The sequence below is a fragment of the Lederbergia galactosidilytica genome, assembly GCF_017873565.1.
GTDB classification, from domain to species: Bacteria; Bacillota; Bacilli; order Bacillales; family Bacillaceae_C; genus Lederbergia; species Lederbergia galactosidilytica.
The window spans coordinates 115,343-173,013 of record NZ_JAGGKH010000011.1; the positions used below are offsets into that span (position 1 = coordinate 115,343).

The window sequence follows — 57,671 nt, forward strand, 5'->3', positions numbered from 1 at the left end:
TGTAATGGTTCTTGGACATTTACTTCATAATCATTGTCCACATCCCCATCTGAGAAGCGATCTACCATAAGAGAATAGATTAACTCATTTTGCCAATTTTGTTCATTTATCTCTTCCGCACTGGCCGTAATTGTAACGGATAGAAATAATTGACTGAATAGTATTGTAATCATTATCTTTTTTAACAAAATCAATAACCTCCACAAGAAAAGCGCAAACACCTATTTTGTAGTGAATAACTAAGTGTGACGTTCTAACAAATAATCTGTTGGCCTCTATATAATTTTGCGCACAAGTTACGGGTGTGTTGTCACCACCACTCGATACAGCAGGCAAATTGCTAAGAGCTTGGCGGTGGTTTTCCCTCCATTTTTTGATTACTTGATCTCGGACTTTGTAACCTATAACTAGGCAGTATGATCAATCCGTATGGTGGTTGGTATGGAGCTTACACATAATTGAAAGCCAATATTTCTAACTGCTGAGCGCTGAATCTAGAGCTACACTTGCCAAATTTTATACTTTCTTTGCTGAAAAAAAACCGCAATCATGCGGTTTTAAGATGCAAACCAGTTCCAACCAAGTGGAAGCCTTGCACCAAGGTAAAAGGTGACCAAAAATGCGATCACAAGAATCGTCCAGAACACCCCTGTTTTTTTACCAAGCTTTGTCCGAATTAAGACCATTTCCATCATCGCGATCACAACTACCCCAAAGAGGAATTTCACCCCGTAAAGAGCTGGATCAAAATTACTCCATTTTGAGAAGAGTAACACTCCAGTTGCGATAATCAATAAATAAAAAACGCGCAAAATCATTTGTACGATGGTCATCGCCTTCTCTTTTCCACTTTTGTGGAGAACAACCGCGACGATGAATAAAATAATTGCAATCACCCAAGTTGTAACATGGGCATCAGTGCGATCAAACATCCATTTCCCTCCTATTAAAAAGTCCAATTAGACTAACGGTGGTTTCATATTATCATATATAGGCTAAAAACCACAGAAATAACCATCTATTTCACAATATTGTACATTTTACCTTTACATTCGATTTTCTTATAACATTTCTAGCTTGTTCCGTTGTCCGTAGCAGTTTCGCCTTTGGGTATATTTTTCTTATTCCGCCCATATGTAAAAAAGCGCCAAAGCTTTTCTATAGGGCCTTGCTTAAATTTGGATAACCAAATTTCTGCAAAAATAATTTGTAAAACAAAAATCCCAGCTGCCAGCCATGTGCCTGTAGCAACTGACATCTTCCCATATAAGCCTAATCCATATGAATAAAATATTAATGTCCCAATAATTGATTGACTTAAATAAATTGTGATCGACATTCTGCCCGCACTCGCAAGAGGTTTTAATAATTTAGCGATAAACTGATTGGACATCAAAAGAACGATAAGAGCAATATATGCAATACTTAGTAATGGACCACCAATCATATCCTGGATAAATTGATTACCGATCGTACGCCCAAATGCTAGGGGTAGAATTTTCCCAACCAAACCAAGCAATAAAAACACAAAAAATATTACTGTCCATAAAATTTTATGACGTTTTGCCTTTTCCAGCCATTTCAATTTAGCAGCTCCTGCACCAATCATCATAAATGGCAGGATCATAAAGAGAATCATAATAAAGTTGGCTGGGCCGTTCGCCATATACCAATCTAAAACTCGCCTTTGGGTAATTTCCCAAAACGTGCCATCCGCATAAATTTGCGCTGAAAGTTCTAGATTCATAATATCTGTAAACTCGCCCAGTGTTGATGTATCGATGAAAGAAACCATGATCAATATAAAACTCATAAATAATTGTGGCAATATATACACAGCAATACCAATAGAGATTAATAATGGACCAGATAATCTAAGCATAGGTATCAACAATAGACCCATTAGAGCATATGTTATTAAAATATCCCCATGCCAAATTAGGAAGGCATGAACAATTCCAAATATTAATAGAACAAGTAATCTCCGCACACTAATCTTCCAAAATGAAGTGCCTCTTAAATGAAAGCGATTCTGCATTAATACCATTCCATAACCAAACATCATCGCGAAAATCGGGTAGAAGCTCGCTTGCACTAAAACATCAATCCACATATAAGAAGTTAGATCATCATATTGCCACCATTCATACGGGTTATAATAACTAAACGGCGAATGGAAGCTTAACATATTAACAATAAAAATTCCCAGTAGGGAAAAACCTCTCAGACTATCGAGGCTTTGCAATCGATCTCTCGATACAGTTGGACTTAAAGTACGCTCCATAATTAAATACTCTCCCCATCTCCTTTTTCTCACATCGTATTTATTCTAACCTCTTCACCCATAAAAGCACAATTCTCTTAGCCTTTTCATAACATAAATTGTTACAAACTCTCGAACCGATCCCCTTATATTTTAGACATCATGACAAATATAGCAAAGGAGTGAACGGTTATGCCCGGTTTTGTCGGAGCCGTTCAAATCATTAGTATTGGCAGCTCTGGAATTTTTAATGTTGGGGACGTTTTTCAACTACACCCTGTTTCTTCATCTAAAGTGTTTTCAGGTGCTGGGTCCTTTAATACAGGAGAGAAAATTGCAGTAACAAATCATTATTCCAACACAAACACGTATGATAATGACGCAATGGATCAAGGCATCATGTTTACACTATAAGTTTTTTATTAGGGAGAGAAATTTATGACAATCCATATTCAACAGTCGATTCACATACAATCTATTAAGATTGGTGCTCTAACCAATTCATCCGTATTACAAATTGGCACCGCTGGTGTAATTACCCCTTCCTCACATTTATACAATACAGGAGGTTTTAAAACAGCTGCCCCAGCTATTCCACAATTCGAAGAAACAATCGGAGAGACAGGTACTGAACCAAGTCTTGTTCCCTTAAGTTAATGGATAATCTATTAAGGTGGTGCAATATGGAATCTTATTATTTCCAACAGCTTTACGAACAAGTCCAACATCAGCAAAAAGAATTGAATCAGCTGCTCACAACTTTTAAAAAACTAAACAACGAATTTCAACAACTGAAGGAAAAACCTACTATCGTTGTAGAAAAATTAGAATATAAATTTGATCAATTAAAGGTTGAAACATTAGAAGGAACGCTAAATATCGGGCTAAATCCCTCTGATCTAGAAGGAATAGAAGAAATGAGCTTGCCTTCACAAGCTTATAATGGTCCTCAACAATTAAAGAGCCAGCTTCTCGAAAGAGTGACTCAATACCTGGATGAGGAAATGGATTCTTTTGTAACAGAAACTGAAAAAAGGGTGAATAAGAAACTAAATAATCAGTATAGAAATCTTATTAAAGAAGATATCCAAAAACAATTACCAGCAAGAATCGATCATTATATTCAGCAATCTTTACGTCAATCCAATCGAGAGCAAACAGAAGAACAGCACTCAGAAAGTATCTATCAGCAGGTGATCGAAGACATTCGTCAGGGTATTTATGCTTTTATTTCTCAATTACCAGAAGCTCCAAATCACAATCAGAATTAATAGAATAAGGAGGCTTACCATGAATTTAAATGTTGTCAATCGCGAACTTTGTGTAGGGGATATTAATATAAAAGGGGTAACAACTTCTTCACTATTACTAGTGGGAGACGCAGATATCATTCAATTAAGTTCTAAGTTTGACACTCCACCTGAGTCTTTAATCATCGGCCCATTTGTCCCACTGCCATTGGAGAATGAAAATGTGGAAACGTAATTCAATGGTTCAAACCATCCACATTACCAATATTATTTTTAGTTCCATACTCGAAATCGGAGATACCGTTCGAACGAGAGGATATAGTCGGGCATTGGCAGACCAACGTAGGGAGGAAATCTTTTTTGGCAATGAAGGGAATTTTGGTACTTATTCTATTTTTTCAGAGCCTACTATAATGCCTCCTTTGCCACCGCTTCCCAAAATCGAGAAATACCATGCCTTGCCTAATATTCGGGTTGGTAATATTCGGATTAAAGGGTTATCCGCCTCCGCAATTATTCAAGTTGGAAACACCCATAATGTATATATGGATTCAAAAATCCATCATATAAGACATCTACCTGCTGAAGTCATGAATAAAGAGGAAGGAGAATAAAAAATGCCCGCTTTAATCGGACCGGTACAAATTTTTAATGTTGAAGGTGGAACAGTACATTTTGGGGATACAGCTGTCATTTCCCCTAAAGCAGCTAGCAAAACAACCACTGGATCAGGCTCAAATAGTTCAGGAGCTTTTATCGCTGTTTTAAATGGAATTAGTACAAATGGAACACTTGATACTAACTTAATTGATCAACCAACATTTGGAAATAATTAAAGACTAGGTGTGATCCACCTAGTCTTTAATTCTAGACTTTAAACCAGTATGATTAATAGGTTATTATAGTGTTAGCAAATGTCCGCCATCGAAGAAATATAAATATTTCCCTTTTATAGGAACTCCCCATATATTTTCTAAGGCTTGTTCATACAAATCTAGCTGCACTTGGTAACGTTTTGCAAGAATTGGTTTGGCTTGTGAGAATCCTCCCGGAAACTTCCCTTGAATCGTATCTGTTTTATAATCCAATAAAAATATTCCATTTTCATCTTTCCATACACAGTCAATAATTCCTTGCACCAAAATTTTTTCCTCTTGATTATTCCAATCAGAATATACAGTATGAGCGGGAATCCCCAGTGTAAAAGGTACTTCTCGATCCACCTTATTGGCTGTTAGCAATTTCTTTCCAATCTCATGTTCAAAGAAGTGTAAAATTTGCTCACTTGGAATCGCATCTTTTTGCTCCAACGTTAAAATTTCCTTCCCTACAAGTTCATCTAGTAGCAATTCGATTGATTGTAATGTTGGAGGATTCGATAGATTAATATGTTGCATTACTGTATGCATGGCTGTTCCAATTTCGGTTGGTGTTAATTGATTTTTTTCCTTCATAAATTTCGGTCGATCGTAAAGCAACTTTTGTTCTCGGGTTACCAATTGAGTGCCGCTTGTCTCATCCTTCATTTCAAAGAGTCTTTTTAGCTCTGTTACCGACTGCTTCGACATTTTTTGTGTCGCAACCATATATGGATACTGCCACTGCAATCTTTTATAAATCATTTCTTTTTCAGAAGAATTAATTGACAGAGGCTCTCCCACCTGTACCTTTGTTAACCATTCTTCATCGCGTGGCTCCTCATCTTGGCCTACATTCGCTAAAGTTTTAGGAGAAATGATATCTATCTCCCACTGTGAAGGATGTTGAAGGTGCTGCGGAGATTTCTCTCCATGAAAACCATCAATCATTTGCTCATGTCGCACAAGCGCTCTACCTACCCAATCTAGATAAGAAGTAGCTGCAGCACGTTCATGGTCCGGAAGTAACCATTCAGTCACCTTTCCTACATTCGACCATTTCTTCACTTCTTTTTCAAAGTTTTTTACACTGCCAATTAAAAATAGTTTTTCCTTTGCTCTTGTCATGGCAACGTATAATATTCTCATTTCTTCCGCTAATAGCTCCATTTTTTTCTTTTTTCTTAAAGCAATTTGAGGAAGTGAAGGATAAGAAATCCGCTTTTCAGGATTTACATATTTACTTGCGAATCCAAATTCTTTATCAAATAAGAAACTACTTTGAATATCTCTCATGTTAAACTTTTTTCCGATTCCTCCGATAAAGACGACTGGGAATTCTAGTCCCTTACTAGCGTGAATCGTCATAATACGAACAACGTCTTCTTCTTCCCCTAACGTACGGGCTACACCTAAATCATTTCCTCGCTCTTGCATTCTTTCAATAAACCTTAAAAAGCGAAACAAGCCACGAAAAGAAGTTAATTCATACTGACTGGCTCGGTCATATAGGACACGAAGGTTTGCTTGCCGTTGTTTTCCACCAGGTAATCCACCGACAAATTCATAAAAGTCAGTATCTCGATATAATTGCCAAATTAATTGTGATAAGGATCCTTCTCTAGCTAAACTTCTCCATTCTTGTAACTGAGTAAAAAACTCGGATACACGTTGATGAGCTTGTGCATATTTACGATCAGGTAAAGATGTGATAAATTGCTTCATAGCTTGATAATAACTTTTATTCCTCGATTGGATACGAATATGAGCAAGTTCTTCTTCGTTTAATCCGATGATCGGTGAGCGGAGAACAGCCGCCAGCGGAATATCTTGATCCGGATTGTCTATCACTTTTAGTAAAGACAACATAATAGACACTTCGATTGCTTCAAAATAACCCGTTGATAAATCTGCATAAACTGGAATCCCCAAGTTTTTGCATTCATCTATAATATCTGGAGCCCAACCGAGTGAACGTACAAGAATGACAATATCTTTATATTTAATTGGTTTTTCATCTTTAGATTTTAAATTGTAGACTGGTTTTCGCTCATCTACCATCTTCCTAATTTTCTGCGCGATAAGTCGAGCTTCTAATTGGGATTGCTCAAGTTCTACTAGATTAAAGTCTTCATCGTCTGTTGCTGGATCTTCTCCTTCATCAGACCGATTCACAAGAGCGATTTCCACCGGAAAAGGATCAGCTTCTGATTCTGTATAAGCAGATCCCTTCACTAATTCAGCATCTTGGCTATATTCAATTTCTCCAACTGTTGAGCCCATGATTTGTTTAAATATAAAATTAACCCCATCAAGAACCTCTCTCCTGCTACGGAAATTCTTAGATAAATCAATCCGTAGACCAGAATCTTTACCTTCAGGAGTAAAGCGCAAATATTTGTCTAGAAAAAGATTAGGTTCAGCTAAGCGAAAACGATAGATCGATTGCTTTACATCCCCAACCATAAATAAATTCCCTTCATTCTCTTCTGCGGCTGTCACAAGTCGAAGAATTGTTTCTTGAACTAAATTGACATCCTGATATTCATCAACCATAACCTCTTTAAATTGATTACGATAGATGAGGGCGATCTCTGAAGGTGCCGGTACCTGGCTTTCTTTATTTAATAAAATTTCTAAACAAAGATGCTCTAAATCAGCAAAATCGACAAGCCCTTTCTCTGTCTTTTTTAAAGAATACTGCTTCGCAAATATCTTTACTAATTCAATTAAACTTTTTAGAACTCCTTGCATTTCTTTCATATCGTTTATAAAGGAAGCTGGTTTTCTTGAAAAAAGCTCTTTCTTCAATTTTTCTAACATATTTTTAGCTTGTTTCCGATATTGATCCGCTTCCTCTATTAATTCAGGATCAAACTCCTCCCCTTTACAAGGCTTGGCCCTTGAAAATTTCCATTGATTCATAACCTCATAAAGATTTTCCCATCCTTGCAAATAGGCCTCTTCCATTCCTTTTACAATCAAAAGATCATCAAGATAGTTATCCTCTCGTGGGGAAGGACCACCAGGGAGTTGGGCTATCTCTACCGCGGATTGAAGCATTTCTTTAGCAGCTGCTAACTGAAGCTGGACATCAAATTTTAATGCGCTAATAAACGGCAATTCATCAATCGATTGATCATCCGTAATATCATACATATCCACAATTTGATCTAGCCATTGATTAGGCATAGGATGTGAACGTGAGAAATCATATAGTTTAAAGACTAATTCTTGTAAAGCATGATCACTACGATCATTTGTAAATGTATCGACAAGGCGAAAAAAAGATTCATTTTCTTCTAAACCATATTCATATTCAAATACCTCATCTAACACTTCATCACGCAGGAGGTCAGCCTCCGTCTGATCTGCAATGCGAAATCCTGGGTCAATATCAACTAAATAGTAATGACTTCTTACTATGTTTAAGCAAAAAGAATGCAAAGTGGAAAAAGACGCACTATTTAACAGCCCTAATTGCCTGCGTAAATGGGTCGACGCTGGATCTAGCTCAATTGCTTTCTCTAAAGCTTCTCCAATCCTATGTCTCATTTCAGCAGCTGCAGCATTGGTAAATGTAACAACCAAAAGCTGATCTACATTAATCGGATCATCTTTCGAAACAATTTTCTCAATGATCCGTTCAACAAGAACTGCTGTTTTTCCTGAGCCAGCTGCAGCTGCAACTAAAATATCCTGTCCTTTTGCCATAATGGCTTTCCATTGATCATCTGTCCATGTGACAGATTTAGGCTTTATCGGAATGATCGTTTTCATAAGCAGCCTCCTTTATCATTGCCAACGCATTGTTCACTGACCGTTTAGGAATCAGACGGAAATCATTTTCTTCTTGTGATGGATCAAACTGGCAGACAGGTTTAAATGCACAAAACTGACATGGTGTTTGATCATTAAACTTATAAGGGGAAATATCCACTTGCCCTCTCATAATTCGATCACCTGATTCTTTATAAACCCGTCTTACGTATTGTTGCAAGGCAGCGAAATCTTCCCTGCTTGCAGCACTTGATCGAGAAGTTAAGTGACCATCTTTTTTCAAACCAGCCGGGATTAGATCAGATGTTCCAGATGTTAAGGATGTATCCATCAACTGAACTACATCTGCCTGTCCAAGAAGCAAACCTTTCATTTTAAATTGTTTTAAAATTTCCTTTTCAACTTGATCTTCTGATAAATTTTGCTCACTCTCCACCATCGGGTTATGAACATGAAAATAAAGGACACCTGCTGGAGTGGCTTCTGTTCCGATTAATTGTGTTGCATGAGTAATAACAATATCCAAATAGGTCAGCATTTGCAAAGACAATCCATATAAAACTTCATTTAAATCTAATGCTCTTGCACTAGATTTATAGTCGATCACTCTTAAGTAGAAACCATTTTCATCCTCCGCTTTGTCGACCCGATCAATTCTCCCTTGAAGCTGCATTTTTGTTCCATTTTTAAGGGTAAAGGTTAATGGAGGTAAATCTTTGAATGGGCCGAAAGCTAACTCTATCCCAATTGGATCAAATCCACTTGATTTCGCATGTTGACCAAGAATAAATGTAGCTCTGGCAATAATTTTCTCTAATTTTCTTTTTATATAAAAATACCGATTTGTGCTTAATAATATCTGGTTCAAGAGCTTAGGTGCTAATTGGTTCACGGCCTTTTTCGCTAGTTTTATAGATTCCGAATGATTTAAATGCCGCCACTCTATCTGCTGCTGTTTCATTTCATTCGCAATCCATTTTAATGCCGCATGGAATAAATCCCCTATATGGGGGGCTTCCAATCGGAAAACATCTCTTTCATGTAATCGAAGTCCATGTGCACTAAAATGCGAAAATGGACATGCATGGAACAACTCCATCCTCGACACACTCGCTAATATTTCCTTTCCATATAACTCTTGGCTTGTTTCATCTGTTAATTCTTTTGCCTTATTACTAGAAAATAAGCTAGATAATATGCGTTGTGCTTTTATTTTCCTCTCAGGATGCTCTATAAAAAAGTTAAACACATCCCACCAAAAATCAGCAATCGGATAATTTCTTTTCTTCATTTGTAATTGCCTTGATAAATAGGAAATGGCAGTGGTCGGATGAGAAACATAAGCTAATTGCTCCTCAAAATCAAGCTCTACTGGTTCATTCACTGCATAGCTTGTATTCATTTCCGGAAATAATCCTTGAATTCTCTTTAAATATGGTGAAGGTAGCAATGCTTTTCCCTCTTCAGTTGCAAGTGGATAGGAGATGTATAGTTTTTGGCTTGAAATTGTAAGAGCACGATAAGCGACAAAATCTTCATCTAAAGCAAGCTCCTTTCCGCTTGGAGCTAGCTTTATACCCGTTTCTTGCAAACTTGTCCTATCCTCTTCTGAGAAAACACCATCATTTTCAAAGCCTGTTGGTAAGACACCATCATTCAAACCTGCTATAAAAGCAACTTTTATGTTAGCAAGCCTAGATAACTCCAAATTTGCAATCGAGACCTGATCGATTGCAGGCGGGATTAAGGAGAACTTCGCAGCTTCCAATCCTGCGTCCAATATAGCCGTAAATTTTGTAATAGATAAAGACTCATCACCGAGAATTTCTACGAATTCATCGAGTAATCCCATCACCATATCCCAAGCTTGATCATGTTCTCTAGCGGTATTTAATCTTCCTAACTTCTCAGCTTCTAGACTCCATTCTTCTAGCTTTCTAGGAATATCTAACTCTTCCAACAAGAGGTATACAGCTTCACATAATTCCCGTCCATTTTTTGCCTTTTTTAATCGTTTCGCTAATGTCTGTATTGGGGCAACTACAAGCTGGCGCGAGAGATTTAATTCTTCCTCTAGCTCCCTTTCCCCTTCTGTTTGCGGTAAACCTTCCATCTCTAGACCGGCATAACGTTTATATATCCATTTCTGCGAATTTGTCCATAGCTCTCCTTTTATTCCATTGGCAAGACAATAATTTTCCAGTCTATCCATTTTCTCTCTTAATGTTGAGAGGTTTTCATTTAAGGGGAATAAAAGATCTGTTTTCACCATTCGAAAAACAGATTCATATCGCCATTGATTACTAATCACTTCAAGAGCACTACGAATAAATTCAATCAAGGGATGATTGAGCATCGTTCGTTTTTGGTCTAGAAAAAAAGGAATATCATAATCGTAGAAAACAGTTTCTAACATTTCCTGATATTCATGTTCATTTCTCAGCAGAATGGCGATATCTTTATACCTATATCCTTCCTCCATTACAAGTCGACGAATCTCCCTAGCCATTCCTTCTATCTCAGCTCGACGATTAGAGGCGATTTTTAATTCAATCGCCGGAGGTTTAGAGTATGTTTGAAAGGGTCTTTTTTCAAACTGTGACTGAAGATGTTCTAGGCTTTCTTCTTCAAATCTGCTTGTATGATATAAAAAGACATCATCCTCTATTTCTACATGATTAGAGCGTGTTAGCTCGAACAATCGAGAATAAGTTTCGCCAGTCGTTCTAAACAAATACAAATCATCTGGCATTGTTCCATATTTAAATGGGCGATCAAGTACTAAAGCGATAGAAACTCTTTTACAATGCTTCATCAATTCCTCGATAACCCGATATTCTTGAGGGGTAAAACTATGGAATCCGTCTATATAGATTTCCGCTTCTTTTAGATAGCTTGAATCTTTTATGGATTCCGCTAGCAAATCTAGATAATCATTTGTGCCTACATGCTTTCCTTCCAAGCCTTGGATAAATTTACTATATAAAAGTTCCAAATCATGTAATTTATCTGCAAGCACTCGTGTTGAAGCTCCGAATGCTAAATCCGCCTTCTTTTCAGCCAATTCCTCGGGCTTAATACAATAATGTTGGAATTCAGTTAATACCGTTTCAATTTGTTGAATAAAACCTGTTTTATCAGAAGCTTTTTTAAATAGCTTTAGTTCCTCTTTATGTTCTTCAATAATTTTACGAATCAACATATTCATACCGGTACTGGTAATCCGGTTCCGTCCCGCTCCACCTGTTTCCTGTAAAATCCGCCAGGCAAGCCTTGTTAGACTATACACTTGAGCTCGAATCATCCCAGGAATACCCGATGTATGGATGAGTTCATATTCCGACAAAAAAGTCATTTGTTCGGGAACAATATACAAAATTGGATGACCAGTTGGTTCATTTACCAATTTCTCCTTTATTTCCTCTAAAAACATAGTTGTTTTACCTGTTCCTGAACGTCCAATCACGAATCGAAAAGACATCTATTCCCAACTCCTTTAGCTATGGAGGGTATATTCATTTTAATACTTTTATTATATCATAAACCACCTATAAAGAACGTATATTCCTATTGAAAAAGGTTGTCTAGTAAGGAGATTCCTTTGTACTAGACAACCCTCTTTATTTGTTACAACATGACGACTCCTAAAGCAATACGACTCCTGCCGCTTTGTCTGCTTTGAGGCAATTCCCTTTAATTTAGGTTTTTTTCAATGGAGTATTGACTATAAATAATAAAGTTCCGCTAATTATATAGGTTTTCAGTACCCACATAAGTCATTCTTTTTCATCCTTTTATCGATCCTTCTCTAGATTTCTACACAATAATCTGAATACCCCAAATATGTATATCACTTTTTTCGTTTTTATCCTCGCTCTTGTACTTTATCTTCAATTTTACTTTCAATTTGCTTTCCGATGAACCAAAGGATTGTAATAATCACAAGCACAATGGCCGTCCGTACAGGTTGCTTAATTAATGAAATTATATCATATCCAATAAAACTTAATGTGAAAATCATAACTGCTTTTCCACCGATAACAGCGATCATATATTGATAAATACTAATTTTCGATATCCCAGCTACAATATTCACCACAGCTGAGGGAGTAAACGGAAAACATAGTAAGAGAAACAAGGGGCCAAATCCCTTTTTTTCCAACCAGTTTGTTAAACTTTGGATTTTTTTTCGTTTTAACAAAAAGTGAAATATGCGCGTATCTCCATACCTACGAACAAGCAGAAAAACGAGCAGTGCACCTACCGAAGCCCCTATCCAAGAGTACAGAAATCCCAATCCAAGCCCAAAAGCGTTTGCGTTGGCTAATACAAAAAGAAACAAAGGCAAAAAGGGAAGAAAAGCTTCAAGCAATGGCAATAAAATTCCCGGTAATGGTCCAAATGAGCGATATTGGTCAATCAAATCCGTAATATTTTCCAATGTAAACCAGTCTTTAAACGAATGAAAGTCCATAATTTGTTATTCCTCGATCCATTATGCAAGATATTCTACTAAAAATTATATCATAAACAGATTTTCCTTTATCTATTTTTAGTATACCTTTCACAAAATCGGCTAAACTTTTCTTTATATGTTTATTAAGAATTCTCCACTCGAAAATTAACTAATCCATTATAATCTCTAATAGGAACACCGAGGATCATACATCCTCCTGACCTTTCCACAAGTTAAGTTCCCTTGAACCTTTAATTCCCCATTTGCTATTGTCAAATTCATTAACTTTGAATTAAGCCACACTATCAGTTACTAGATAAATATTCCCCAAACCAATCGCGAATATATTCCAATCGTTTGATTCGGAAGTCTGGTTTTCCACTGCGAGATAATTCATGATTAGAGTCAGGAAAACGAATAAATCTTGTCTCCTTGCCATTCCTCTTTAATGCTATGAATAACTGCTCTCCTTGCTCAATTGGACAGCGATAATCCTGTTCACTATGTAATATTAATAGTGGGGTTTTTATCCGGTTCACATATTTGAGTGGAGAATGGTCCCATAGTTTTTCTATGTTCTTTAAATCAGCTAAGATTTGCCACTCAGTAAAGTAGTAGCCTATGTCACTAACACCATAGAAACTAATCCAATTACAAATCGATCTCTGCGTAACGGCTGCTTTAAAACGATCTGTATGCCCAACAATCCAATTGGTCATGAATCCACCATAACTACCTCCTGTTACTCCAAGTCTCTCTTGGTCAATATACGGATAGGAACGAAGCGCAAAATCCATAGCTGCCATTAAATCCTTATAATCTCCTCCACCATAATCGCCCCGAACAGCGTTGACAAATTCTTGACCATATCCATGACTTCCTCGAGGATTGACATATATCACAGCATAGCCTTCAGCCGTCAGAGTTTGAAATTCATGAAAATAGGTATTTCCATACATTGCATGAGGGCCACCGTGTATTTCGAGAATTGTCGGATATTTTTCTCCTTCTTGATAATCGACAGGTTTCATGATCCAACCATGGACTGTCCAACCATCTTCTCCTTTAAAATCAATCTTCTCAGGACAAGATAATACTCTATTAGCTAAAAACTCTGTATTTATTGTTGTTAGTCTCTCTTTCTTGCCAGTCTGCAAATGAACATAATATAGATCACTTGGCTCAACTGGTCCACTAATACAAGCAAGCGCAGACTCGTTCTTAGGATTAAGGGAAAAGCCATATACATGTTCATTATTATTGAGTGCCGGATATATTTCTCCAAAAACATTACCAAAATAGATCATCGTGTTCCCATGATCCGTTACTTGGAAATAAAAACTTTGACTATCATTCAACCATTGCACTCGCGGCGATACTACACCTTGTAGGAAATCACCCACAATAAAATCGCCAATTGGTGCGTCAAGAGCTTCAGTAAGACAGGTTTTTATTCCTTTCTCTACATCATACATCCATAATTTTGCTTGGGTTGCATTTTCATATTCCCGTTCGCTTCCTATATAAGCTAAATAGTGGCTATTAGGCGACCATGAAGTATGAGAAAAGCCTCCGATTCCCTCTGTTATATTTTTCGTTTGTTTCGTTACCGGTTCTAGTAGAAAGATATCATTTACAAATGAAAAATCAGTGTCTTCCGTTGTATTAGCTGTATAGGATATGTATTTTCCATCCGGTGACCACGTTTCTAAATGACAATCGTATTTTTCGTTTGTTAATTGTTCCAATTTATTTTGTTCCAAATCGAAAACAGCAATCTGAGTAACTAATTCCAGATCAAGGAATCCACCTGAGTCCGATTTATATTTCATTTTATCAACGATAAGTGGTTTCGTATCTTTTGCTTTTTCTTTTTCGGGACACTCCTCAACCGTTTCATTTTGTCTAATTTTTGTTGAAAAAGCTATTTTTTTACCACATGGAGACCAAACCGGAGTTGATGCCCCATTTTTAGAAAAAGTAATTTGTCTTGCCTCACCGCCATTTTTAGACATTATGTAGATCTGTGATTGACCATTTCTGGTGGAAACAAAAGCGATTTGGTTTCCATCGGGGGACCAAACTGGTGATGAAGTTTTCTCTTTACCAAAAGTCCATTGTATCGGTTTCTTTTCGTCTAAATTCATGTAAAAAAGATTGGAAATATAATCATCTGTTTCCTTCTCTATATAGGTCTCAATATAGATCATCTCTTCCCCATTTGGCGATAGTTGGGGATCTGAAACTGTTTTTAGTTCATATAAATCATTTGGTTTGATTCCCTGTTTTCCTGCCATATAATTCACTCCTCCTCATAATAAGTCCCTCTCCCCTATCTTTTGTCATAATTTGCTACTTGTCAAATGATACATCGCTGTGTAAAATAAAAAACAGAACAAATGTTCGTTTTAAGGAGAATGAATTTTATGACGAGAATTCCAATTAACGATTTAGAGATCATTGAGCAAGCTATTTATTTGCCCATTTTACTTACGATTCTACAGCGTGATCTACAATTAGTTGAAAGAACACCATTCAAACTAGGAAACCCCTATATAAACCTTATTGAAGAAACAATCGCAACGATTCAAAGAGATTTATCTAAAGTAAAATATTATATGCAACAACATAAAATTAAAGTTCAGCGTTTAAAATCGGATGATGCCTTTACAATGTATTGCTTTTTTTACAAGGGGTACGAGGAATTACATAACTACTTTAATCCAAAATTGCGGCATAAAACCGAAGAGTTATTAGAGGCATATTTAAAGAAAAAATAGGATTGAGGTTTTGATTCAATTTCAGCAGACATTTAAAGACTTTTTATGTGAAGATTATGAAATAAAAACCTTTAGCCAACAAGTCTATGATTTGGACAACATAACAAACTGATCATTATTAGAAGTATTCAATAAAGTGCATGCTCCTGCGAGAGCTCTCCTTTTCTGCATTCCCGCAGGAACTTATGCTTTAGGAATTCTAAACACAGAAGTATTTCATTAACTCGTCAGAATGTATTTAATTGTCTTAGCTTGGTAAAGCATCTTAAGTATTACTAAAACTTTTCGTCATTTATACGGCCGATATGGTCCTCTATCTTCAGATGCTTTCATAAAATATGATTGCTTTAATAAATTATACATCTCAATTCTTTCAAGGCTTTTCTCATATTCGATCCTAAGCATTGCTGTGCGTGACAATTGCGTTCTAAAAGGTGTTGTGGAAATGGATACTGTATATTCGTGATTATTGCGAAACTTCACGATAGTTAAACTCTTAATATCTGCTTTGCGACAAGCCTTTACATGATCATGGGCAATCCAAGCACAAAATTCATGTTGAGGTGACTTAGTTGGAAATAAATAAATTGGTGTATGTGATTCTAAGAGGATGGGGGCTTTGTGGGTAATAGCAATTAATTGTTTTGTGCCGTTTCTGCGACCTTCGTAATCAGAGCCGTAATATCCACAATTTCTTTTAATAATATTAAGTGGTGACTCTTCAGTATAATAAATCTCTTCAAACTCAATTATTTCTGTTATCCTTTTTTCCTCCTTAATAATTGTTCTAAACATTAAGGTAAAAGGATTAATCAAATACTCTTCGATTAGTTCTTTATTCATACTTCTCCCTCCTATGTATAGTTCTATACTCACAGATCAGTATATCTCAAGTAAAGAAAAAAGTCAAAATAATCAAAAATCAAGGGTGTGAAACTCCATTAGAAAATTCCAATTATTCAATTGATTTTTCCGCCCTTATTCGGTATAATTAAAAAAAGTGTCAGAGGTGATCAGCAATGGAAAAAAGAAAATCTTACCAAGAGCTGCTAAAAGAATATACAATGACACAAAACAAAAACGATACTCAAGAAATGCAATGGTATGTTGAATTTATTCTCAATGATCTTTTACAGCAAAGAAGAGAACGGGAACTTCGAGTAGCCATTGACCATGCACTAGATCGAAATGATCGCAATGCTTTCAAAAATTTATCGAAAGAATTGAAAAAGCTTATTGGATATTAATCCCCTTAACAGGGGATTTTTTATTGTTTAATCCATTATAAGATATTCCAACTTCATAGTGTCTAAGAATTTTTCAAAGAAAAAAGCAGGGAGAAAAAGAGCTTTTATTCTCCCTGCTCTACCTTATTTATTAAGTTCATATTCATCAATCTTTTTTATACGCTCTAGCATAGTTGGATGTCCATAACGGAATATTTTCACCAGATAAGGAGGTTTAACCTGACTAAGCCCAGCCTTTGTTAGGCTCTGGAACGACTCAATTCCCGCCTCTTTATCCTCGGTCATTTCAATCGCATAAGTATCTGCTCTTGATTCTTGATAGCGAGAAACCATGTTCGTGAGTGGACTAGCAGCAAACAATAAAATAGAAGTAATTAAAAGAAAAGCAGGTAATGAACTTAGGTTGCTCATTTTCTTCACTTTCCAATCTTTCCCACGCTTTGCTAACCAACGTTCCATGAGTTTCGCTGTTAGCCATAGTCCCACGAATGATAAGAGAATATATCCGGCAAGCCCGATATAAATATGCTTCTCCACATAATGACCCATTTCATGTGCCATAATAAACAAAATTTCTTCATCACTCAATCGTTCAAGGGTTGTATCCCAAAGAACAATCCGGGAGTTGGAGCCGATTCCATTTACATAAGCATTTAAAGAATTTGTTTTTGTAGACATATCTACTTCATAGACATGTTCGGCTGGAATATTTGCCATATCCGCTAGGTCAAGAATTTTCGCTTCAAGCTCCTTGTCCTTTAATGGATAAAAATCATTATACAATGGATCGATCACGACTGGCTGAATGAACATCATAAAAATGGAGAAAGGAATCATAAGACACCAAGCGGCAAGCCACCAGCGTTTCGGAAATTTTCTTATTAAAAAATACAAAACAGTAATTATAATAAACATCGTTCCATAACTTACCCAAAAATCAATTAGTTTATCTTTCATCCACCCCGGGAAAGTCTGTGTTGAAATCTGGTACGATTTCGATATTGTGAAGGATAGAAAACTTAAAGGGAACATAACAATAAAAGAAGTTATAGATAACCAGAACAAATAAATAGCTGAACGAATTACAAAGAATTTAGACGTATTGTTTGCCCATTTTTCAAATGTTGCCGATACACCCAGAATCAAAATTAAGAAATAAAATAACCATTCATAAGGAGTTGCTAAGAAAAAAAGTAAATTGCGAATTCTAGAATAATCCTCACTAAGCATCAATTCTCGACCATTTAGAAAAGTTGCTGGATCGACCGCAGTTCCGCGCAATGCCTCTGGGATTGAGGTATTCGCAAAGAAAAACAAATAGGCATACATTGCAATTCCAAATATAAGATACAATACAATGGCACGTAAAGCCCATTTACGAATCATAATCTCCCCCCTTGTCCATCTCTTATTATATGTAGAATTTTTTTCTTCATTTAGAACTAGCCAACTTATTTAATTTTAATCCGTTTTTAAATTGATAAGTCTATCTCCTGGTATAAAGGCATTCATACGATTAAAACACCCTAAAAATGAGCATATAAGATAGCATTGGGAACATTGATAAGACTCCCTAAATAAGAATGCAAATTCCATATCACCTATTAAAGTGGTAGCATTCTTGAAGTAGGAGTAACCCTCTCCTTTCCAATTATAGGAGAGTAAAAAAGAAAAGACTCCCAAATCTAATTTGGGAGCCTCTCTTGCATCATAAAAAATAAGAACTAACTGACTAATAAATCAGTTCAATAATCTCATCCTTAGCTACATTACCAAAATAATGTGGAATATCCAAGTGTTCAAGTGCGTGAGAAATTTCAGAGCGTTCATAACGAATATTGGTTAAGGCTTTCTCAACCTCTTCTACATCCCCAACGCCAAAAAAGTCACCAAAAATTTTACACTCGGTAATTTGGCCTTTTTGGACATTTAAACGAAACTCAATAAGACCAACAGGAAAACGATGTGAAAACTGCAAATTAAATTTCGGAGATTTTCCGTAATTCCAATCCCAGTTTTGGTATCGTTCTTTTGAAATTCGTTGAATTTTCTCCCAATCCTTTTCCGTTAATTTGTATTCTGGTACAGGGAAAACATCCTCAAAAATATGACGTAATAATATTTCTCTAAATTCTTTGGTTGATATACTTTCTCCCATAAACTCAGATATATTGGCAACCCTACTGCGAATCGATTTAATTCCTTTTGATTCAATTTTATCTTTTCGCACTTTAAGGGCTGACACTACGTTTTCAATTTCCGAGTCAAACATTAATGTGCCATGACTAAACATTCTGCCACGAGTAGAGAATTGAGCATTTCCTGAGATTTTTCGTTCTCCAACGACTAGATCATTTCTACCTTTCATCTCAGCTTGGACACCTAATTTATTCAATGCTTTAACAACAGGTTCTGTGAACTTTTTAAAATTTAAAAAGCTGTCTCCTTCATCTTTTGTAATAAAACTAAAATTTAAATTCCCAAGATCATGATAGACAGCGCCGCCTCCAGACAAACGTCGAACGACATGAATACCATTTTTCTCTACATAATCCGTATTAATCTCCTCGATCGTATTCTGGTTTTTTCCAATAATTATAGATGGCTCATTAATATAAAATAGTAAATAATCTTGGTTAATATCTAAATGCTTTAATGCATATTCTTCAATCGCTAAATTTATGCGAGGATCTGTGATCCCTTGATTATCAATAAACAGCATGTTGAAACCTCCTAGTTAAATGGTGATAGCAAGTCCTGATGAAGCAAGGATGATATCGCCAGGATAATCCTCCTTAGCCTCAGAAATTAATTGTTCATAATTCCCGAAATGGGGTAAATGCGTAAGTACCAACTTCTTCGCGTTCGCCAAGCGAGCTAATTGTCCCGCCTGATCACTTGTCATATGATTGAAAGCTGCTTCTTTCATATCCTTGTAATAATTAGATTCACATAGGATTAAATCAGCCCCTTTAGCGAATTCCGCTAGTTCAGGAAAGTAAGCTGTATCCGCTGTATAGATAAGTGTTTTTGAACCAGCTTTAATACGCATCGCATAACAAGGTACTGGGTGTACAGTCTCGATAAACTCAATTTGAAATGGACCAATATGTAACAATTGATCACCTTTATAAACCATTCCAGTTGTTAAATTTTTATATGTTAAAGCTGCAAATCCAGCCTGATCCTCTTCGTGCCCGTAGATTGGTAAATTTCTCGAAAACCCCTCCGTGTATTTTGCAATGATTAATGCATGCTGGAGCACACCAATATCGGCTACATGATCTGGATGGTAATGTGAAATAATAACCGCGTCTAATTCAGTTGGTTTTAAATAATATTGCAACTGTGATAATACAGCACTCCCACAATCCACTAAAAGCCTGAAACCTTCATGTTCTAATAAATAACCTGAACTGGCTTCTCCCACTTTTGGAAAGCCGCCCCAATGTCCAATCACTGTTAACTTCATATCTCACACTCCTTCTCACAAAGCATACCCATCAAATTAACTATACTTTATTTCTAATTTTTTTTCATGTTTTGAAGATTTTTATTGACACCCCACTACTGTTATAATACAATTTTAATCAACAACCACAGTATCATAACAAAAGGGAAGGATGATGATTTATGATCCAAAGTATCGTAGAATTCTTTAAAGAGTTACCCCCTAAAAAATGTTCACAATGCGGTGAAAAGATCGACGAACAACATGAATGTTATGGTAATCTATGTGACCAATGCAATTCAATCTAACTGTATATATAGCAAACTAATATAAAAAAGACCTTTCTGCTAATCTCAATTTGCAGAAAGGTCCTTCTTTTTTTATTCGGTGCAACTGTCTAATCGCTTCACTTTATTTCCCCTTTAAAGCTTGATCATTGACAAAGAAACGAATTTCATGATCGTCTGTTGTATTATTGTAGGAATAATTCTTACTCGAAAATGGTGTATAGTCAAATTCGAAATACTCCTCCACCCCATCTGCTGTCTTCCTTTTTTTCTTATAAATATTCATAAATAATTCTCGTTTTTTCTCTTCCTTTAATCGGCCATATGGAAAATTTGAATCATAAGCATATAAACGAATTAAATCGGGATCAAATTCATCGTATTCCATCTTATAAATATTCACAGCATGCCCACCTGAACCTTTATGTAAAGAGGCATACACGATATTTCCATTTGCTAAAGCGTCCTCGACTTGATCTATTATGGTTATATTGGAAGATTCATAAGGTTTAGTCTTATAATTTATCATTTCATTGGCATAAATCCACTGCGTTTCTAACATTTTTACTAATGTGCGATCAGGCTCATCTATTTTACTAGGATCTATGACTATATCATCAATATACGTCTCCTTACCAATATAGGAAATTTGCTCATCTGTAAAACGATAGCCATAGAGATAGCCATCTTCTAAGAATGCGTATTGATCTAATTGGGGTTCTAGATTATAGGAGAGTGATTTATACCCAGCACTACCTAAATACTCTCTTAACCACGATTTAACTGTTTCCGGTTTATAACTTAACTCCTTTTCAATCTCTTCCTGATTAAACACTCGTTCAATTACACGTACAATTCCAGCGCAAATTCCTCCATCCCCAAGCGGCGTTAACATATTACCGAAGCGGAAGGCATTGGCGTTCGATAGAAAACCAGTGTCAATCACTTTAGCAGAATATACTTCTTCCTGATTAAACTCCTCATCAAAAATCCAAGGCATCGAATATTTTTTTACATAATCAGGGGTTCCCATGACAGTTCCATAGTCAAGCAAGGCACGAGCAAGTAAAGTTCCATCCGTCCCATCCAGTGGGGCAAAAATCTTATCCAACAACGCATAAACCCCATCTAAAAACGCCGCGGAAATAGGGCCTATTGTGCCAATCGATAACTCGGTAATTCCATATTCCTCATCTTCATATTTGTCTTCCACAAAATTATCGCTATCACGCCATGCACGCTTAAAAATAAATACTTTATGATCAAAGCCTGCAACAGCACGACTAAATTGAAAACCAGATACCCGGAAATAATAATACTTTTCAATTTTCTCATATGTATTTGGGTCAAGGATAAAGACGGGAAATGAGTCATTGATCGTTGCGAAAATAGCATCATCTTCAACACGCTGTTTTTTTATTTCCACAAAATCCTCTTTATCAAAATCAAAATAAAAAGCTTTTAATTTCTTTTTATTTTTAACTTTCTCTGGAAGTTTCAACTCCACTTCCCCCGTGTAATTAAAGAATTGTACAGGTTCACGAACAGGCTCATAAATCGCTTCTAGCTCATCTTGTTGATATGACTCTATAAATGAATGATATTTTGCATTTAAATCATTTGTATGGATCGCTACATCCAATTTTTCATCTTCAATACTAAATTCCTCAATAGCATCTTTATCCAATGGTTTTGTTGGATCAAGTCCTTCTTTAATTTTAGCCAGATCACTGATTCCATCATCGGCAGTGGAAAACTTCTTCGGGTCTGTATGATAAGTATGAAGCGCATCCCAATCCGATATTCCATTCCCTGAAGTATCCGCGACATATGGATTTAAACCTGCATCCACCTTTTCCTGAATGGTCATTTTTTGGCCACCAATTTTTTCATCACCATGTAACTTAACTGTCATATCAGTGGAAATAGTCGGATCTTCTGGTAGAGCTTTTAAATATTTTTCTAGTTTATAATCTTTGTATTTTTGATAGCCCCAAATCCCCCCAACAATCAAGAGAGAAGAAGCAACAAATACGGTAAATAGGATGAAGATGATTTTTCCGACTACTCGCAAAAACTTCTTCATTACAATACCTCCCTAAAACAATGACTTAATTAATTAGCTGAAATTTTCATTATGCTTACAATCAACGTTCAGTATACGTCATCAATAGATCATAATCGATTGTTTCCAAAAGATTCAGGTGAAAAGAACGATGTTTCCTCTATATTTCTATGGATTAGCATAGGAAAAAAGTTGTATAAATTAGCTTATTTTTTACAATTTCATTCTTGGAATAAACCTGCTTCATCTCCCATATGTTTCTATATAATTTAATAAAGAATGGAGCGATTTGATGACTGAGTCCGGCCCTATCATTACAAGAGAAATGCTTATACGTTTTTATCAGTTAAACCAACAGAAAAAAAGAATAGAAGAACAGCTAGACGAGTTAAAAAATGCATTTAATCATTATTTTGATCTTTCTGTTGGATTTTATGAAAAAGGCGAAATAACAGTAGACAATTATAAATTGCAGAGACAAATTCGGACATTAGAAAAATATGAACAAGAAGAAACAGTGAAAAGATTGGAATGTCTACATCTAAATGAACTAATCCAAAAAAAGCCTGATGATAAAAAAATAAAGTCTGCCATAGATTTAGGATTATTGAGTGAGAGGGAATTGGATGGCTGTAAGAAAGTAAATAAATTAAATATTGTCACAGTAAAATCACTAGAAAATTCACACTGACTTCCCGTAAATAGATTGAGGTTGGGATACAAGTAATATATTTAGCATCAAAGACGAATGATAAATTACCATAGCCCTTCTTTTATTCGTTCTTAAAAATAATTAATAGTTTACATGAACTTCATGTTAAAATAATAAAATAAAAGGTAAAAAACTATTAATAGATTTTTAAAAATTACTTTGTATAAAAGGTGATCTAAATGTGGAAATGGATTTTACTAGTTATTGCCCTATTTGTAACTCTAGCAATTTTCGAAGAAATAATAAATTATATCGTCTTCCGCTTAACTGGTACAAAAAGAGAGAAAAAGAAACTTAAATTAAAGGAAAGAATTCCGCTACTCTCAAAGTCGAAACAGCAGGAGCATGGCTCCTAACTTTTTTGAGTCGCTGTCAAGTTCTACTCACCTGAAATTGTTAACCAATAATAAATTCCTTATTTTATAAAGTAATCCGCTCAACTCTTTGAATAAATTATTGATAATAAATGATAAATTTCTGAACAGATTGTATAAACCCCCAATCTTTTCATATTTTTGACTATAATGGTAATAAGAATATGGATGGGTTGGAGGTTTTTTTATTGAGAAAATTTGGATTAATACTTTTCTTATCTTGTTTATTAGTGATCACAGGTTGCTCAGCGAAAGAAGGACGGCCATTAGAAGATTTCCAATATACAGATCAAGATGGACAAAGCTTTGGGCTTAAAGACCTCGAGGGCAAGGTATGGGTTGCTAATTTATTTTTTACAAATTGCACAACCGTCTGTCCCACTTTGACAGCCAATATGAGTTATATTCAGCAGCAAGCGGAGGAAGCAGGCTTAGATGAAGTGCATTTTGTTTCATTTAGTGTAGATCCAGAAGTGGATACTCCTGAAGATATTAAGAAATATGCAGAATCATTTGCAGCCAATTTCTCAACTTGGCATTTTCTAACTGGATATAGCCAAAAAGAGATTGAAGATTATGCTCTTAACAATTTTAAAGAATGGGTCGTTAAACCAGAGAATGACGACCAAGTCATCCATGGGACGAAATTTTTCCTTATGAACAAAAATGGTGAAGTTATCAGTGATTACCCTGGTGATGTGGATGTTCCTTATAAACAAATACTAAAGGACATTAAATCCGCACTATAATATTAATAGCCAAGCAAAGAACAAGTCCTTGCTTGGCTATTGTTTTCTTAAACTAGGCCTATACAGAAGAAATTACTTTGGATAGAGGGACTACGATCGTAATAATAAGGAGTTATACGCTATAAATTAGAGCGGAAATCACTCAAAATACGCCCGTATCTTCTCAGCAGCAACTTTTCCTTGGGTGATACAGTCCGGTAACCCCAAACCACCACATGAGCTTCCAGTTACGTATACACCAGGCATATCTTTACATAGTGCTTCATGCATCTCATTCATTCGCTGATAATGGCCAACATTATATTGTGGAAAAGCATTCATCCATCTTGTTACGATGGAAAATTTTGGTTTTGCTGTGATGTTTAAAGTTTTCTTTAAATCCTCTAAAACCATTTCCTCAATTTCTGTATCTGATAAGTCAACAACAGTTTCTTCCCCTATACGTCCTACATAGCAACGCAGTAAGGCCATTCCTTTAGGAGCGGTATGCGGCCATTTCTTATGTGTCCACGTGCAGGCCGTTATTGTATAATCACTATGCCGAGATACTACAAAGCCAACGCCATCTGCTAGATTAATAGCATCCTCATTAAATGCAGTAACAACAGTAGCTACTGTTGTTGCAGGCATATCTTTATAGTCCTTCAAATAGTTTTTATCTAACATTAATTCCGCCATCATTGGATGTGGAAGTGCGAGAATTACTCCATCTGCTTGTAGCGATTCATCATCATTTAAGTTCAGTTCATAATGTCCATCTTTTCCCTTTTTTAAATCTTTCACTGAAACGCCCTTTTGAATCGTCACATCCTTAAGTTGTGTTTCGATTGCATCAACCAATGACTGCAAACCATTTTTAAGCGTCAGAAAAACACCTTGGTTCTTACTTGTTAAGGTAGTTTTAGAAGCTGTTTTAGACATTTTCTTTAATCCTCGAATTAAGCTTCCATGTTCCTGCTCAGCTTTATAAAATTGCGGAAAGGTAGAAAGAAGACTTAACTGATCAATATCACCAATATAAATGCCTGATAATAGAGGTTCCACTAAGTTCTCCGCAACCTCATCACCTAGTCTTCTTCTAATAAAACTCCCAATTGATTGATCACCTTCCACTCTAGATCGTGGCAAAATATAATCACAGGCCGCTCTGACTTTCCCTTGTACCGAAAAAAGACCCGTTTTCAAAAACGGACCAAATTTCGTGGGAATTCCCATAACAGCTCCAAGAGGCATAGCATGCATCTGATCTTTCACAACGATATGGGTCTTCCCCGCAGTATTCCTTACAAGGTCATGTTCTAAACCAACATCCTGCACTAGTTGCTTAGCATTTGACTTCCGTTCCAGAAAGGAATCAGGGCCTTTTTCAATGACAAAACCATCTTTATATTCTGTCTGTATCTTACCGCCTAACCTATGATTTGCTTCAATAAGTGTCAATTCAATCGGCAATTGATATTGATTAATCGCTCTATTCAAATAAAAAGCGGAAGTTAAACCGGTGATCCCTCCACCGACTATAACCACCTTTTTCTTTTTTTGATTCATAAAACAATCGCCTACTTTATCAGTACGTGTTCAAAAAGGACCAAATGACTTCAACGTTTGCACAGGCCATCGCTATATTTAGTCGAAGTCCCTTCATCTCACAATGTCATTTTTGCCAAAAACTGCAGAACACAGATTAGATCACAAAGGCTTTTGACAGAATGTCGCAAAACTTATCTTTGGTCCTTACCTTTTGAACTTTCTCTTATTTTTTTCCAAGATGCTTAAGAACAACGGTAGACAATACATCAATAAATTCAGGTTGGGCATCTGGCATAGCGGGACGATAATAAGCAGCCCCAACTTCATCTGTTACCACTTTACATTCCACATCATTATCATATAAAACTTCCAAATGAGTAGAGACAAAGCCAACTGGAATATAAACAAATGCTTTATATCCTTTGTTTTCAAAAAGTTCTCGTGTTAAATCTTGTACATCAGGTCCTAACCATGGATCTGGTGTATTTCCTTCACTTTGCCAGCCGACATGATAGGCTGTTACACCTGCTGCTTCTGCTATCAATTTTGCCGTTTCTTTTAGCTGCTCTGGATAAGGATCACCAAATTCCAATATTTTTTCAGGTAGGCTATGAGCTGAAACAATTAAGCATGCTGCTGCTCGTTCATCCTCACTCATATCTGTGTAGATTTCTTTTACTTCATTGGCCCAAAATTGAATGAATTTAGGTTCAGCATACCAACTCTCAATGGATGTAATTTTTGGCCCTCCACATTTTGCCGCCGCTTCTTTTGCCCGTTGATTATAAGATTCAACACTAAAAGTAGAAAAATGAGGCGCAAGAACAATGGAAACAGCTTCTTCTATTCCCTCTTCATGCATTTTCTCAACAGTATCTTCTATAAAAGGTTCAATATGTTTTAAACCGATATAAGCTTTAAATTCAATTTCATCTTGAATTTCATTTAAATGATCTTGCAAACCATAGGCTTGTTGCTCCGTAATTTTAGCTAATGGTGAGATCCCGCCAATTGCTTGATAACGGCTTTGTAAATCTTCTAGTGCTTCTTTTGAGGGAGCACGACCATGCCGAATATGTGTATAGTACCGTTCAATATCATCCTCATGGTATGGAGTCCCATACGCCATTACTAATAAACCCATTTTTTTCTTACTCATTTCCTTCACTCCTCGTTCATTGAAACTAAATTTACTTTTTACTATATTCATGAATAAAATTCGTTAATTTCTTTAAAACATCGGGATTTACTTCTGGGAAAACACCGTGCCCAAGATTAAAAATAAAACCAGGTTGTTGCATCCCTTGATCTAAGATTTCCTTCGCTTTTGCTTCAATTGTAGGCCAATCAGCAATTAATACAGCTGGATCAAGATTTCCTTGTACAGCTTTGGTGACTCCCAGTTTTCGAGCTTCTGTGATCGGTAATCTCCAATCTAACCCCACGACATCAAGCGGCAAATCATTCCATTCCAATACTAGATGGCTAGCACCTACACCGTGTAGAATCATCGGTACATTTACCTCTTTCATTGCTGTAAAGATTTTCTCCATTGTTGGTTTGATATAGATTTGATAATCTGCCCGGCTCAATGCCCCAACCCATGAATCAAAAATCTGTAGAGCACTTGCTCCAGCCTGTACTTGTGCTTTTAAATAGCGAATAGTCATATTAGCAAGCTTGTCCATTAAAAGGAACCAAGCAACAGGTTCAGCATACATAAATGCTTTTGTTTTGTGATAATTTTTCGAAGGTCCCCCTTCAATCATATAACTAGCCAAAGTAAATGGTGCACCTGCAAACCCAATTAAAGGAACGGTTAACTGCTCTTCCGTTAAAAGCTTAATCGTTTCTAAAACATAGGGAATATCCTGTTCAGGATCAATTTCTCCAAGTTTTTCAACATCTGCTTTTGAACGGATCGGCTGATCAATAACAGGGCCAATTCCACTTTTTATTTCAACATCGACTCCTAATGCCGGAAGTGGGGTCATAATATCTTTATAAAGAATGGCTGCATCAACATTGTACATATCAACTGGAAGTTTTGTTACATATGCACATAGCTCTGGTTGATGAGTAATTTCAAATAAGGAATATTTTTCTTTTAATTTACGGTACTCAGCCTGTGATCGACCAGCTTGGCGCATATACCAAACAGGTACATGTTCCGTTTCTTCTCCTCTTGCTGCCCGCAAAAATGTATCATTTGTTATTTTTGTCATGGAAGTTTAATTCCGCCTTTCGCAAACATGCTATAATTTACTTAGAAATGCGTGTTCAAAAAGGAGGATAAAAAGGACCAAGAAGTTCGAGGCGGCGCAGTTTCGAGCAGCGGAATGTATGCTTTTAAATACATGAGCAGCGGAAAAACAAGCCAACGAAGAAATTCTAAGTGTCATTTTTACCGGACTTTTTGAACTTCCTTTAGAATTATTATTAAGTGATTATCTTTACTATATTACTTTTAGTAAGCAAAGTATAGCAACTAGTACCCCTTGTCATAAATTTGTTCTATTTAATTGTTACTTTTATTCATATTTTGTCCATATTGCGGAAGACTTAAAACCGGGAAGTTATGAAGCGATAAAGATTCCGTTTCAAATTCACCAACAATGGGTAAAAATACAACAAGCTTATGATCCTTTTGATGAATATGACAGATGGAGTGATAGAATGTATATGTATATAACAGCCGGAACGTATTCCTATCTAAAAAAATTGGAGGAACAGCATCCTTCTGAAAAAATGATGCTTATGCAAAACATCCGAACAGTAGAGCTTTGGCATGAAACAGATAAAAATACTCTCTTCCAATCACCACGAAAATATGAAACGATAGATACACTTGGTCATTTTGCAAGCGAAGGGTTTATAGCATGCCATTATGTACCTGTAAGAGATGAAAATAGACCATTATTTGAATATAATTTTGAAAATAAGCTATCGCTTATTGAAAAAGAAGAGGGATTATTAGCTGGGCGGATATTACGTCCATTATCAAGTGAAGTATATATAATCATGACAATGTGGCAAAGTGAAAGAAACTATGTACGCTGGGAAAAGTCTTCCACTTTCACCAAATTTCAAATTCACCATCACCTCGGGAATATTTTCTCTAATACCCCGCATACGTATACGTTTACAGTTTCTGAAGAAGAATTAGAAGAGGATTCATTTAACCCGGAGAGCTCTTAATCTTCCGGGTTAGTCATTACAATTCAAATTTTTTTAGTAAAGGAACACCAATTCGATTAAGTAAAAAAGCTAATGTTTTCCAAGCGATTCTTCTGCCGATTGGTAGGTGCGAAACAATTATAGAGGAATATTCTACTTCATTAACGGCTCCGCGGTTTCGTTTGAAATTTCCCGCTCCAGCACTTCTATGTAATAATAGCCCTGTTTGTAACGATTGTTCAGTTTGGATCATCGAACATAAACGATAGAGTCCCACTTTTCTCGACATGGTTGTATCATATCCAAGGAGAGGTGTCGTCATAACACCATTACAAGTGATAAAGCCAACTACCCCATCGATTCTGTTTCCTTTTTTCAACATTCTGAAACCAAGCAGGTGTCTTTCATAGGCATTCTGTAAATATTTCAATGTAAACTGTGGATTGAAATAAGAGTATTTTTTTAAATATAATTGATTATATAGTTCAAGCACGCGTTCCATCTCAATAGGGCTTACTTTATCATCTACCCAATACCCACTCTTTTGCAAAAAACGTTGGTCACGGCGAATCGTTTTTCGTTTCTTTTTCGAGATTTGACTAAATTTTTCTGGATAAAATAAGTAAATCGAACGACTAGGAACAAAAATTGCCTGCTGTTCGTGTAAACTACTTATAAGACGAGGGTGTAAAGAACTGGCTAGTGACCGGAACATAATTGTCTCCTGTGGAAACCTTTTTTGTAGGAAAAGAGTCATCTCCTTTACTTGCTGCTCCGTAATCATCTCATATAAGTTTGTTGATAATAACCAATTATTCACCATTACAACTTTATCAATCTTTCCCCATTTTAAAAAGAGACCCAGACATTGAAGAACACTTTTTAAACAATGCTCTAAAAGAGGCTGTTGCAATTCCCGTAACTCTTCTATTGCATAGCTTACATAATGCGAAAAAGGAGAAACAACATAACTATTAAATGGATTTCCATTTGTTTTTGTAAGGGGAAGTAGTAAATCATCCACAGCGAGAAGATAGAATTCTACATCAACATTTTTAATATAGACCTGAGCACCATGCTCCATCATTTCCTCAAAATAACCACTAACCTCAGCGCCATTCCGATATTGGGACCACTGAATTTTAGCAAGATCCACCTTTTGAAATAACTCCATCACCATTGTATTCTACTTTCCACACGGCGTAATTTTCGCACACCTGGTTGAAAATCATAATCTTGAAATGCCAAATACGGCGTTTTTATATCTTGGCCAAGAAAAAACTCTGTGAGCGCGGAACGCACCTTATCTTCTTCCTGTTTTTGCTTCCACTTTATTTGAATTTCTATTTGATCTATCGTTGTTTGGATGACTCGATATTCTTCAATTTCATTGGAGGCTGAAATGATCGTACGGCGAATAAAATCCGGAAAGAGTGGTACCCTCTTTTCTCCTCTTTGAAAATAAAAAATATCATCACTTCTACCTTCAATTTTTTCAATGGCTAACATTGGTGACCCACATGGACAAGGCGAGGTCCTCTCAGTTAAAATATCATTTAGTCGATAACGGAGAATCGGCTGAGCTTTTCTTGAAAAATCCGTAATAATCGGAATGAACTTATGGTCATCTAAATATTCTTTTTCCATAATTAAAAGCTCTTCATTAATATGAATCGTTCCATGCTCACAAGTGCAACCCAAAAAGCCTTCTGTACATTGATATACTTGATGTACTTTTTGTTCAAACGTTTCCTGGATAAACTGTTCATCCATAGGATCTAAAACTTCCGCAACCGAGAGAATTTTCAGAGGTGATATTTGCAATTCACCTTCTCGAAGAGACTTCGCTAAAAAGCGCAACATGGACGGTGGTGCTACTAGAATAGTAGGTTGTAATCGATTCAGCCGCTCTACATGTTCTGTAAATGAATCCAACAAATCAAAGAAAGCAAAGGCAATCCTATTTGATTGTGTTGTCGTATATAAATTACTATTAGCTCTTAGGAAAAAAGCGATTTTTTGCCTGTGCCAAATATTTGCTGGCAATAATTTTGCTAGAATAACACCAGCCCACCGTTTACGTTCGGTAGGAGAAACGATAAATAACCCACGATTTCCAGATGTTCCCGAGGATAAGCCAATCGTCACTCCATTTATTGTTGGCGAAAAATCACGATTCTGTTCTGCTTTTAAAGCTACTGAAAAAGCTTCTTCTCTCTCCATACCAACTGTATTAAGCGAAGTAAAATGTTCCATCATCACGGTTTTCTCGATCATAGGTAAATGACGCCAATTGTTTATTTCTGTTTCATCGGTAACTTGATAATAATCACGGTAAAAAGGAGAATGCTTTAATACAAATTGCAAATGTTCTTGAACTTGCTTTTCTTGATATTGTTCAAGTTTTTCTCTTGTACGAAATTGGCGAAAAAACTTCTGATGTATATATTCTTTTAAAATTGATAGTATGTCCATTTTTTCTCACCTCCATATTTCTGTACAATGAGTCGGTATAATCGTCCACTCAGGGTGTAAATGATGAAATTCATGCAGACGCCACAGATTCTCGCGATATTTCTGAACATCCGGCATAATTAGATACGCAAGTGGATGTGGCATTTTCTTTTCTCGATAGGCCCTGCTTTGCCAACAAGCATCCGCACATAAAAAAATCGGTCCACTTTGTACATCGCGAAGAAAAATCCCCATCTGGCCAATTGCATGTCCAGTCACATCTACAGCCAAAATAAAGCCATCCTGAAAAACGTCCCACCCCTCCATATAAGGCGTATAATCTTTAGTCAGCTTGATCGGTAACTTCTCATCTAAAAACAGCGCTCGTGATTCAAAATCTTTTGGAAGCAACCCAGGCAGATAACCATTTCGCACAGCGGCAAAACCAGTTTTACTTTTAATAAATTCATAAGCTGTTTTGAAACAGATAAAGGTAGCTTTCGGAAAATCGAGCAAACCGGCAATATGATCTCCGTGAAAATGGGAGATGATGATATACCTAATCTCATCAGGCTCAATCCCTTTTTCAGCCAATTGGGCTTTGATACTTTGCTTATGTTCAAAATAAACCGGTGTCACCTTCGCATAAAGTGAATACGGAAAACGACTGCTTGCCGTAAAAAAATGTTCGGCATAACCGGTATCAAATAAGATATAGCCCTTATTTGGATGTCTAATCAAACCAACTAAAGCTGGAAAGCGCACCTTGCCCCAACGACCATCTTTAATGGCAATTTTTTCTGGGTGCACACAATATCCAGCTTGAAATAATTGTAAGGAAAGTTCATTCATTTTTCTTCCACCATTCCACAAAAAGTCGGATCCCCTCTTCCATATTTACTCGCGGAATATACCCTAACTCTTTCTTAGCTGCCTCGATATTCAGTGTCTGACTTTTCCCCAGCACACTTACTGTGTATTTTGTTAATAAAGGCTCCTTGCCCTTTAAAAGGTATTTGGATCCCCATTCAAGAATTCCAGCCAATTTCATCGCCCGCTTGAAAGAAATCTCCTTTGCCTTCATCGGAGTTCCCATCTGATTAAATAATTGTTGTAAGATTTCTCGAAAGACGACCTGTTCTCCATTCGTAATATTGTATTTTTTCCCTAATGTAGTTGAAGGAGAATCTATACATAGCAAAAGAGCATCTACTACATTTTCAATATAAGTAAGATCCATCTTAGCCTTTCCACTGTCCACAAGCGGAATGAAACGTTTTTGATTCACTTGGATAAGACGAGGGATAATCGTCGTGTCTTCAGGTCCAAATAACGCTCTTGGGCGGATTGTAATCACTGGAAGACCATGAGAAAAGGCCTGATCAATTTCTTTCTCTGCTAAATATTTTGTATGGGCATAATGATTCACAAATTGTTCAGGGAGTTTATCATCCTCCCTCACATCAAAGCGATCATTATAGTAAAAATAAATACTTGGAGTAGAAACGTGTATTAATCGTTTCACCTGATGTTTTTCACAAGCAGCAATCACATTCTTCGTACCTAACACATTTGCCTGATAAAATTCCTCGTATTTTCCCCATGGTGAAGATAAGGCTCCACAATGAAAAACATAATCGTGGTTGTGGATCAAAGCCTCCAATCTTTCCGCGTCTTCTAACTTCCCTGAAGCAAAGTGGATCTCTTCTCCTCTGAGCCGTCTTCCAACCTCTTCATTTCTTCCTAATACAGTGACTTCATAGCCTAATTTGACCAAACGTCTTGCCAAGGCTTTTCCTAAAAAACCAGTCCCACCTGTTATAAACATTCTCATGTTTGCTCACCATTCCATTCAATATCAAATGTTGTCGTTTCTAACGGATGCTTCCCAAGACGAATGCTTTGTTTCAAAATCGCATAATAAGCATAGAACTGATAAAAAAATGGTTTTATATCACGGCGATTCCAAATCACGTCGTGTGATCGAATCAATGCTTTAAACCAATTTCGTTTCCCCTGTTTACGCCATCCGTATATCAACATCGCTAGCGCAATCATCCGTTTTGTTTGCGGTAAAGGCTGTAAGAGACTTGTATCCTTACCTATCAAACGGCTGGCCAAAGGAAGGCCTGCAAACAAATGAATTCCACTAGTCGAACGGGGATTGCATTCTAGGGGGAATAGATTTCCAGTGTCTGTTTCAATAAAATCAAAAGCAAATTGTCCTGTTACCCTCTCCCCCTCAAAAAACTTTCTAACCCAATCTTCTACTTTCTTATGCTCCAGGTGTCGAAATTGAACTCCTGCACTGTTACCAGCTGTGTAAACAACCTTATATTGTGTATGGGCGACAAGCTTTCCATCGAAGAAAACACTATAACTGCAAATAGGTTGACCAAAAATTCTCTTCTGGACAATATATTCTCCTTCCGGGATCTTTAAATTAGCAAGAGTTCTCTCATTTAAGTATAGGACTTGTGAGCCAAAACGCGAATAAGTAGGTTTTAAAATTGCCTCACCTGCTAATTCCTTATAATGCTGTTTCATTTCTTCCTTTGAATAGGCAAGAAAAGAAGAAGGCGTATCTAGTTCACGCGCTTCAACTAGTTTGATAAATTCATATTTATGATGCAATTTTAGAAGAAAAGGAAGATCTGAGCTAAGAACATAACAATACTGTTCTAATCTCTTCTTGCCTTTTGCAATATAAAAAATCTCCTCACATGTTGGGATTAACTGATCAATTTGATTCACCTTAATAATATCAACTAAATCTGCAATAAATCGCTCAAAGTTGTGGACAGGACTATGGATGAAAAAGGATTGTTTCACACAATTTGATGATTTCGTTAACTGTGCAGCAAAACTATCAGCTACATAAACATCATGCCCCTCTTGAGCAAGCATTCTAGCTAACTCTAGGGTTACAGGTGCTCTGCCTCCAGTTAATAAAACTTTTTTAGCTTCTTCTCTATCAATATTCAAGAATTATTCCCCCAAGCGACAATCCTGCAGAAGTTCCAATCAACAGAACTTTATCACCACGTTTGATGCGTTGCGAGCGAATCGCTTCATAGAGAGCAATCGGAATGGAAGCCGCAATCATATTGCCATAATTCTCAATAACATCGATAAAAATTTCATCAGGGATATGCAATTTTCTTTTCATTAAGCGCATTGCCATACCACTAGCCTGATGGGGAATAACAGCTTGCAGATCTGTCATGGAAATATTGGCCTCAGCAAATATTTTCCCTACAAACTCCGGTAATCGTTTGGAAGACATACGAAAGACAGCCGGACCATTCATATGAAACAAAAATTCCTGTTTGGTTTCTTCACGATGTTCTCGTGGATGGATGGTTGTTCCGCCACCGCGAATTTCTGTGAAACTCGCTCCATCACTGTAAGTCTCCATTTTCATTGGATAAACAGTAGATCCCTCATTTTCGGGAGTTTTTTGAACAACTACTGCAGCTGCCCCATCACCGAATAACACACAACTTTCTTTTTGCTGCCAATTTAATCCGATCGAAGCAATTTCAGAGGAAACAATTAAAATCGTTCGATAAATTCCCATTTCAAGATAAAGTGAGGCTATATCAAGTGCCTGCACAAAACTTAAACAAGTTGTATTCACATCAAAACAAGGGACTCCAGAATCACTCAAATTTAAAGCGCGCTGAATCAGTGCCGCATTACAAGGGATTGGTTGCTCCATTGTCCCACTACCTGAAATAATACAGTCAACATCAGAAAGAGACAGCCCCGCATCATTGATGGCCTCAAGTGCTGCATTGGCCGCCATTTGTGAAGCCGTCTCACCATTCACATAATGTCGCTCTTTCACACCAGACTTTTTTAACGTCCAACCTGGTTGGGTTTGTAACATTTGGTCAAGCTCTTCAGCTGTTACTACTTTTGGAGGCAAGTATTTCCCCACTCCGACAATCTTCACTTTTCTGTTCATAGCTGTCTTTCCTTTCACATATACACTTTTTCTGAGTATATCAAAGGATAAGCTACTAGAAGTATAATATTGGCGCAAATTATGTATTTCGACCTACTCAAAATCCAATTTTTCTGTGTACCAATCACCGTGTCGGGAGAGATATACCTGTAGTCACCATTAATTGAATTTTCCTATGGCTTATACTCCTTCCTTACCGCTTTCAAAAAGGAGATCCCCATCAGTAATACAACAATTGTAAAAGGTAAAGCAGCGATAATTAGCATATTTTGCAATCCTTGTGTGCCTCCAAAATAAACAATTATAGCCGCTAGGGCCGCTTGCGCTAATCCCCACAAAATTTTCACTGAATTCGCCGGGTTTAGTGATCCTTTAGTACTAAGCATTCCTAGCACAAATGTCGCTGAATCTGCTGAAGTGATAAAAAAGATCGCAACTACAAATACGGTTATGACAGACATCGTTGTGCCAAGTGGGTATTCTGCCAACACGCCAAAAGTAGAGGTCTCTACGGACAACTCAGATATCTTCGCTATCCCATTTTGTTCAAGATTCAATGCAGAAACACCAAAAACAGAGAAAAAGATAAAACAAACGAGAGCAGGGACAAATAAAACACCGAAGAGAAACTCCTTCACTGTCCTTCCTTTTGAAATACGTGCAATAAAGATACCGACAAAAGGCGACCATGAAATCCACCAAGCCCAATAAAATATCGTCCAATCATGAATCCAAGCTCTTCTCTCTTCATTAAGCGGTCCAATCCGTAAGCTCATACGGAAAAAATCGGTCAAATATGTTCCTAATGTATGTGTAAACATATTCAGAATATAGAGCGTCGGACCAACAATAAATAATAAGACTAAAAGAACACTTGCAAGGCCCATATTTATATTACTTAAATACTTGATTCCCTTTCCAATTCCAGACCATGCTGACCAAATAAACAAAGCCGTTGACACTGCTAATATTAATAATTGAACAGCAAATGTATCAGGTGTCCCAATTAAAAAAGATAGGCCACTTGTAATTTGTGCAGAGCCGAATCCCAGGGTAGCAGCCACTCCCACTACGGTGGCAAAAACAGCTAGAATATCCACCCATTTACCAAGTCCCCCTTCCATTCTCTTCTTACCAAATACAGGAACAAGGGTTGAACTAATTAACCCTGGTGCACCTTGATGAAATTTAAAATAGGCCAAAACAAGACCAACAACACCATAAACAGCCCACGCATGAATCCCCCAATGAAAAAAGGAATATTTAAGAGCATCCTTAATAGCTTCATCAGAACCCAACTCGGCACCTGGACTATTTGTAAAAGCATGGGAGATCGGCTCCGCTGTTGTCCAAAAAACCAAACCCATACCCATCCCGGCACTGAATAGCATAGCAAACCAGGACATTAAACTAAATTCAGGCTTGTCATCCGCTTTTCCTAATTTGACATGTCCATACCTTGAAAACATTAACAACACACAAAACACCAGCATAATGATTACAGATAAAAGGTAAAACCATCCAAAGTCTTTTGATAATAAATTTGTCATTTTTGTTGTAAAAGATTCCAGATTTTCTGGAGCAATGGAACCCCAGATAACTACTGCTAAACAAATGCCAAGTGAATACCAAAATACACTTGTAACTTTTCTCATCATTTCACATCCTTATCAAATAACCGTATAAAATCTTCTAAATAAATGCAACCGCTCTACTTAACATTTTTTCTTCTTTTAATAAAACCAAATATTTCTAAAATACTGTTATAATAGAATTGTTTGAAGACAAGAGCTAAATCAAAGATGTATATCTAAATTGCTTCCAAGCTTATATTACTTTGACTTAACCGAGTTCTCTCAATTAATTGTGCGATCGTTAACCAAATATATTACGTTAGGTGTGTGAACAAAGTGAAAGAAAAATTCTTTGAAAAACTTCATCAACATTACGATGAAATGGTGGAAATCCGTAGATATCTTCACCAACATCCTGAACTCTCTTTTCAAGAGCAAAAGACAGCTGCTTATATTGCAACATATTACGCAAATTTGGGGATAACAGATATTCGTACAGATGTCGGAGGCAATGGAATCGTAGTGAAAATACAGGGTGAAAGACCTGGTAAAACTATCGCTTTAAGAGCTGATTTTGATGCTTTGCCTATCCAAGAGGAAACTGGACTTCCCTTCCAATCAACAACTACTGGAGTTATGCATGCTTGTGGTCATGATGGACATACAGCCACCCTACTTGTCCTCGCAAAAGTACTTTTTCAAATGAAGGATGAGCTTGCCGGAGAATATGTGTTGATCCATCAGCATGCAGAAGAAGTTTCACCAGGTGGGGCCAAGCCCATGATTGATGATGGGTGCTTGTCTGGTGTGGATGCCATTTTTGGCACTCATTTATGGGCAACACTTCCATATGGGACAGTAGCTTATCGGAAAGGTCCGATTATGGCTGCCGCTGATCGATTTGAAATTAATATTAATGGGTATGGGGGTCATGGTGCTCAACCACATAAAACAAAAGATTCCATCACTATTGCCTCACAATTGGTGGTCAATTTACAACAAATTGTTAGTAGAAGAGTAAACCCGATTGAATCTGCCGTAGTTTCTGTAGGATATTTTCGAGCAGAAAATTCCTTTAATGTTATCGCTGACCAAGTAACCCTCGGTGGCACAGTCCGCACTTTTAAACCAGAAGTTCAAGAGTCAATTGAGAGGGAATTAGAAAGAATCGTAAAAGGAACTTGCTTGGCGGCGGACTGCAATTATGAATTTCATTACTACAAAGGTTACCCCGCTGTTGTGAATCATGATGAGGAAACAGATCTACTCGTTCAATGCGCGGGGAAGATACAGGAAATCGATTTTGTAGAAGAATCTGTTCCAGAAATGGCTGGAGAAGACTTTGCCTATTATTTAAAGAATGTACCCGGAACCTTCTTTTTTACTGGCGCAAAACCCGAAAATGTATCTGCTCCGTTCCCCCATCATCACCCCAAATTTGATATCAATGAAAAAGCGATGCTTACAGCTGCAAAAACGCTAGGACTTGTGGCGTTACGAGCTGCTGAATTATAATCAAAATAAAAGAGGAATTCTGTCAGGTTAGAACTCCTCTTTTCTCCTTAGTTAGAAGGTTTAACTAAAATTTTAATTTGATTTTTTTCTTGTATTAATGCCTCAAACCCTTGAGCGACTATGTCATCCAATTCAATTTTCTTCGTAACTAGTTTCTCCGCTTGAAAATACCCTTGATTCATTAATTCCATTACCGCTGGGAATATATCTCTATAGGCGATAATTCCTTTTACCGATCTTTCTGTTAGCACAATATTATTTGGCAGAATCGAAGCATCTGTTTCCCAAATAGATACAATAACCGTTTCACCTTCGAATGTTGTTGAATCGATGCATTGTTGTAAAACAGCCGGAACACCGGTAACCTCATAAGCCACGTCTACTCCGCCGTTCGTATATTCAAGAAGTCGTTTAACGGCATCCTCTTCAATTGGATTAATAACTGCTTTAACTCCTAATTCTTTTGCTTTTTCGGCACGTTCTGGTGAGATTTCAATTGCATAGATTTCAGAAGCCCCTGCAGCGCGTAATGCTTCAATGATCAATAAGCCAATTGGTCCTGCTCCAAACACGGCCGCTTTATCTCCTGCTTTTAACTTACTTTGGCGGACAGCATGGAGCGCCACAGCAGCTGGCTCTACCAATGCTCCTTGTTCAAAAGTAAGCCCTTCAGGCATCTTATGAACCATATGCTCATCCACCATCGTAAATTCAGCAAAACCACCACCGCCACCGGAGAGACCATGAAAACCTAAATGTTCACATACATTATACTTTCCTTTTCGACAGGCAGGACATTCCCCACAAGCAAGGATTGGTTCAACAACAACCCGATCACCTACTTTTACTTTTGTGACGTCTGAAGCAACTTCTGTTACCACTCCAGAAAACTCATGCCCCATTACGATTGGAGCTGTGTCTTGGCTTACAAAATGAGGTGTTTCCACTGGAACAAAAATAGGACCAGCCGCATATTCGTGTAGATCACTCCCACAAATTCCAGCCCATTTCACTTCAATTTTTACTTTTCCAGGTGCAATGGTAGGTTCATCTATTGACTCTACCCGAATGTCTTTTGCGTTATGCCATCTAGCTGCTTTCATTTTGACTCCCCCTCGAAAAATATTTTTTATGATCGACCATATGCTCATTATATCACAAACTTTCCTGAGTGTCGTCCCTTTTTAGATTTTTGCACGACAATTTCGGATAATTTTTCCAATATTAACTAGTAACAAAGCCTTCTCACAGACAAAGTGAAAGTCTCTTAAGGGAAATAATCATAATACTATCTAAAAATGTTTTCTGAGTTTTTCAGTAGCTTCAAATGCGTGTCAGGGTGAGCTTCCTCTGAAGTATAGCGACGAGGAAGCTCACAGACCGCTGGTGGAATGGTCCACCTGTAGCGAAAATCAACTTACAGAGAACATTTTCTTTATTCTAGTTGGAGCATAAATCCGCGCAAAGAGAATAGCGAAGATAAGCGAAATTCCCGTTACGATGGCACCTTGTACGATATCCCCTCCTATCCATGCGCAAAGACCGAATAGAATTGCCTGGAATAGCAATATTTTTAATAATAATTGTAAAAAGGCACTATTTTTTTGACTTTTGGCAATCGGATAGAGATTTGTCCAGATTTTCATTTCATAGCGCCTTAAAAGAGGAAATAACTGAAAGCCTGTTAAATAAATAAACAATAGAGAGATCACTAGTGATAAATATAATTGGTCACTCCAAAGAATTATGAGGGCTGAAATGACAGATAATCTTAAAATTAATCCCGAATATTCATTCGTTCTTATCAGGGCGCGAGAATATAAGAACCGATACGTTTGCTCACTCCCATATGGAATGGAAGAAAATAAGCTATCAAGCCAACGTCTTCTCTTAACCTGTCCTTTTAAATGAGGTACATCCGTAAACATATTCGCCAGATGATAAAATGCTTGCATCCTAGCCTGCTCTTTATCAATAAGTCGCTCCCAGTTAATTCCTTTATTTTTAGCTGCTTCTCTAACATAAAGCGAATAAGCAGCCAAAATAAATAAGATCGCACCAATAAACCAAAATGAAGCATCATTTAATATAAAATATAACAGAAGCCCACTTATCATAAATCGAATTAGCCAATCGAAAAAAAACGAATAGGAGGAAGATATTTTGAGCATCCACCAGTGAATCAATAAATTCCAATACTTTAACAAAACTGTTAAGAGCAATAAATATAAGAACCACTTAAAACTCTTCCCTGTAACTTGCACAAACATTGGCATGGATGCTGCCACAACGAAAACAATAAGATAAATTTGTGCAAACAAACTTAATATGATCGCCTTTTGGAAATAGGGCTTAAGCTTTGTCTCAAGAGGAAGCATAAAAACAATATCTGCTTCTTTTAATAGGGTAACAATAGGACTTGCCGATAAAACGATAGCGAATAGAATAGCCATAATAATCGCTGCTGGAAATGAAGTCGGAAGTGTCTTAACCCATTGAGAGTAATAGTATAGAGCCGCTCCCCCACCAAAAATGAGAACAAATAATAAATGGTCATTAAACATGTATTTCATATATTTCTGTAGTTCAGTTATATATGCTTGTACTCTTTCCTTCCACAATTCATTTATTGTTTTCATCGATCTCTTCCTTTGTCAATTGCAAATAAATATCATCTAGTGTCGCATCTTTCATTGCAAATTCCTCTCGTAAATCCTTGAGCGTTCCTTTCGCTCTAATTTTTCCATTATGCAAAATGATAAAACGATCACAGTAACGCTCAGCTGTAGCTAAAATATGGGTTGACATTAAAATCCCTGCCCCATTATTCTTCATTTTAGCCATTAAATCTAAAAGAGATTGAATTCCTAATGGATCAAGTCCAACAAATGGTTCGTCAATAATATATAAAGAGGGCTCATTTAAGAAAGCACACATAATCATGACTTTTTGCTTCATCCCTTTAGAAAAATGAGCTGGAAACCACTTCAGCTTCTGATCAAGTCGAAATTCCTTCAATAATGGAGTAATTCGTTTCTGAAAAACTTCTTCAGGAATATCGTAAGCCATCGCAGTTAACTTTAAATGTTCTTCCAAAGTCAATTCTTCATAAAGAATAGGTGTCTCTGGCACGAACGAAAATTGCTTTCTATAAGCTTCCGGTTTTTCTTTTAACGATAAGCCATTAATGGTTATTTCGCCTGAACGTTGTTCCATTAATCCAATAATATGTTTAATTGTAGTACTTTTCCCTGCTCCATTCAGGCCAATTAATCCGACAATCTGACCAGCATCCACTTGAAAAGAAAGATCTTGAATGACTGTTTTTTTTGTATACCCGCCCGTAACATCTTTTATATCCAGTAAAGGCATATATTCTCGTCCTCTCTTTTAATTCTCTGTACATTAGTTTACCAAATAACTTTACCCAATGGCGATTATTCTTCCACGAAAAACCATTTATTAAATAAAACAGGCTCATCTTAATGGTTTCAGTATCAAAAGCCACACAATGTTGATATCTACTTAAGGAGGTAATAAGGCTCAGGCCAACAAACAGTAAGGAGCAAATGCGGATACGGGCAACCAGTTTAGCTATTATAAAAATTGGTGTTTTTTACCAGTATGAAGATCCGAAATTCTGGCCATTATAATGGATGAAGGGGCGGGAAAGCAGCTGAAACAGTCGAAAGACAAAAACAGCCATGGAAAGTAAGTCACGATAAACATTGATCATGAAAATTGGATAAATCAAACTTGACTATTGACAAGGGAGATGGTTCCGTTGGGCATGGTAATGGAAAGTCGGGAAAATCTTTTTACTAAGTTGTTTCTGTAAAAGGAGATAACTTACAAAGAGAATCTTTCCTTTAAAAACCCGCAAATCCCTTCACAGTGCAAGGTTTCTTATGAAACCTTGCACCTTTTTTATTTATCATTCATAGCCATAAACTGATTGAAGTATCACTTTATGTTAAAATAAATGTAAATGAATGGAAGGTGATATGAATGAGTGATTGTATTTTTTGCAAAATTATTAACGGGGAGATTCCATCTGCAAAGGTATTTGAAAACGATGATGTATTGGCATTTCTTGATATTAGCCAGGTAACCAAAGGACATACTCTTGTCATTCCAAAAATACATAAAAAAGATGTCTTTGATTTAGAAGCAGAAACAGCTGAAAAATTATTCTCTGTTGTACCTGCTATATCACGGGCTCTACGTTCCGAATTTGATCTTAATGGTTTAAATATGATTAATAATAATGGTTCATTTGCTGGACAAGAAGTTTTTCATTATCATTTACACCTTGTTCCACGTTATAACGAGAAAGATGGCATTCAAAAAAAATTTATAAGCCATCAATCTGAATATACGGCAGATGATTTACAACAGATTGCTTCAACGATAAACCAAGCCATTCAACCTTAAACTCCCGCCTACTGGGAGTTTTTTTATCTTCCTTTATCTGTTCTCCTATGATAAAATAGTCTTATCTTTCGCTGTCGGCAATAGTGCACGACAGGAATGAATAGTTAGATGAGAAGAGGAGAGAGAAGATGAAGACAAAAACACTTGTTATTTTATCTATGTTGCTAGGAATTGGGACGGTGCTCCATTTAGTTATGCCTGGAACATGGGCGATAAAACCTGATATGATGCTGGCAATGATGTTTCTCGGTATTGCTTTATTTCCTGAAAAGAAAAATGTCTTACTTTTAGGAATTGCCACAGGACTTTTAACTGCTTTAACAACAAGTTTTCCAATGGGGCAAATTCCAAACATCATTGATAAGCCCATCACAGCCTTTGTCTTTTATGGACTATTTCTATTACTAAGCAAGAAACTGTCAAAGCAACTTTCTTTAACTATTCTTACGATTGTTTGCACAGTCATCTCAGGAACTTTATTCCTCGGTTCAGCCTATTTACTATTTGAATTACCTGGACCATTTATTATCTTATTTGGCACTGGGGTATTACCAGCAATGGCACTCAATGCCGTTATCTTGTTCATTCTATACCCGTTTGTTACGGCAATCCTAAAGAGAACGAATTTTGCTTCTACAGCTTCAATGTAATTAAATGTCCTACCTGGTATATCCATTTGGTTATACCAGTTTTTTATTTTCCAAATATAGTAATAATAATTCCAATAAACAAAAATATAATACCTAGTCCTCCGCTAAGAACTATTCGGTCTTTCACGACCTTCTTTGGCGGAAAAATCCCTGGACGCAAATACATTATGATTTGATAGCCCATAATTAAAAGCAAAATGATTCCCAAGATGATCATCATAAATTTTATTACTAACATTTCCGCTCACCTCTTCTCTCCATTGCCACTTTTCCTTAGCATATGTTTAAATCGCTTCCATGTTTGCCATTAATTGCTAACACCTACACTAGTATCTTCTACTAACTGGCAGAAGATTTGCACGCTTTGACGTTGATATAACATGTCAGATTTTGGATAGATTTTCAATCAGGGATGTTTTTCTTCCTTAGTTTTTAATAGCCAACCAATACTTCATCTTATGCTATTATATGAGTAACCATGAGTAGATGGGGTAAAGAAAAATGAAGGACTTTTTTATAAAATGGAGAAAGTATTAAAAAAAGATTATTTCTGAGGTGATACGTATGAATGGAAAAGCACTAATAACTGGTATTCTTGTTGGCGGTGTTGTGGGAGCAGCAACAGCCTTACTCACTGCCCCAAGTTCAGGTAAAGAGTTACGTACTCAAGTAAAAGAATCTAAAAATGATTGGGTTAAAATGGCAACAGAATTAAAAGAAGATGTTATGGATATTAAGGATTCGGTCACAAAAGTATCAAAAGAGGGGAAGGAAGTTATTAAAGAGCTTGCCGCTGATGTCAAGGTAGCAGTAGAAGAGTGGCAAAAAAGCGTAGAACCGAATAAAAAGGTACTACAAGAGGAAATGCAAGAAATTCAGAAAACCATCTCACAACTTGAAGAAAAAATAAAAGAAAATCAACTTTCTGTTTAAACTTCCTAAAAATGAAGGATTTCCAATGGACAAGGAAATCCTTCATTTTTTCCTTTTTAAAAATTTTGTTAATTTATATCTTTATTAATCTTTACTTTATTGGCATAATGTTATTAAAGTATAAAAGGCGGGGAAAAAAATGGAAGAAAAAGAATATTCATTTTCAGAATCTATGCTTTTTACTCAAAGAATGGCCCAGTTATCTAAGGCACTTTGGAAAGCGATTGAGAAAGACTGGCAAAGATGGATTAAACCATTCGATTTAAACATTAATGAACATCATGTATTATGGATTGCGCATTATTTAAATGGGGCTACGATTTCAGACATCTCTAAATTTGGTGTTATGCATGTTTCTACAGCTTTTAATTTTTCTAAAAAGTTGGAAGAAAGGGAATTATTAACCCTTTCAAAACGAGAAAATGATAAGCGTAATACATACATAAAGCTCACGGACAAAGGGACGAAATTACTAATGGAATTAATGGAAGCCTATGATCCTACCAAAAATTCTGTTTATCGCGGTTCCCTTCCTTTGCGTGAATTGTATGGTAAGTTTCCCGAAGTAATTGAACTTCTCGCCATTGTTCGCAATATTTACGGTGAGGATTTCATGGAAATATTCGAGACATCCTTTTCCCGGTTAGAAAAGGAATTCTTAGAAAAAGAAGAGAGTAAAGATTTAGATGTTGAAAATGTCGTTTAGCCCTCAATATTTCGTTTAAGTTTTTCCATGAGCTCCGGGAAAACTTGTTGCTTCAAGCATGCCTCGACCACCTCACGATGATCTAACTTAGGTGTAAGCCTTTGTTTAAATTGAACAAAAAGCGGAGCATAAAAAATAAATTTCTCTGCTTTTTGTTCGAGCATTTCTTTACTCAATTCCTCACACATTGCCAAGAATTCTTCTACCTCAGCTTGTCCCAAATTATTAGCGATCACCAATCGGTCAAACTCAAATCCGTCCGTTCTTATCATCTTCATTAATAAGGTTTGATGGTATTCTAATTTTTCAATTCTTGCTAACAAATGATCCATTATGACTACCTCATATCTTTATCTTAGTCTTACCGGATTTCCGGTGAAATTTGTCCAATTAGATTTATTCTAAAAGCCTATTGATTTTACCTGTATTTCGTCGTAAAGTATGTAGAGTTATTTATTCAATTTCTTTTTGGAGGCTTAAACAATGCACTGTTGGAAATCTTATAATGTAAATAGAAAATATCATTTTTTTAGGATATTCACCACTTCTAGTTTTATTTCATTACTTGTTTTTCTATTTATTTACGTTTTGATTCAAACAATGGCCTCTGGACAATTAAAAGATAATCATGCAATTACTTTTTTTATTATTCTTATTCTACTATATCCATTGCATAAACTTTGTCACTTATTGCCATTAAAATGTGCATACGGAAAAATAAAATTAAAAATTGAATGGTATTTTTATATTTTACCTACAATGCAATTAAATATTTTTACACCTGTTTCTAAAGTCCAGTACTCCCTGGCACTTATTTTTCCATTTTTCGTCATTAATTCTATATTGATTGCAATGCTATTTGTATTTCCAAGTTATCGGCATTATATTGCTATTTTGCTATCTTATCATATCGGCATCTGTACACCAGACTTTAAATTTTTAAAAACTCTTTTAGCTTCTCCTAGTGGGGCTTTTATTGAGGAAAACGAAAATGGCTATGAAATTCTTGTAAAAAATTAATATTAGCTCAAGAATTTTACAGGATGCCTGCACGTTTTTTCCTTACATGCAAGACCTACCCTACCTCCCTCATTTTCTCAAACAAAGTAGATGAGGGAGCTAGTTCGTTTTCGTTATTAGTTCGTATTCAAAGAGGAGGATAAAAGCACTATGACGTTAAAGGCGAACTTGTTCGGGATATTTCGGTTCAATTGCGATTTAGTCGATCTATGTACGACAATCCTCCATCGCCAGTCACCATACTTACTGTAACTTTTTGAATATCCACTTATATTTTCCTCTATCTTTTTTACAATAAGTTTGCTATTCTTTTAGTATATAGGAGACGAAGGGAAGGAATAAATATTGATCTCGCTTTTTTTTATTTTTGCTATTATTATTTTATACATATTCAACAACCTTACCAACTCCCTCTGTGTCCTTAGGGAAATTCCAGAAGAACGCCAACCCAAAGTTTTTCGAACGATTAACACTCTGATTACTATTCTCCTTTTTTCTACCTACATTGAGATTTTGTATACGTAACAATAAAAGCGAATGTCCCTTGATCAGCTCGCTGAAACCTAACTGAAGCGCAATGCCAAAGGAGCAAAGCGTCAAGGCAAGTATACAGAGATTAAATAAAAAGGCAGATTTCCCCAATAGGGAAATCCGCCTTTTTATATTTTTATCGGTCTTATATTATAGCCAAGACGCCCCCACGATAATTAACAGAATGAACAAGACAACGATAAGGGCGAAGCCTCCGCCGTAACCAGCTCCAGCTGACAATTACAACACCTCCTCTAGATCTTACTTTATATTATTCAATTTTTTGTCAATGGTTAGGACGTTTGCCCAAGTTTTGCATTTTTTTCGGAAATTACATTCATGTTTATAATGAACTTGAACAATAAAACGTCAAATTGGAGTAAAAACCAGAGTTTCTAACCAAATGGATGTTATGACCATTCTTTATACCTTATGCTCTTAACAAGGCATCTGTTTGGAGCAAATGCCTAGATTTTGATGAATCGTTTTAAAAAAGTATTTATCATCCACGATAAACTATGTTATAGTATGTCTTGTGGCTTGAAACAATCTTCGACATAAAGAAGAGGTTCAAAAAGTCTGATAAAAATCGCGAACCGAATTTTTCGGCTCTTTTTATTTCCCTTTTTGAACACATAAATTGTAGGGAGTTGTCAATTATGAAAAAGTGGGTACTTTCCCTAACGTTAGCGGCTGGTGTAGTTGGACTTGCTGCATGTAGTGGTGGCGGGGATACCGTTGTAAAATCAAAAGCAGGAAATGTAACAAAAGATGAGTTATACGAAGCAATGAAAGAAAGAGTTGGGGATCAAGTTCTTCAACAACTTGTTGTGGAGAAAGTACTCGAAAAAGAGTATAAAGTGAGCGATAAAGAATTAGATAAAGAATTAAATAAAATTAAAGATCAACTTGGAGCACAATTTGAAATGCAACTTCTGCAATCTGGCTTCGAAGATGAAGATGATTTTAAAGAAGTTCTTCGCCTTAACTTGTTGCAACAAAAAGCAGCAACAAAAGACATTAAAGTGACAGATGACGAAGTAAAAGAATATTATGATCAGAAAGAACCTGATATTGATGTTCGACACATTATTGTAGAAGATGAGAAAACAGCCAAAGAAGTTAAGAAAAAATTGGACAATGGGGAAGATTTTGCAGATCTAGCTAAAGAATATTCCCAAGATGGAACAGCTCAAACTGGTGGGGACCTTGGTACTATCTCTAGAGATGATCCACAAATGGATGAAGACTTTAAAGCTGCTGCTTTTGGTTTAAAAGAAGGCGAAGTGAGCGCTCCGGTTGAAACTCAATTCGGCTGGCATATTATTGAAGTAACGAAAAAACCAAAAAAAGATGAATTCGATAAGGTAAAAGATGAATATACGCAAGAATTAAAAGTTGCCAAGCTTGATCAAGATTCAATCCTTCAAGCAATGAAGGCTGAACTTAAAAAAGCAAAAGTAGAAGTAAAAGACGAAGAGTTAAAAACATCTTTGGACTCCATACTGGACGCTCCAGACCCTGAAGATACAAGTAATAATGAAGTAGATGATCAAAATGATGAGTCCGCACAGGATCAAGCTGATGATCAGGATGCCTCAGATGATAAAGCAAAAGATGAAAATAAAGATAAATAATCTATAGCTTATAACAACAAAAACAGCTGCCAAGGGTAGCTGTTTTTGTTGTTATTAACTCGTTACCTTAACCTTCTTTTTCTCCGCTTTTTCCTTTTGCATTCGATCCAGGTAAACTTGCCCTTCTTTTTCGATCCATTCCTCTTCCATATCTCGATCTTCCTTAGCTGTCTTCACCGCCATAAATGCACTTATAAAAACCCCTGCAACCACTACGTATATCCAAATAGGTAAACTCATGCTTGTCCACCACTCCTTCCTATACTTGTCCAATCTGTACTGGTCCAAAGACTAAATTATTTACTTAAGTATATGTGCAAAGATTAAAAAAATGCCTTTATTTTAAAGGCATTCACCCTAATGGAAATTGTTCATATTTTGCGTTTTATGAAAAAGCATGAGTTTTAAATGGCTTTTTTTAAAAAAAGCCGCCAAAAAAGCCAATTCATTTATTGACCTTTTTGGACAGCTTATTAAGAATGGAAAGTCGGTTTATAAAATGAGCGGTTATCCAAAGGAAAGATTCTTTCGGAAAATTCACCAGGTTTGACCCGTTTTAAACTTCGATCTAACATATTCATTTTTGCATCAATATTATCAATAATATGAAGGATCTCCGCTTCTTTAATCATTGGTTGCTTCGGGCTTCCCCATTCCAACTTACCATGATGGCTTAAAACGATATGCTGTAGCACAACAACCTCTTCACCCTGAATGCTTAATTCTTCTGCCGCTTTCGCAATTTCATTCACAATAATCGTAATATGCCCCAATAAATTTCCTTCTACAGTATAAGTCGTAGAAATAGGGCCTGACAATTCAATGACCTTCCCTAAATCATGAAGGATAATACCTGAATATAAAAGATCCCGATCCAGCGACGGATAGAGCTCTGAAATGGCTTTTGCTAGATCAAGCATAGATACAACATGATAGCCAAGCCCAGATACGAATTCATGATGATTCTTCGTCGCTGCTGGATATTCCAAAAAGCGATCTAAATATTTTTTCATCAAATGTCGAGTGATTCGTTGGATATTCGGATTCTTCATTTCAAAAATATATTGAGTGATTTTACTTGAGATTTCTTCTTTATCTATTGGGGCTGTTTCAAGGAAATCAGCAACATTCACGCCATCCTGTGCAGTTGCAGGACGAATTTGCCTAATTTTTAATTGTAATCTCCCTCGATAATTATGTACTTCACCAGCTACACGTACAATCGTTTCCGCTTGGAAGATTCTTACTTGATCATTTGAGATATCCCATAGTTTAGCTTCAATATCCCCAGATTTATCTTGTAAAATTAAAGTTAAAAAAGGTTTCCCATTACTTGCCATACCTTTTGTTGCACTTTTAATCAATAAAAAGAGGTCAACTTGTTCCCCAACCTCATGTTCTAATATTCCTTTCATCTTCCAATGCCTCCGTTCCTAGTCGCTGCTTTTAAAGATTATATCATACTATGACTCTTGTCGCCTTCTGAACTCTGTTGATGATTGCTAGATAATGTATAGACACAATTACTTGGAAACAATTCTTTGATATGTTCGTGACAGGTAAATATTAGTATTTGTGTTTCTTTACTCATTTTTTGAATTAGCTCACAGATTTTTTTCGTTCTCTCTTTATCAAAATTCACGAAACCATCGTCTATCATAATAGGAAAAGAATAGTCACTCTGAATAACAAAAACCAAAGCGAATCTTAAAGCAATATACAATTGTTCCTTCGTGCCTTGACTTAGTTCAATGGGCTCCATCAAGGCCCCATCACTTCTCTTCACAAATAGCTGATCATTTTCTTGAAAAGCTAATGATGAATATTGTCCATCTGTCAAAAATGAAAAATACTCTTTAGCTTTCTCTACAACTTTTGGAAATCGATCAGATATATAATTATTCATCGTTTTTTGTAATAAAGAGACCGCCATATTTATCTCAGCCCACTTCATCGCTTCTTCTTGAAAGTTTGCCTTAAATTGATAAAAACGATGGAGTTTTTCTGTATATGTGCCACCTTCCTCCAAAACAGCAATTTGATGATCAAGTGTAGCCCTTTCTTGCCGGACCTCTTTCAGAGCCTTCTCTATTTCTTTGATGGACATTATGAGCCGAGTATGTGTTTCTTTTATTTCTTTTTGTGAAGGATAATGATTAAAATCATTCATTATTGACTGGTTAAGTTGATCCTGCAAAATCTGTTGTCTTGACTGTAATTGGCACATTTCCTCGTACTTTTTAGCTTTAACTCGGTAACTTTCTTCATCGATTGTACCAGCTTTTTTCAGTAATTGGCTAGTGAGCTGACTATATTCCTTATATTCCGCCTCAAGAATTCGCCTCTCACTCTCTAACTCTTCTATTTTAATCTCCCATTCCTTTAGTCTAATTATTTTCTCTTCTTCAAGCTTCAATGTCTGTTTAAGTAAAAAGCCCGTTTCCGAAGGGTTCTCAAAAGGACAATTAGCTGCACTGGCAATTATCTCAAGCTCTCGCAACCAAATCCTCTGCTTTTCGTCTTTTGCTTGTAAGCTCTTTTGCAGCTTTTCCAGTTGCTTTTGCTGATCCGCTCTTTCTGATAATAAATCTATGGCATCCTCTAAACGAATGTCCGGAAAGTCCATAGACAATCCTAATGCCTCTTTATATGATTGAACATTTACTTTAGTACACTCTAAGCTGTCGGTTAGATGTTGCTCCTGTTCACGTAACTCTCCCTTTGCTTGTTCTTTTTGCTCTAGAATTTGATATAATCTCTTCCATTCATTCCGTAATTCAAGTTGTTCTTCATAAACAAAAAGCGGATGATAATCCTTACTGCGTTTTTCTAATTCTGCTGTTAATTCCTGAATTTGTAATGTTAAGTGTTCGTCTGAATTTTTCTTGGCTTTATTTGTGAAAAAAGCGGAAAATAATATATAGCCGGATATTCCAGCAGTAAATACCCCTAGAAGCCATTGCGATGTGAAGATTGACCAGAAAAACAGCATAAGACTAAGGAGGAAAAGTATCCCTTCCCCCATTTTTATATAGTTGCTTTTTTTACTTGCTTTGCTAAGATCTTGCCGATTTTGATTCTGCCTTTTCTTCTCTTCCAATAATTCTTCTAATCTGATCCAATCATTTTTGTCTATCTGCAGTTGCTTAAAATCGGTTTCTGACCATAAATTCTCTTCAATGCTTTGACACTGGGCTTCGATCTCTTCAAATTCCTGTACAGTTTTTTGCCGTTGTTTTGAAAGTTCCTCAGTTTGTAACTGGAATTTAAGCTGATCATTTAGTAACTTCCTGATTTGCTCTTTTATCGCAATACCTAAATTCAAATTTGCTGATTGGCCATTGAGGCCTAAAGCTTGTTCTATCTCTTCGATTTTCACTTTATGTTCTATTACTTTCCTTTTCCCATCCTCTATATCCTCTTGATTTTGCAGAAATAACGGCCATTCTTGAATAAGCTTTTCAGCCCGATGGATGACCGGTTGAAAAGTAAGGGATGGTCGCGATTCTGCCTGATTTTGCTTTGTTTTCTCAAGTTTTCTGACAATACCATCTATTTGATTACGAAGTAGTATCTGTTTCTCTATATAATTTTCATATCTTTTCAAACCATCAACAGGGAAGTCTACCGTCCCGAGTTCTTCTAAACGCTGCTCAATTCTTAGATTTTCTTGAAGTATGGCCCATTTTTCCAGTACTGTTGTTACGTTCTGCAAATTACCGGATTGCTCTTTTAAATCTTTTTCAAGTTTCAGATGTTTCGCTTCTAGACGTGACTTTCTTGATAATAATGATTCATAATCACTATTTTGCTGCTTTGCTTTTTTCAATTCTACTTCAGATTCTTTCAATTCTTTCAATAGTATATTTAATTTTGGCTTTCTGCCATTTGGCTTAAATAACTGTTCAGATTGCTTTTTTAGCTCCTCTTCTACTGAGAGTAGTTGATCAGTTCCAAACGTACCTGCTGCTAATAAATAACGGCCAATTTCCATTCCTTGCATGCGTTGGACATCTTGGATCCCCTTAAGGTCAAATGAAAACAAATTTTGATACAATGATTTATTCATACCAGCTAATAACTGAATTAACCTATCTTGCCCACCGATTGTACCGTCTTCAAATTGAACTTGAACCTCACCCCCAGCTTTTCCATTCAACCGCTCAATCACAACTTCTCCATCGGTTTCCGTCTCAATAACTATTTTCCCACCATAAACATGACTGTATTTTGGTTCGTAACGTAATTGAGCAGACTGTCTAGCCGGAAAACCAAATAAAATACTATGAATAAAGGACATCATTGTCGATTTTCCCGCTTCATTACGGCCATACACAACTTGCAAAGAACCAATAGCATTCCATTCAAACCCTGTAAATTTCCCATAGCCATATATAGACAAGCTTTTGATCTTCATCTTTTCCCGCCCTCCTTCCTACCAACTAATCGTTCCCCAATTAATTCCTGGGCTTCCACTAATAGTTCAGCTTTCATCACATCTGTTAGTGGAGATAAATAGCGGCTGGCATAGACATGGGTATAAAGGGTCGATAGCGTCTCATCGATCTCATCATCCCGATAACCTGAAATTGTTTGTGTCATTAGCTTCCAAAAGGTCGGATCTTCCAATAAAATTGCCTCTGACTTGTTTTCTTCAATATTAATTTTATATGGCCAGATAAATATATCCCCTATATCTGTTCCCTCTTGAAGCATTTCCAAAAACTCACCGTTCTCAAGCTTTTGCTTAATAGCGGCAGAAAGATAACCCGCATCTTTGAAATTAATTTCAAGTAATATACTAATCTTTTTTTGATCAAGGCTAGTTTCCATAGCTGTTTCACATTTTGTATACAAGTCAGTAAAAGTCATTTCTTCTGTACAATGTAATTCTAAGCTTTCCCATTGAATTACAGAGGTCGGAATTGGCTGGAGAGTCGTTTGCCCCTCAACATTTATCACTACCTCATAACCTATTTTTTTCCCCTTTTCGTTTTTGTGGCGACCTTGTGGATTACCGGGATAAACAATATGTGGATCTTCATGCATTATTTGGCTTTTATGTATATGACCCAATGCCCAGTAATTCATTTGTGTTTGTAATAATTCTTGAATGGAAAATGGGGCATATGGTTGATGCTCACTGCGACTACTTTCACAATGTCCATGTAAAAGTCCGATATGAAAATCTGCCTCACCTTCTTTGATATATTTTGAAACCATCCGCTCTGTTACATGCCTAGTTGGATAACTAAAGCCATATAAATGAACTTTTAATCCCGTTTTAGTTGTAATAGGGATACAGGTAACTTCTTCAGGAAATATCTGAACATTTGAGGGCATATCTAAATTCAACCAAGTTCCGGATAAATGATCATGATTTCCATGCGAAATAAAAACTTCGATTCCTGCCTGCTCAAGCTTCACCATTTGCTGTCTCAATTTTGCTTGTGCTTTTATACTTCGATCTTCCCCATCAAATAAATCTCCGACAATGACAAAGAAATCCACTTGCCTTTCAATGGCTTCATCAATAAGTGTTTCAAAAGCTTGAAAGGTACTATTTTGAATTCGTTTAAAAAGATTTGTTGGTACATCCTTTAGCCCAAGAAAAGGGCTGTCCAAATGCAAATCAGCTGTATGAATAAAGCGAATCTCTTTTTTCAATTGGATCCTCCTCACAACGAATATATGTTCCATCATACAATAAATAAGCACAAAAAAACAGCGTATGGACACGCTGTCTTTCATTTACCGAGGATATTTGTTCATTTGGATTTTTCTTTATTCTTTTAAAATATTTCTTAAAAAACCAAGACGATGTTGTTTACGAAAATGCTCTTTCACCATGTACGCTACACCATTATCTTCGTAAGATCTCGTCACCCAATTTGCTTCATTTCGTACCTTTAATGGAGCATTCCCCATTGCCACTCCAAGTCCTGCCCATTGAATGAGTGGCAAGTCATCAAAATCTGAACCGATTGCTACTACTTCTTCCCTTTTTATTCCATGATGTTCACATAAAAATTGAACTCCCGTTAATTTGGACACCATTTTTGGAACAATCATTAAACGTAGTGGATTGGATTTAATACATTCTACCTCATCATACATTTCATCTATTACTTTTATAGCATCTTCACGATCATGCTTATGTTCAAATAATACATCAATCATCATTGGAGAGACCGGGTTTTGCTGAAAGCTTTCTTGAAGATTATCTACGTATTGCTCTGAATAGGCTATACGATTTGCCTTTTGAAAAACGACCCTACCCGTTAACTGATTGGGTAAATTCATCTTATTTGCAAACATCAACTCTTCATGAATGACTTTAATCTGACAGGAAAATGATTCCAATAATCCAAGCATTTCCCCTGTAATATTCTCTGAAATCCTTCTCACAAAAACAGGTTTATCCAGCTCTTTTCCAATAAAGGCACCTTGATGGGAAATAATATGCTCTTTAATTTTTAATAATTTCGCTACCCTTTTTGCCGCGGGAAAATTTCTTGAGGTACTAACAATAATTTTAACATCTTTATCATTAACATAATCAATCGCATCTCTCGTTACTTTATTTATACGGCCATTATCCTGCAATAACGTACCGTCAATATTTAAAGCTAGTAACTTATATATCATGCTGATACCCCCCTATTGTGCAGGACCCACTCGCTCTATCATATTTTATGCGCACATCTGCAAGTTAGAACTTGAAATGGGGTATCAACGATCAAAAAGGACCGCTTAAGTAAAGCGGCTCCCTCTTCTCACTGTCCTTGGACAATGCCATATAAATCATCTAGTGGCTTCATGATGATTTTATTTAATTCTTGAATCGCCATGCTCATTCTTTGTTCTGCTTCCATTAGTTTTGTTACTTTTTCATTTTGTTGTACCTGATTTGCAATCAATTGAGCTTGCTGGACCTCTTCTTCAGAGATGTCTTGTCCAGCCATTTGCTTTTGCTGAAGTTGCATTTGAATTTGCCGAAATGAATCAAACATTGACTTAGCAGTAGCGTCATTTTCCACCGCTTCATACATGGTTTTTAATTCTACATACTCTTCACTTTGACGTAAGCCTTTTTCAAGCTCATATGCGTAATCATACAAATTTGTTGCCATAAGAGATCTCCTCCTTCTCAAACAGTGTAACATACTAAGAAGTCATCATGACAATGATTCCTTGAATTAGTCCGATCACCCCACCCAGAATTGCCCCTAGATAAGTGATCATCGTTAGTTCCTTTTTCGCAATCGAAAGAACAATTCCCTCCAACTTAGCTATTGAAAACTCTTCAATTTGCTCACGTACTATTTCTTCAACTTGGAACCGTTGCATAATTTCTTCCGTTCTCTGTACTAGGTAGTTACCACCAGAATCCAAGAGAAAGGGAATCCACTTTTGGTCAAGTTTTTCAATATAAGGAGAAATTACGTCATGAATAGAAAGTTGAAAGATCTTTTCTAATGGAATGGTTTTTGCTGTCCAATTTTCAAGGTATTTCAATAAGGGCTCATCTTGCCAATTCGGCAACAATTCCTCAAGAGAATTTTGCTGTAATTTTTGCCATTCCGCTTGTAATATGTTGACAAGCAACTGTTTAGTAGTATCATTTTGTAAAAACTTAATAAGTTCAGGCTGAAAACGATCGACTAATGATTGATGACCAACAAACATTTGAATCATTGACCAAATTTTCCCGCGATCTTGGAAAAAGTCTTCAATCATTTTATTTATTTTCTCTCCACCTTGTTCACTTGAAAAGTAAGCAATTATTTTCTCTAAAACTTTTCCAGAAAGATCAGGTATTTTTTCTTGTACCTTCATCTCCCACTCTTCTGGTAGCAATTCATTTACTGGAACATCACCATATGTCTGTTTTAAAGTTACATATTTTTGTTTCACCTTATTTTGCAAATAGAATTTCGCTTTTTGTTCTGCATTTTCGATCTGGAGATAATGCAATACTTGGTCAATTGTCCATTTTTGGTCTAGCCAACTATGAACTTTATCGCTAATTAATTTTTCTGTTTCATGCTTAAATTTCGGGTCAGACAACTTTTTTTGTATACTTTGAGGTGTTACTAAATGATTCACAACTAATTTTCCAACTTGCGTAGCAAGTTCCTTATGCCTTTTTGGAATCAATCCTGGCGTAAAAGGTAGCTGCCATTTTCCTATATAAATGGGACGGTGCGGGCGAAAAAGCATTTGAATAGCCAAAAAATTCGTAAAACCACCAATGATTGCTCCAATCACCATCATAAATATTAATGTCCATATCCAATTCGGCATTTTGACTCCTCCTAGGTAGTTTAGCTCTAAATTCTTTATACCATTCCTTACGTATCATTCAAAGGAAGGTTTCTTATCTTTAACTTAGAAACTAAGTATTGTTCATGTTTTTTATAGGGTTAGAAAATATAAAATTAGCTAGTGTTCCATAGTCTTGAGTGGCTCACAGCATGCCAGTCAATCAGCGTTACCCCCGAATTTAGTGACCTTAAGCCGATGTTCTACTAAATATCCTGAAACAATAAAAGCCAAACTGACTTATTGTGAAGTACATGTCGAAATTGCTCAAGGCGCTTATGCTTTTCTTATTTAATGATCTGTTTATATTTGGTAAACTACATAAGAGGTGAAGAAACATGTTTCAACATTTTCAAGTTCAAACAATTCTTCCTAACCAGCATCATTTAGGATGGAAATTCTCGTTTTTTTATAATCAGAGAAAAATTACCGGTCTCTATTATCCCAATGGGCGAATTCATTGGGAATGTCCTTTAACATTTCTAGATCTAGGTAATAAAGACAAAATCGAGAAACAGATTCACGACTTAATGATCTTCCATATTTATGATCACGAACGCTAGTCAATCATTTATATCCAACAGCAATTAGTCGATTAAAGATACATCCTAAATAAGAAAATTTCAAAAAGCATGCTTCTATAAAATCGTGTTCGTGACTGTTGCGGGCATATTGAATGATAGTCCCTTTAACAATTACAATTATCAAGTTGCACCCTGAACACCTTATAAGAGCTTTACCAATATTTAAAGAGCATGTAAAGGCCCATCAGCTTCCATACTAAAATAGAAGGAGGCTGATGGTATGAAGAAAAGCAATAAGAAAAAGCAATTTTTACCTGATACCGACTTTGAAGGTCGTCATAAATTATATATGGATGTCGACCGAATGGTCAACGAAGGAATGTCCGGTGGATCAGTCTTTATGAGAGAAGATTCTACCAA

At 36.4% G+C, this 57,671-nt stretch carries 58 protein-coding genes (2 of these 58 running past the window's edge); 23 read left to right on the forward strand and 35 right to left on the reverse strand.

Annotated elements, in window-relative coordinates:
* From J2Z23_RS12970 to J2Z23_RS12980, 3 genes are all read right to left on the reverse strand, one after another.
* Positions 1–188 carry the 5' end (the start) of an alpha-amylase family glycosyl hydrolase gene (locus J2Z23_RS12970; RefSeq protein WP_057981554.1) on the reverse strand. It extends 1,213 nt beyond the left edge of the window, so the window shows 188 of its 1,401 coding nt (coding positions 1–188); the start codon lies at positions 186–188; the stop codon falls past the left edge of the window.
* 369 nt (positions 189–557) lie between these two features.
* Positions 558–932 (reverse strand): YisL family protein, encoded by a 375-nt coding sequence (locus J2Z23_RS12975; RefSeq protein WP_057981553.1) that lies wholly within the window; start codon positions 930–932, stop codon positions 558–560.
* 140 nt (positions 933–1,072) lie between these two features.
* Entirely contained in the window at positions 1,073–2,317 is a 1,245-nt protein-coding gene (locus J2Z23_RS12980) for a DUF418 domain-containing protein (protein ID WP_338018428.1), read from the reverse strand.
* Between the two features lie 138 nt (positions 2,318–2,455).
* Here J2Z23_RS12980 and J2Z23_RS12985 point away from each other — a divergent pair, with 138 nt between their 5' ends.
* From J2Z23_RS12985 to J2Z23_RS13010, 6 genes are read left to right on the forward strand one after another with little or no spacing between them, the layout of a single operon-like run.
* On the forward strand, positions 2,456–2,677 hold the full coding sequence (locus tag J2Z23_RS12985; protein WP_064468693.1) for a spore germination protein: 222 nt from the start codon (positions 2,456–2,458) through the stop codon (positions 2,675–2,677).
* A gap of 24 nt (positions 2,678–2,701) precedes the next feature.
* Positions 2,702–2,920, forward strand: a complete 219-nt coding sequence (locus J2Z23_RS12990) for a spore germination protein GerPB (RefSeq protein ID WP_057981550.1) — start codon at positions 2,702–2,704, stop codon at positions 2,918–2,920.
* A 26-nt stretch (positions 2,921–2,946) separates the two neighbouring features.
* Positions 2,947–3,534, forward strand: a complete 588-nt coding sequence (gerPC, locus tag J2Z23_RS12995) for a spore germination protein GerPC (RefSeq protein ID WP_057981549.1) — start codon at positions 2,947–2,949, stop codon at positions 3,532–3,534.
* Positions 3,535–3,553: 19 nt separating this feature from the next.
* Entirely contained in the window at positions 3,554–3,748 is a 195-nt protein-coding gene (locus J2Z23_RS13000) for a hypothetical protein (RefSeq protein WP_057981548.1), read from the forward strand.
* A complete protein-coding gene (locus tag J2Z23_RS13005; protein WP_064468695.1) occupies positions 3,735–4,127 on the forward strand; it encodes a spore germination protein GerPE in 393 nt (130 codons plus the stop codon). The genes J2Z23_RS13000 and J2Z23_RS13005 overlap by 14 nt, the downstream gene beginning before the upstream one ends.
* Before the next feature lie 3 nt (positions 4,128–4,130).
* Positions 4,131–4,349, forward strand: coding sequence for a spore germination protein (locus J2Z23_RS13010; RefSeq protein ID WP_057981546.1), 219 nt, complete (start codon positions 4,131–4,133; stop codon positions 4,347–4,349).
* Between the two features lie 63 nt (positions 4,350–4,412).
* Here J2Z23_RS13010 and addA read toward each other — a convergent pair whose 3' ends face one another.
* The 4 genes from addA to J2Z23_RS13030 form a co-directional block, all read right to left on the reverse strand.
* A complete protein-coding gene (gene addA, locus J2Z23_RS13015; protein ID WP_064468696.1) occupies positions 4,413–8,150 on the reverse strand; it encodes a helicase-exonuclease AddAB subunit AddA in 3,738 nt (1,245 codons plus the stop codon).
* Positions 8,122–11,631 (reverse strand): helicase-exonuclease AddAB subunit AddB, encoded by a 3,510-nt coding sequence (addB, locus tag J2Z23_RS13020; RefSeq protein WP_057981544.1) that lies wholly within the window; start codon positions 11,629–11,631, stop codon positions 8,122–8,124. Before addB ends, addA begins: the two co-directional genes overlap by 29 nt.
* A gap of 384 nt (positions 11,632–12,015) precedes the next feature.
* Entirely contained in the window at positions 12,016–12,624 is a 609-nt protein-coding gene (locus J2Z23_RS13025; RefSeq protein WP_057981543.1) for a TVP38/TMEM64 family protein, read from the reverse strand.
* Positions 12,625–12,911: 287 nt separating this feature from the next.
* Complete coding sequence (locus J2Z23_RS13030) at positions 12,912–14,903, reverse strand: S9 family peptidase (RefSeq protein WP_057981542.1); 1,992 nt, start codon at positions 14,901–14,903, stop codon at positions 12,912–12,914.
* Between the two features lie 129 nt (positions 14,904–15,032).
* Between J2Z23_RS13030 and J2Z23_RS13035 the strand changes: the two genes are divergently transcribed.
* Complete coding sequence (locus tag J2Z23_RS13035) at positions 15,033–15,386, forward strand: YhjD family protein (protein WP_057981541.1); 354 nt, start codon at positions 15,033–15,035, stop codon at positions 15,384–15,386.
* A 288-nt stretch (positions 15,387–15,674) separates the two neighbouring features.
* Here the strand turns inward: J2Z23_RS13035 and J2Z23_RS13040 are convergent, their stop codons facing one another.
* Positions 15,675–16,229, reverse strand: coding sequence for a competence protein ComK (locus J2Z23_RS13040; protein WP_057981540.1), 555 nt, complete (start codon positions 16,227–16,229; stop codon positions 15,675–15,677).
* 176 nt (positions 16,230–16,405) lie between these two features.
* On the opposite strand from J2Z23_RS13040, the gene J2Z23_RS13045 reads away from it, so the two are divergent.
* Positions 16,406–16,633: an IDEAL domain-containing protein gene (locus tag J2Z23_RS13045; protein ID WP_057981539.1), complete on the forward strand. Its 228-nt coding sequence runs from the start codon at positions 16,406–16,408 to the stop codon at positions 16,631–16,633.
* A 123-nt stretch (positions 16,634–16,756) separates the two neighbouring features.
* Here J2Z23_RS13045 and J2Z23_RS13050 read toward each other — a convergent pair whose 3' ends face one another.
* The 3 genes from J2Z23_RS13050 to J2Z23_RS13060 form a co-directional block, all read right to left on the reverse strand.
* The gene (locus tag J2Z23_RS13050; protein ID WP_209974160.1) at positions 16,757–18,019 is read right to left on the reverse strand and encodes a M48 family metallopeptidase; all 1,263 of its coding nucleotides are present in this window, start codon (positions 18,017–18,019) and stop codon (positions 16,757–16,759) included.
* A 346-nt stretch (positions 18,020–18,365) separates the two neighbouring features.
* On the reverse strand, positions 18,366–19,355 hold the full coding sequence (locus J2Z23_RS13055) for a lipoate--protein ligase (RefSeq protein ID WP_057981537.1): 990 nt from the start codon (positions 19,353–19,355) through the stop codon (positions 18,366–18,368).
* 15 nt (positions 19,356–19,370) lie between these two features.
* Positions 19,371–20,105, reverse strand: coding sequence for an MBL fold metallo-hydrolase (locus tag J2Z23_RS13060; RefSeq protein ID WP_057981536.1), 735 nt, complete (start codon positions 20,103–20,105; stop codon positions 19,371–19,373).
* A gap of 161 nt (positions 20,106–20,266) precedes the next feature.
* Here J2Z23_RS13060 and yhfH point away from each other — a divergent pair, with 161 nt between their 5' ends.
* Complete coding sequence (yhfH, locus tag J2Z23_RS13065) at positions 20,267–20,392, forward strand: protein YhfH (RefSeq protein ID WP_082881445.1); 126 nt, start codon at positions 20,267–20,269, stop codon at positions 20,390–20,392.
* A 103-nt stretch (positions 20,393–20,495) separates the two neighbouring features.
* Here the strand turns inward: yhfH and J2Z23_RS13070 are convergent, their stop codons facing one another.
* A complete protein-coding gene (locus J2Z23_RS13070; RefSeq protein WP_209974162.1) occupies positions 20,496–22,457 on the reverse strand; it encodes a hypothetical protein in 1,962 nt (653 codons plus the stop codon).
* A gap of 271 nt (positions 22,458–22,728) precedes the next feature.
* Between J2Z23_RS13070 and J2Z23_RS13075 the strand changes: the two genes are divergently transcribed.
* From J2Z23_RS13075 to J2Z23_RS13085, 3 genes are all read left to right on the forward strand, one after another.
* Entirely contained in the window at positions 22,729–23,127 is a 399-nt protein-coding gene (locus tag J2Z23_RS13075; RefSeq protein WP_174517052.1) for a hypothetical protein, read from the forward strand.
* 200 nt (positions 23,128–23,327) lie between these two features.
* A complete protein-coding gene (locus tag J2Z23_RS13080; RefSeq protein WP_165589551.1) occupies positions 23,328–23,504 on the forward strand; it encodes a hypothetical protein in 177 nt (58 codons plus the stop codon).
* 206 nt (positions 23,505–23,710) lie between these two features.
* Positions 23,711–24,271 (forward strand): SCO family protein, encoded by a 561-nt coding sequence (locus tag J2Z23_RS13085; protein ID WP_238456211.1) that lies wholly within the window; start codon positions 23,711–23,713, stop codon positions 24,269–24,271.
* A 138-nt stretch (positions 24,272–24,409) separates the two neighbouring features.
* Here the strand turns inward: J2Z23_RS13085 and hemY are convergent, their stop codons facing one another.
* The 3 genes from hemY to hemE all read right to left on the reverse strand — a co-directional run bounded on the left by hemY (position 24,410) and on the right by hemE (position 28,026).
* Entirely contained in the window at positions 24,410–25,819 is a 1,410-nt protein-coding gene (gene hemY, locus J2Z23_RS13090; RefSeq protein ID WP_209974164.1) for a protoporphyrinogen oxidase, read from the reverse strand.
* A 205-nt stretch (positions 25,820–26,024) separates the two neighbouring features.
* Positions 26,025–26,960 (reverse strand): ferrochelatase, encoded by a 936-nt coding sequence (gene hemH, locus J2Z23_RS13095; protein WP_057981532.1) that lies wholly within the window; start codon positions 26,958–26,960, stop codon positions 26,025–26,027.
* 31 nt (positions 26,961–26,991) lie between these two features.
* Positions 26,992–28,026, reverse strand: coding sequence for a uroporphyrinogen decarboxylase (hemE, locus tag J2Z23_RS13100; RefSeq protein ID WP_057994242.1), 1,035 nt, complete (start codon positions 28,024–28,026; stop codon positions 26,992–26,994).
* Positions 28,027–28,477: 451 nt separating this feature from the next.
* Between hemE and J2Z23_RS13105 the strand changes: the two genes are divergently transcribed.
* Positions 28,478–28,999, forward strand: a complete 522-nt coding sequence (locus J2Z23_RS13105; RefSeq protein WP_057994241.1) for an antibiotic biosynthesis monooxygenase family protein — start codon at positions 28,478–28,480, stop codon at positions 28,997–28,999.
* 16 nt (positions 29,000–29,015) lie between these two features.
* Here J2Z23_RS13105 and J2Z23_RS13110 read toward each other — a convergent pair whose 3' ends face one another.
* From J2Z23_RS13110 to J2Z23_RS13140, 7 genes are all read right to left on the reverse strand, one after another.
* Complete coding sequence (locus J2Z23_RS13110) at positions 29,016–30,152, reverse strand: GNAT family N-acetyltransferase (protein WP_209974166.1); 1,137 nt, start codon at positions 30,150–30,152, stop codon at positions 29,016–29,018.
* A complete protein-coding gene (locus J2Z23_RS13115) occupies positions 30,152–31,453 on the reverse strand; it encodes a F390 synthetase-related protein (protein ID WP_209974168.1) in 1,302 nt (433 codons plus the stop codon). Before J2Z23_RS13115 ends, J2Z23_RS13110 begins: the two co-directional genes overlap by 1 nt.
* 6 nt (positions 31,454–31,459) lie before the next feature.
* Positions 31,460–32,284: an MBL fold metallo-hydrolase gene (locus tag J2Z23_RS13120; RefSeq protein WP_209974170.1), complete on the reverse strand. Its 825-nt coding sequence runs from the start codon at positions 32,282–32,284 to the stop codon at positions 31,460–31,462.
* Positions 32,277–33,266, reverse strand: coding sequence for an NAD-dependent epimerase/dehydratase family protein (locus J2Z23_RS13125; protein ID WP_209974172.1), 990 nt, complete (start codon positions 33,264–33,266; stop codon positions 32,277–32,279). Before J2Z23_RS13125 ends, J2Z23_RS13120 begins: the two co-directional genes overlap by 8 nt.
* On the reverse strand, positions 33,263–34,417 hold the full coding sequence (locus J2Z23_RS13130; RefSeq protein WP_064468701.1) for an ATP-grasp domain-containing protein: 1,155 nt from the start codon (positions 34,415–34,417) through the stop codon (positions 33,263–33,265). Before J2Z23_RS13130 ends, J2Z23_RS13125 begins: the two co-directional genes overlap by 4 nt.
* On the reverse strand, positions 34,407–35,402 hold the full coding sequence (locus tag J2Z23_RS13135) for a beta-ketoacyl-ACP synthase III (protein ID WP_057981525.1): 996 nt from the start codon (positions 35,400–35,402) through the stop codon (positions 34,407–34,409). The genes J2Z23_RS13130 and J2Z23_RS13135 overlap by 11 nt, the downstream gene beginning before the upstream one ends.
* Positions 35,403–35,575: 173 nt before the next feature.
* Positions 35,576–37,057 carry a BCCT family transporter gene (locus tag J2Z23_RS13140; RefSeq protein ID WP_057981524.1) on the reverse strand — a complete coding sequence of 494 codons (1,482 nt, stop codon included), beginning with the start codon at positions 37,055–37,057 and terminating at the stop codon, positions 35,576–35,578.
* Positions 37,058–37,312: 255 nt separating this feature from the next.
* Between J2Z23_RS13140 and J2Z23_RS13145 the strand changes: the two genes are divergently transcribed.
* Positions 37,313–38,491, forward strand: coding sequence for a M20 family metallopeptidase (locus tag J2Z23_RS13145; protein WP_064468702.1), 1,179 nt, complete (start codon positions 37,313–37,315; stop codon positions 38,489–38,491).
* 47 nt (positions 38,492–38,538) lie between these two features.
* Here the strand turns inward: J2Z23_RS13145 and J2Z23_RS13150 are convergent, their stop codons facing one another.
* The 3 genes from J2Z23_RS13150 to J2Z23_RS13160 form a co-directional block, all read right to left on the reverse strand.
* Positions 38,539–39,594 (reverse strand): 2,3-butanediol dehydrogenase, encoded by a 1,056-nt coding sequence (locus tag J2Z23_RS13150; protein ID WP_057981522.1) that lies wholly within the window; start codon positions 39,592–39,594, stop codon positions 38,539–38,541.
* A 309-nt stretch (positions 39,595–39,903) separates the two neighbouring features.
* A complete protein-coding gene (locus tag J2Z23_RS13155) occupies positions 39,904–41,130 on the reverse strand; it encodes an ABC transporter permease (RefSeq protein WP_057981521.1) in 1,227 nt (408 codons plus the stop codon).
* The gene (locus J2Z23_RS13160) at positions 41,114–41,863 is read right to left on the reverse strand and encodes an ABC transporter ATP-binding protein (protein WP_209974174.1); all 750 of its coding nucleotides are present in this window, start codon (positions 41,861–41,863) and stop codon (positions 41,114–41,116) included. The genes J2Z23_RS13155 and J2Z23_RS13160 overlap by 17 nt, the downstream gene beginning before the upstream one ends.
* Positions 41,864–42,499: 636 nt before the next feature.
* On the opposite strand from J2Z23_RS13160, the gene J2Z23_RS13165 reads away from it, so the two are divergent.
* Both J2Z23_RS13165 and J2Z23_RS13170 read left to right on the forward strand, forming a co-directional pair.
* Positions 42,500–42,925 carry an HIT family protein gene (locus tag J2Z23_RS13165; protein WP_209974177.1) on the forward strand — a complete coding sequence of 142 codons (426 nt, stop codon included), beginning with the start codon at positions 42,500–42,502 and terminating at the stop codon, positions 42,923–42,925.
* A 128-nt stretch (positions 42,926–43,053) separates the two neighbouring features.
* Complete coding sequence (locus J2Z23_RS13170) at positions 43,054–43,575, forward strand: tryptophan transporter (protein ID WP_057994231.1); 522 nt, start codon at positions 43,054–43,056, stop codon at positions 43,573–43,575.
* A 43-nt stretch (positions 43,576–43,618) separates the two neighbouring features.
* On the opposite strand, the gene yhzF is transcribed toward J2Z23_RS13170, so the two are convergent.
* On the reverse strand, positions 43,619–43,813 hold the full coding sequence (gene yhzF, locus J2Z23_RS13175) for a membrane protein YhzF (protein WP_057981517.1): 195 nt from the start codon (positions 43,811–43,813) through the stop codon (positions 43,619–43,621).
* 326 nt (positions 43,814–44,139) lie between these two features.
* Between yhzF and J2Z23_RS13180 the strand changes: the two genes are divergently transcribed.
* Both J2Z23_RS13180 and J2Z23_RS13185 read left to right on the forward strand, forming a co-directional pair.
* Positions 44,140–44,508 (forward strand): YtxH domain-containing protein, encoded by a 369-nt coding sequence (locus J2Z23_RS13180; protein WP_057981516.1) that lies wholly within the window; start codon positions 44,140–44,142, stop codon positions 44,506–44,508.
* 139 nt (positions 44,509–44,647) lie between these two features.
* On the forward strand, positions 44,648–45,214 hold the full coding sequence (locus tag J2Z23_RS13185; protein ID WP_057994229.1) for an HTH-type transcriptional regulator Hpr: 567 nt from the start codon (positions 44,648–44,650) through the stop codon (positions 45,212–45,214).
* Here J2Z23_RS13185 and J2Z23_RS13190 read toward each other — a convergent pair.
* Entirely contained in the window at positions 45,211–45,546 is a 336-nt protein-coding gene (locus J2Z23_RS13190; protein ID WP_057994228.1) for a DUF1878 family protein, read from the reverse strand. The genes J2Z23_RS13185 and J2Z23_RS13190 overlap by 4 nt on opposite strands.
* 151 nt (positions 45,547–45,697) lie before the next feature.
* On the opposite strand from J2Z23_RS13190, the gene J2Z23_RS13195 reads away from it, so the two are divergent.
* Together J2Z23_RS13195 and J2Z23_RS22315 are read left to right on the forward strand one after the other, a co-directional pair.
* Positions 45,698–46,234 (forward strand): DUF3267 domain-containing protein, encoded by a 537-nt coding sequence (locus J2Z23_RS13195; RefSeq protein WP_057981513.1) that lies wholly within the window; start codon positions 45,698–45,700, stop codon positions 46,232–46,234.
* A gap of 345 nt (positions 46,235–46,579) precedes the next feature.
* Entirely contained in the window at positions 46,580–46,759 is a 180-nt protein-coding gene (locus J2Z23_RS22315) for a hypothetical protein (protein WP_082881446.1), read from the forward strand.
* Positions 46,760–46,915: 156 nt separating this feature from the next.
* On the opposite strand, the gene J2Z23_RS13205 is transcribed toward J2Z23_RS22315, so the two are convergent.
* Entirely contained in the window at positions 46,916–47,005 is a 90-nt protein-coding gene (locus tag J2Z23_RS13205; protein ID WP_064467435.1) for a YjcZ family sporulation protein, read from the reverse strand.
* Positions 47,006–47,424: 419 nt separating this feature from the next.
* On the opposite strand from J2Z23_RS13205, the gene J2Z23_RS13210 reads away from it, so the two are divergent.
* A complete protein-coding gene (locus J2Z23_RS13210) occupies positions 47,425–48,402 on the forward strand; it encodes a peptidylprolyl isomerase (protein ID WP_064467436.1) in 978 nt (325 codons plus the stop codon).
* A 54-nt stretch (positions 48,403–48,456) separates the two neighbouring features.
* On the opposite strand, the gene J2Z23_RS13215 is transcribed toward J2Z23_RS13210, so the two are convergent.
* The 7 genes from J2Z23_RS13215 to J2Z23_RS13245 form a co-directional block, all read right to left on the reverse strand.
* Positions 48,457–48,642 carry a sporulation YhaL family protein gene (locus J2Z23_RS13215; protein ID WP_057981511.1) on the reverse strand — a complete coding sequence of 62 codons (186 nt, stop codon included), beginning with the start codon at positions 48,640–48,642 and terminating at the stop codon, positions 48,457–48,459.
* 233 nt (positions 48,643–48,875) lie between these two features.
* Positions 48,876–49,817 (reverse strand): 3'-5' exoribonuclease YhaM, encoded by a 942-nt coding sequence (gene yhaM, locus J2Z23_RS13220; protein WP_057981510.1) that lies wholly within the window; start codon positions 49,815–49,817, stop codon positions 48,876–48,878.
* A 38-nt stretch (positions 49,818–49,855) separates the two neighbouring features.
* The gene (locus J2Z23_RS13225; RefSeq protein WP_209974178.1) at positions 49,856–52,819 is read right to left on the reverse strand and encodes an ATP-binding protein; all 2,964 of its coding nucleotides are present in this window, start codon (positions 52,817–52,819) and stop codon (positions 49,856–49,858) included.
* Positions 52,816–54,069, reverse strand: a complete 1,254-nt coding sequence (locus tag J2Z23_RS13230) for a metallophosphoesterase family protein (protein WP_057981508.1) — start codon at positions 54,067–54,069, stop codon at positions 52,816–52,818. Before J2Z23_RS13230 ends, J2Z23_RS13225 begins: the two co-directional genes overlap by 4 nt.
* 117 nt (positions 54,070–54,186) lie before the next feature.
* On the reverse strand, positions 54,187–55,050 hold the full coding sequence (locus J2Z23_RS13235) for a Cof-type HAD-IIB family hydrolase (RefSeq protein WP_057981507.1): 864 nt from the start codon (positions 55,048–55,050) through the stop codon (positions 54,187–54,189).
* A 128-nt stretch (positions 55,051–55,178) separates the two neighbouring features.
* Positions 55,179–55,535, reverse strand: coding sequence for a YlbF/YmcA family competence regulator (locus tag J2Z23_RS13240; RefSeq protein ID WP_064467438.1), 357 nt, complete (start codon positions 55,533–55,535; stop codon positions 55,179–55,181).
* A gap of 34 nt (positions 55,536–55,569) precedes the next feature.
* A complete protein-coding gene (locus tag J2Z23_RS13245; protein WP_064467439.1) occupies positions 55,570–56,709 on the reverse strand; it encodes a DUF445 domain-containing protein in 1,140 nt (379 codons plus the stop codon).
* Positions 56,710–57,065: 356 nt separating this feature from the next.
* Between J2Z23_RS13245 and J2Z23_RS13250 the strand changes: the two genes are divergently transcribed.
* Positions 57,066–57,290: a DUF5342 family protein gene (locus J2Z23_RS13250; RefSeq protein ID WP_057981504.1), complete on the forward strand. Its 225-nt coding sequence runs from the start codon at positions 57,066–57,068 to the stop codon at positions 57,288–57,290.
* A gap of 241 nt (positions 57,291–57,531) precedes the next feature.
* Positions 57,532–57,671 carry the 5' portion of a hypothetical protein gene (locus J2Z23_RS13255; protein ID WP_057981503.1) on the forward strand. It continues 52 nt past the right edge of the window, so the window shows 140 of its 192 coding nt (coding positions 1–140); it begins with the start codon at positions 57,532–57,534; its stop codon lies off the right edge, out of view.

Excerpts from the sequence above, each read along its gene's own strand:
- J2Z23_RS13135 (WP_057981525.1), bottom strand. The coding sequence starts at position 35,402 with ATGAACAGAAAAGTGAAGATTGTCGGAGTGGGGAAATACTTGCCTCCA.
- J2Z23_RS13105 (WP_057994241.1), top strand. The coding sequence starts at position 28,478 with ATGTATATGTATATAACAGCCGGAACGTATTCCTATCTAAAAAAATTG.
- J2Z23_RS13000 (WP_057981548.1), top strand. The coding sequence starts at position 3,554 with ATGAATTTAAATGTTGTCAATCGCGAACTTTGTGTAGGGGATATTAAT.
- yhaM (WP_057981510.1), bottom strand. The coding sequence starts at position 49,817 with ATGAAAGGAATATTAGAACATGAGGTTGGGGAACAAGTTGACCTCTTT.
- J2Z23_RS13035 (WP_057981541.1), top strand. The coding sequence starts at position 15,033 with ATGACGAGAATTCCAATTAACGATTTAGAGATCATTGAGCAAGCTATT.
- J2Z23_RS12990 (WP_057981550.1), top strand. The coding sequence starts at position 2,702 with ATGACAATCCATATTCAACAGTCGATTCACATACAATCTATTAAGATT.
- J2Z23_RS13245 (WP_064467439.1), bottom strand. The coding sequence starts at position 56,709 with ATGCCGAATTGGATATGGACATTAATATTTATGATGGTGATTGGAGCA.
- hemE (WP_057994242.1), bottom strand. The coding sequence starts at position 28,026 with ATGACAAAAATAACAAATGATACATTTTTGCGGGCAGCAAGAGGAGAA.
- yhfH (WP_082881445.1), top strand. The coding sequence starts at position 20,267 with ATGATCCAAAGTATCGTAGAATTCTTTAAAGAGTTACCCCCTAAAAAA.
- J2Z23_RS13225 (WP_209974178.1), bottom strand. The coding sequence starts at position 52,819 with ATGAAGATCAAAAGCTTGTCTATATATGGCTATGGGAAATTTACAGGG.
- yhzF (WP_057981517.1), bottom strand. The coding sequence starts at position 43,813 with ATGTTAGTAATAAAATTTATGATGATCATCTTGGGAATCATTTTGCTT.
- J2Z23_RS13125 (WP_209974172.1), bottom strand. The coding sequence starts at position 33,266 with ATGAGAATGTTTATAACAGGTGGGACTGGTTTTTTAGGAAAAGCCTTG.
- J2Z23_RS12975 (WP_057981553.1), bottom strand. The coding sequence starts at position 932 with ATGTTTGATCGCACTGATGCCCATGTTACAACTTGGGTGATTGCAATT.
- J2Z23_RS13195 (WP_057981513.1), top strand. The coding sequence starts at position 45,698 with ATGCACTGTTGGAAATCTTATAATGTAAATAGAAAATATCATTTTTTT.
- J2Z23_RS13155 (WP_057981521.1), bottom strand. The coding sequence starts at position 41,130 with ATGAAAACAATAAATGAATTGTGGAAGGAAAGAGTACAAGCATATATA.
- J2Z23_RS13030 (WP_057981542.1), bottom strand. The coding sequence starts at position 14,903 with ATGGCAGGAAAACAGGGAATCAAACCAAATGATTTATATGAACTAAAA.
- J2Z23_RS13060 (WP_057981536.1), bottom strand. The coding sequence starts at position 20,105 with ATGAAGTTAACAGTGATTGGACATTGGGGCGGCTTTCCAAAAGTGGGA.
- gerPC (WP_057981549.1), top strand. The coding sequence starts at position 2,947 with ATGGAATCTTATTATTTCCAACAGCTTTACGAACAAGTCCAACATCAG.
- J2Z23_RS13120 (WP_209974170.1), bottom strand. The coding sequence starts at position 32,284 with ATGAATGAACTTTCCTTACAATTATTTCAAGCTGGATATTGTGTGCAC.
- J2Z23_RS13190 (WP_057994228.1), bottom strand. The coding sequence starts at position 45,546 with ATGGATCATTTGTTAGCAAGAATTGAAAAATTAGAATACCATCAAACC.
- J2Z23_RS13150 (WP_057981522.1), bottom strand. The coding sequence starts at position 39,594 with ATGAAAGCAGCTAGATGGCATAACGCAAAAGACATTCGGGTAGAGTCA.
- J2Z23_RS13040 (WP_057981540.1), bottom strand. The coding sequence starts at position 16,229 with ATGAATAAAGAACTAATCGAAGAGTATTTGATTAATCCTTTTACCTTA.
- J2Z23_RS13025 (WP_057981543.1), bottom strand. The coding sequence starts at position 12,624 with ATGGACTTTCATTCGTTTAAAGACTGGTTTACATTGGAAAATATTACG.
- J2Z23_RS13210 (WP_064467436.1), top strand. The coding sequence starts at position 47,425 with ATGAAAAAGTGGGTACTTTCCCTAACGTTAGCGGCTGGTGTAGTTGGA.
- J2Z23_RS13055 (WP_057981537.1), bottom strand. The coding sequence starts at position 19,355 with ATGCTGTTTATTGATAATCAAGGGATCACAGATCCTCGCATAAATTTA.
- J2Z23_RS13170 (WP_057994231.1), top strand. The coding sequence starts at position 43,054 with ATGAAGACAAAAACACTTGTTATTTTATCTATGTTGCTAGGAATTGGG.
- J2Z23_RS13070 (WP_209974162.1), bottom strand. The coding sequence starts at position 22,457 with ATGAAGAAGTTTTTGCGAGTAGTCGGAAAAATCATCTTCATCCTATTT.
- J2Z23_RS13140 (WP_057981524.1), bottom strand. The coding sequence starts at position 37,057 with ATGAGAAAAGTTACAAGTGTATTTTGGTATTCACTTGGCATTTGTTTA.
- J2Z23_RS13115 (WP_209974168.1), bottom strand. The coding sequence starts at position 31,453 with ATGGACATACTATCAATTTTAAAAGAATATATACATCAGAAGTTTTTT.
- J2Z23_RS13185 (WP_057994229.1), top strand. The coding sequence starts at position 44,648 with ATGGAAGAAAAAGAATATTCATTTTCAGAATCTATGCTTTTTACTCAA.
- hemH (WP_057981532.1), bottom strand. The coding sequence starts at position 26,960 with ATGAGTAAGAAAAAAATGGGTTTATTAGTAATGGCGTATGGGACTCCA.
- J2Z23_RS13005 (WP_064468695.1), top strand. The coding sequence starts at position 3,735 with ATGTGGAAACGTAATTCAATGGTTCAAACCATCCACATTACCAATATT.
- J2Z23_RS13250 (WP_057981504.1), top strand. The coding sequence starts at position 57,066 with ATGTTTCAACATTTTCAAGTTCAAACAATTCTTCCTAACCAGCATCAT.
- J2Z23_RS13160 (WP_209974174.1), bottom strand. The coding sequence starts at position 41,863 with ATGCCTTTACTGGATATAAAAGATGTTACGGGCGGGTATACAAAAAAA.
- addB (WP_057981544.1), bottom strand. The coding sequence starts at position 11,631 with ATGTCTTTTCGATTCGTGATTGGACGTTCAGGAACAGGTAAAACAACT.
- J2Z23_RS13180 (WP_057981516.1), top strand. The coding sequence starts at position 44,140 with ATGAATGGAAAAGCACTAATAACTGGTATTCTTGTTGGCGGTGTTGTG.
- J2Z23_RS13080 (WP_165589551.1), top strand. The coding sequence starts at position 23,328 with ATGTGGAAATGGATTTTACTAGTTATTGCCCTATTTGTAACTCTAGCA.
- J2Z23_RS13235 (WP_057981507.1), bottom strand. The coding sequence starts at position 55,050 with ATGATATATAAGTTACTAGCTTTAAATATTGACGGTACGTTATTGCAG.
- J2Z23_RS13045 (WP_057981539.1), top strand. The coding sequence starts at position 16,406 with ATGGAAAAAAGAAAATCTTACCAAGAGCTGCTAAAAGAATATACAATG.
- J2Z23_RS12985 (WP_064468693.1), top strand. The coding sequence starts at position 2,456 with ATGCCCGGTTTTGTCGGAGCCGTTCAAATCATTAGTATTGGCAGCTCT.
- J2Z23_RS13110 (WP_209974166.1), bottom strand. The coding sequence starts at position 30,152 with ATGGAGTTATTTCAAAAGGTGGATCTTGCTAAAATTCAGTGGTCCCAA.
- J2Z23_RS13075 (WP_174517052.1), top strand. The coding sequence starts at position 22,729 with ATGACTGAGTCCGGCCCTATCATTACAAGAGAAATGCTTATACGTTTT.
- addA (WP_064468696.1), bottom strand. The coding sequence starts at position 8,150 with ATGAAAACGATCATTCCGATAAAGCCTAAATCTGTCACATGGACAGAT.
- J2Z23_RS13240 (WP_064467438.1), bottom strand. The coding sequence starts at position 55,535 with ATGGCAACAAATTTGTATGATTACGCATATGAGCTTGAAAAAGGCTTA.
- J2Z23_RS13010 (WP_057981546.1), top strand. The coding sequence starts at position 4,131 with ATGCCCGCTTTAATCGGACCGGTACAAATTTTTAATGTTGAAGGTGGA.
- J2Z23_RS13215 (WP_057981511.1), bottom strand. The coding sequence starts at position 48,642 with ATGAGTTTACCTATTTGGATATACGTAGTGGTTGCAGGGGTTTTTATA.
- J2Z23_RS13050 (WP_209974160.1), bottom strand. The coding sequence starts at position 18,019 with ATGATTCGTAAATGGGCTTTACGTGCCATTGTATTGTATCTTATATTT.
- J2Z23_RS13165 (WP_209974177.1), top strand. The coding sequence starts at position 42,500 with ATGAGTGATTGTATTTTTTGCAAAATTATTAACGGGGAGATTCCATCT.
- hemY (WP_209974164.1), bottom strand. The coding sequence starts at position 25,819 with ATGAATCAAAAAAAGAAAAAGGTGGTTATAGTCGGTGGAGGGATCACC.